Raw genomic sequence first — 57,671 nt, forward strand, 5'->3', positions numbered from 1 at the left:
TGTCTAGCAAACTGGTGGCGATTCAATCAACGCCAATTTCCTCGGTAACCTTCGCTTGGAAGCCAAGTTCGACGACTATACCGTCATCACCGACCAGCCTATCCGCTACAAAGACGCCAGCCTTCCCGTTGACCCGCTTTATTTGCCGGCAACGGAGCACACGGCCAGCCAGCTTGGGCCAGGCGCGATCATCAATACCGCTAGGCCAGCGGCAATTTCTATCAGCGCATCACCCAACGAGCCGATAAAGAACGAGCCGTGGAATGTTTTGATGCGAGAATACAAGCTCGCCGCCGGGCCTTGGCCACCCAATACCTCACCGGTGTATTAATTCAAATATACCAATGCCGATGGCGCCATGGCCCTCGTGAGAATGGGGCTGCAGGGAAAATCGTGCGGATTGATCTTCTTCCTCCGGCAGCAAATATAATTTCACCGACGCGTGAGGATAGCGCTGCTCGACGGTCTCCAGAAGCACCGTCGCGGGCAACGGCTGCTCGCCCGCTTTGACCGTCAACAACGATTCGTTCAAAACACTATCCAGTGGCTTGCTCAACAACATGAGCAAACCACTGAATGCCAGCAGGAAGAGGAAAGGAATGATCCGCACGCCAATTATAAAGTGCCAGCGCCATACCGCCGCATAGAAACGGCGGGGCGCCGCTTACGGCGAAGGTGATGTGCGGGCCATCTCAAGCACTTATTAATTTAAAAATCGAAACGGACGCCAGCATAAACTGAGCGAGGCTCACCGGCCTGAATGCCTACCGAGTTAATGGTCTCGTCATTACTGACGCTGACATTGGTGACATAAACTTCATCGGTTAGGTTGCGACCTTCCAGATAGACTTCCCAGCTATCTCGGGTGATGCCGGTGCGCAAGCCCAGCAGCTCATAACCGTCCACATCCTTGTTATTAGCGAAGTCACCGTAGCGATCGTCGACAATGTCGAAAGTAGGGCCGGCAAAGAAACCATTGCCATGGCGATACATGACTTCGCCTTTGATAAAGAAAGTTGGCGCCACCGGCAGTTGGTTATCGCCGTACTCCGGGTCGTTGTCGAAGGTAAAATCGTTGTAGGTCATGCTCAGCAGCGGCTCAATACGCTGGCCGTCATTACCCAACGCAAAGCTGGCGCCGACCAAGGCTTCCACACCCGCGTGAATGGTATCTTCCACGTTCAGGGCCAGGCTGGTGCCTGATGCCGACGGGTTATTCATGGACAGGATTTCATCTTCAATCTGGGCATAATAAACGGATACTTCCCAGTTCCATTCGCTGGCATGCCCCAGAGGCGCTACACCACGGGTACCGATTTCTCCTACCACACCCTGCATTGCGTCCAGGGTTTCGTCGCTGGCATCAGCATCGTCTTCCAGCTCATATAAGGTGGGCGCTTCGTAAAGCTTACTGACATTGGCGAACAACTCACTGCGCGCTGCCACCTGATAAATCAAACCTACACGCGGATTGATGGATTCATAGTCATCTTTGGGATTGCGCTCCACACCTGAAGCAACGGTCACATTATCCACTTCGCGGGTGCCGGTAACCGCCTGAGCGCCGTAAACCAGCGTCCAGCGATCGGCAAAATGCCAACGATCCATGGCGAACACTTCCAGGTTATCCGCCTTATTATCCACTCGCACATCAAGAGCACCACGAGTACCGCCAGAATGAGAGTAGTTACCGCCTTTCACCCGGGTTTCGCCATAGTTAAGGCCGAACAGTAAGTCGTGATTACCCAGCTGCTTGTCATAGCGAATGTTGGTGCCAAAGGTGGTCTGGTCATTATCGATAAGCAGACTGAAGCCTGGAGAGGCGCCCCCGACAATAGGGTGGTAGAGGTGTTGATCCTCGAAGGAAAAACCTACCACCAGGCGGCTGGTGTCATCCAGCTGCCACTGGGTACGGTTGGCGACACGCCAGCTTTCCACGTTTTTGAGGAAGTTGCCGGGGATGTTATTCGGGTTGGCCTGATAGGGATCATCATCAAACTGGGCCTGTGTCAGCGAGCCAGGAAGCTCCTGATCATTATCCACATAGGTGAAGTAAAACCGGTTCTCCACCGCTTCATTGATCTGCCAACCGGTGTTGGCATAAACGCTACTACGCTGTTGTTCCTGATGACCGCGAAAACCGTCATAGCTGCGCTGCTCCACGGTGACCAGGCCATCCACATCCCCCTCAACGCCGCCTGCAGTAATTCGGCTTTGCACCGTGCCGTGGCTACCGCCACTCAGGTAAATCTGATTGTCGGTGTTACGCGCAGTGGGGCTGATGAAGTTAATCGCACCACCCAGGGTGCTGGCCCCGTAGGTTAGCGCATTGGCGCCACGGACAATCACCGCATAACGGGCCGCCAGCGGGTCGATAAAGCTGTTGTGGTTGTTGCCATCGGCTGCGGTCACCGGCAATCCGTCGACCATCAATTTAACGCCATTACCATCGTAGGCAACCGCATCTAGATTCGAGCCGCGGCTGGAAATAAAGGTGTCGTCGCCGGTGGAGCCGGTGCCTGTCCACATCCCTGGCACATAGCGCAACATATCGCCGATACTGACCACATTGCGCTCGGTCAGGTCTTCCGCTTCCAGTAGCGTCACCCCACCCGGCGTGAGGGCCTGCTCGCGCTGAAGCTCGATCTTTGTGGCTTCGGCGCTCTGTTCCCCCTGCTCGGAAACTGTAATCGGTGCCAGTTCATTGGCCTCGGGCTCCACAGCAAGCGCACTGACCGGTGCTAAAAAGGTCAGATAGCCAAGCAATGATGTTCGAATAGACAAACGCATGATGGTATTCCCCAGGACAACCGGTTGCTGCCATAGCAGTTATGGCGGCAAGAGGGCGAGGCATTCTACGGCAGGGGCCGTGATGCCAACATGTGGCATATCACCGCACAGGCTTAAAAATGGTCCGCCTCAGCGACATCTCTTTAACAGGCTGTTAATGAGCAAATGGGCTTGTCCGGGCCACCCTTCAGGGCTGCCGAGCCCTGTCTCCAAGACGGCAGGCCCTAAAAGCGGGATAATGACCGCCACAGCCATTCCTCGACTCGGTAGCCCCGCCATGGAAATCAACGTCAACTTCCTCGATAACCTTCGTTTGGAAGCCAAGTTCGACGACTTTACTGTCATCACAGACCAGCCCATCCGCTACAAGGGCGATGGCTCAGCACCCAGCCCATTTGATTATTTCCTGGCATCGTCGGCCATGTGCGCGGCCTATTTTGTGAAGGTGTACTGCAAGGCGCGGGATATCCCCACCGATAATATCCGCTTGTCGCAGAACAACATCGTTGACCCGGAGGACCGCTACAACCAGATCTTCAAGATTCAGGTTGAGCTACCGGAGGATATTTCCGACAAGGACCGCCAGGGGATACTTCGCTCGATTGATCGCTGCACGGTGAAGAAGGTGGTCCAGACCGGGCCTGACTTCCAGATCGAGCAGGTGGACAGCCTCACCGAAGACGCCCAGGCCCTGCTGATGGTGGAACCGGACGAGGCCCACCGTACCTTTATTGAAGGCAAAGACCTGCCGCTGGAGCAGACCATCGCCAACATGACCGCGATCCTCGCGGAATTGGGGATGAAGATCGAAATCGCCTCCTGGCGTAACATCGTTCCCCATGTTTGGTCGCTGCACGTGCGTGACGCTGCTTCCCCCTTGTGTTTTACCAACGGCAAGGGCGCTACCAAGGAAGCCGCCCTATGTTCGGCGCTGGGCGAATTCATCGAACGGCTTAACTGCAATTTCTTCTACAATGACCAGTTCTTTGGCGAAGAAATTGCCAACAGCGATTTTGTTCATTACCCCAACGAACAGTGGTTCAAGCCCGGCCCCAACGACGCGCTGCCCGAGGGCATTCTGGATGACTACTGTTTGGGCATCTATAACCCGGAAGGGGAGCTGGGTGGCTCCAACCTGATTGATACCAACTCCGGCCGAGCCGACCGGGGCATCTGCTCATTACCGTTCGTTCGCCAGTCCGACGGCGAGACCGTGTATTTCCCCTCCAATCTCATTGAAAACCTGTTCCTGAGTAACGGCATGAGTGCCGGTAATACTTTGGCCGAAGCCAAGGTGCAATGCCTGTCGGAAATTTTTGAACGGGCGGTGAAGAAGCACATCATTGAAGAAGAGATTGCCCTGCCGGATGTGCCCCAAGAAGTATTGGCCAAGTATCCCGGCATTGTTGAAGGTATCACCGCCCTGGAGGAACAAGGGTTTCCGGTGTTGGTGAAAGACGCCTCTCTAGGCGGGCAGTTCCCGGTTATGTGCGTAACGCTGATGAACCCGCGCACCGGCGGGGTTTTTGCCTCCTTTGGTGCCCACCCAAGCTTCGAAGTCGCACTGGAACGCAGCCTTACCGAGCTGCTGCAAGGTCGCAGCTTCGAAGGCCTCAACGATTTGCCACCGCCCACGTTTAATAGCCAGGAAGTCTGCGAGCCCAACAATTTCGTGGAACACTTCATTGATTCCAGCGGAGTCGTGAGCTGGCGTTTCTTTAGTGCCCAGGCCGATGAATCTTTTTGCGAATGGGATTTCTCTGGCACTACAGAAGAAGAAAGCGCGCGCCTGTTTGGCATTCTCGAAAGCCTGGAGAAAGAAGCCTACGTGGCTGTCTACGAAGAGCTAGGCGCACCGGTGTGCCGCATTTTGGTGCCTGATTTTTCCGAGGTGTACCCGGTGGAAGATCTGGTATGGGACAACACCAACATGGCGCTGGATTACCGCGAGGACATTCTCAATTTGCACCGCCTCAGCGATGAGCAGCTGAGCCAGCTGGTGGAACGGCTGGAAGAAAGCCAGATTGATAACTACACCGACATTATCACCCTGATCGGTATCGAGTTCGATGAGAACACCGTATGGGGCCAGCTCACTATTCTGGAATTGAAGCTGCTGATCTATCTGGCATTACAGCGCCATGAAGATGCGCTGGAGCTGGTGGACATGTTTATCCAGTTCAACGACAACACCGTGGAACGCGGCCTGTTCTACCGAGCTGTTAATGCTGTACTGGAAATTACCCTGGACGAAGAGTTGTCACTGGATGACTACCGCACAAACCTGGGGCGCATGTACGGTGAAGATACCCTGGAAACCGTCATTGGCGCTGTTGAAGGCAGCCTCCGTTTCCCCGGCCTGACCCCCACCAATATGCAACTGGAAGGGCTGGAAAAACACCAACGCCTAATCGAAAGCTATAAAAAGTTGCACGCAGCACGGGCAAAATAAGACTTGAAACAAACCAGATCAACGCGGAGAAAATATCATGAGCACAATAGCAAAACGGTTTTGGTCGGTGTTGTTACTGCTGGTGTCTGGTTTTGCGCTGGCCGATACAGCGGCAATGGCAACCTATCTCTCTGCCAAACCGTTACGAATGGAGATACGTTATTGTGAGTGCGCGGTCACTGCATCCGATGGTCGCTCAACACGTCCCTTGCCTTCATTCATGGCTTCAGCTGACGCCCTGAATGTTGCTGTGGATATTGAGGATAAAGGGTTCATTGCCTCTGAACCGTTCACTCTGGGCTACGCCATACAGCCCGATCTTGAGCAGCCTGAACAATTCCGCTTCCAATTCGTTGGTGACTACAGCACTAGCCAACGAGGGCATAGCACCGCACAGGCCACATTGCTTCTGGTAAAGAATCAGTGGGTAACTCTTTTCGGTTCAAGGGCAGGGAATACCGAAACAGGGGTTGCCGTGCGGCTAACCGACACGACTGGGCCATAGCCTTGCCTAACGCATCAGTGCGTCAGGCGTTAGCCACCTTAATAACCACTTTCCCCCGGCAGCGGCCGGAACGGCTGCGGTTATAGGCCGCTTCGCTCTCTGCCAACGTAAAAACGCTATCAATAACCGGCGTCAAAGAACCCGCTTCCACCATGGCCTTTAGTGTTTCCAGATCACGCCGATATGATTCGACCACCACTGTGCCGGCTTTTTTGCCCAACAGCCGGTAGAGCGGGGTGGCCAACATGGACTTGCCATCGCCACCAGTGGAAATGAAGTAGCCTTTCTTGCCCAACAGCGCGGCACACGTTAGCGGCGTTTCATAAGATGTCACATCGAATACCAGATCGAACTCACCCGCCGAAGGGCGGTAATCCCCCTGGGTGTAATCAATCACCGCATCCGCCCCTAACTCACGAACAAAATCGGTGTTCCGACCACTGCACACACCGGTAACATGCAGGCCCAGGTTTTTCGCTATTTGAACGGCGAAACTACCCACTCCACCAGACGCGCCGATAATCAATACCTTTTTCCCCGCTTCCGCTTTCCCTTTACGCAACCCTTGCAGCGCGGTGAGGGCGGCCAGAGGCATGGCGGCGGCTTGAGTAAATGACAGGTTCTCCGGCTTTTTTGCAATACGGCGCTGATCAATCAGGGTCAGCTCTGCCAGCGATGCGGTACGCAGGCGCATATCCATTCCATAAACCGCATCACCGATCTCGAAGTCACTAACATTACGGCCCGTGTCCACCACGATGCCCGCCAGGTCATCACCAAACAGGGGCTTTAGTTGTTTAACCATCACCGGGCTCGCTGCCACCGCCAAATTGTAGTTCAGCTTCCAATCTTTGGGGTTAACCGACGCTGCATGGACAGCCACCAGCACGTCATCCGCTTTTAATCGTCCCGGAGCCGCTGTTTTGATCAGAGAGAGGGTGGGCTTGAGGCCCCAGCCGGTGGTAGCGATGGCTTTCATGGTTTAGCTCCGTAGGCATTAATGCGGACCCAAGCTTAACAAAGGGCAGGGGCAGGGGAGCAATCCTATAACGCCAAAGGGATAAGGAGTTTGTGTCAATGAGCGCCCTTGCTATCCGCCTCCCTCACTGAAAATCAGCGACTTACTACAGAGCCCAGTGCTCTTATTCGACATAAAGACCCGAACTTTATTATGCGGCACGCCCAATAAATTCTTTACACCGTAACAGGGAAGGATACAGCCCTATATTTTCGTATAGCTTCACTAGGAATAATCGCTCTACTAGCCGGCTTAGCCGCTAACCGGATAGCAAACTCCAATCAACAGCCCAACCAGTGGCCCGCCACGAAAAAGCCCCACTTAATTTTCATGCGTTCCGGCTTTGAAGACTGGCTCTGCGGTACCACGCGCGTGAAGAGTTCGGCAGCGTGAGTTAAACACAGCCCTCAACCCTAAAGATGCAATCTCGAGATATCAGATCTATTCGCTACTAATGGGGCTTTTGCAGAGGCGAGAGGCTTTCTCTAAAGCTCGGCGTACTATTCAAACAATGTTTCTGCCAAGGTTGCTTCATCAAAATGACGACGACCCTTGAACGCGATCGCATGCTCGCCTGGCTGGCGCATGGCGCCGGCAGACGGTATTCCCATGGGCCATAAATAGAACCGCTCTGCCCGTTTTGAGATTGGCACAAGCCCACGGGCATTGAACAGGCTGGCGACAGTACCATCTTTATGTTTCAACGCTCGGAGCGCGTTGGCATCAGCCAGCTGATAGGAGCTGGTGGGTAAGAGATCTGATGTCGGGGTCACGCGAACGAGATAATGGGTGTCTGGCTCCAGCAACAGAGTGATGCGTTGATCATAAGCATCCACCACGTAGCCGGGATAGAACACCGGCTTATCACCCTCTATGTCTGCCGCTTTCAACGTCGGGTCGACAGGATAGATTTTGTGATAACAGCCACAAGGGTGGATGCTGTCGTAAAACAAAACCTTGCCATTGGGCTTGAGGGTCACCCGCCAAATTATCCCATCAAGAGAGCCCGCATAGGTATCCAGCCAGCCCTTTTTCGGGCGCTTGCTGAACCAAAACTGGTAGTTGATTTGTAGAAGGTTTTTGCTACGAAAATGGGTCCAGCTCGGCCAAGTATAACTGACAGGTGTCTCAGTGCGGATTACCGGCGTACGCGTTTCATCTAGCTGAATCCGCCCCGGCACATTCCAAGGCTGGGTGTCGGACACCGCAACAACCGGCGCGTAGTGCGATAACATTGCCTGCCATTGCTCTGTGTCCGGCAAAGGTATGCGCAGCGGATTCGCCGACAATACGTCCGGCGTCACCGGCACAGTGCCCCCCGTAGGCGGCGAAAATTGTTGCTGAGGTTGACGCGCCGGATCGCGAAAACGCGCACTCATTTCCCGGTGATAATCATCAATCGATCCTGTGGCCAGCCAGGCCATAAGAGGGTACATCCCGGCTACCCGCAACCACGTAGCGTAACTGTCTGGAATCTCGGCTTGGGGTAACACAGAAAAATCTGTTCGCGCGGCAAGCACCGGTAGGCAGGAGGCCAACAATGTTTGCGCTGTTTGCGGGGAAAAACCATCACTATCCGTGGTTAGCCGCTGAACCAGAACGGACTGATCTCGCCAGGCCTTGGCTGTAGCCAAACGAATCCACTGTTGTTGTTGAGGCTCGCTGACGGCCTTGCGCTGCTGAAAGGCTAACCAGCGATCCACGCCCAAGTGGGGGAAGCCTGTCAGCGTTCGTGCCTGCGCATCATCAATGCCGGCTCGGGCCAGGGCCTGCTGCAAAGCAAAATACCCGGTTTCGCAATCGGTGTCAGCCAGCCCGGTGAGCGGCAGGCTCAACAACAGTAGAGTCAGTGCGTTGCGCATTACCAACATAGTCTCCAGCGCGGCCAGCGCCGCTTCCCTCTGCCCAGGTGCGAGCCGCGGTCAGCCAACCATGTGGTATTCCGCCTCCCGTGTTGACTCGTTGCTCATACACCACCGATTACAAGGCTGCGCCTGCAACGCCCCGCGGCACAGCAAGCTAATCAGCCCTCACCTGCCGCCGTTGTTCCGGCGGAGATCGCATTATACTGTGCCGGCAGCTCAGTATAATAGGCACGAAACCGGCACGCATGAGCAAGCCCTTGGCCTGATACCACCGTCGTTATGCGACTGCACCGGGATTAATAGCACATTAGCCTGTTGCGCCTGCCACAGACCGCGCGGCTTGAACGGTTCCGGGTGCCAACAGCAGAGAACCTATGGCGATGGCGATGGCGATGAGAGAGGGAACAACAAACACCGGGACACTGCGAATCAGCCGCACAGTCTGTGTGAGCAATACCTAGTGTGGATCCACTTTGCCACGCAGGGATTTGGTTTTCCCGTGCTTGGTCTTGCTGTCCAGGCGGCGGCGTTTGCTCCCCAGGGTAGGGCGGGTGGCCTTGCGGGGTTTTTGTTCCACCGTCACGCTTTTTATCAACTGGGCCAGCCTGGCTAGGGCATTTTCCTTGTTCATTTCTTGGGTGCGGAACTGCTGGGCCTTGATCACCACTACGCCATCACTAGTAATGCGCTGGTCACTCAACGCCAACAGTCTTTCCTTGTAGCGGTCAGGCAGGGAGGAAGCGCGAATATCGAAACGCAGGTGGATCGCCGAGGCGACCTTGTTCACGTTTTGGCCACCACTGCCCTGGGCGCGAATCGCTTGTAGATCGATCTCGTTGTCCGGAATCTGTAAATCACGACTGACTTGAAGCATAACCATAACTGCGGCAAAGGGATTGCCAGCCTAACAACAAGAAACAGCAATGACTATTATCTCGCCTGGTGCCGCACGCCAATACCCGCTCTTACGGCATCAGCAGCACGGAAATCCAGCACAAAGAAAACAATCAGCCTTTGCCCCACATACGCGGCAACACGTTAAGCTGACCGGGTTGTTTGCGGTGCAGCAAAGCCATGCCCACATGGCCAATTATCATGGCCAACAACACCCAACCTAATACCCCATGAAGCAGGTTTGCTGGCTCTATCATCCAGGTAATCTTGTCACCCTGGAAGCCCGCCATCAGCTCAATCCCAAAAGGATTAAAGGCTCTACCGGAGCCATATTGGCGCAACAACGCCAAGGCCGGAATTATGAACAATAATCCGTACAGGCTCAGATGCCCCCATTTCGCAGCCAGACTGAGGGAAGGCGGGCGGCGGGCCAGATTGATCAGCGCCCAACCCAAGCGAATCACCAGCAACACCATCAAAACCAGCCCCAGAGGTTTGTGTGTTGGCCAGAAAAACGTTTCAAACGCTGTGTCTTCAAAAGCATAGTGAGACAAAGCCGACAAAAACTGCCAAACCAACAATAGAGCCATGCTCCAGTGCAACAATCGGGTGAGGCTGCCGTAACGCGTGGGGGAATCGTTCAGCGACATGAAGTTCTCCTAGTAGGTCGCACAGGGCGGCCTAAGGTCTTTGGTTATAATTAAATGCTATTTATAAACTATGACAGACAAATGTGCAGGCAATATGGAATGCTCTCGCGGTTCTGAACGTTAAGCCGCAGGCCGAGCTGAGCACCGACCTGCGCACACCGAATCAGACGACCGGGACAGCAAAGTGGATCATTACATGAACCTGCATTTCACCCACAAGGAAGCCGAGAATCGCCCCCACAGTAATCAGTATCCATTCATCCTGCTGAAAAGCGGGGCGTAACAACCCTTCGAATTCTTCTTCGGTCAGTTCCTGCATTTTTTCTACCATGAGGTTTTTCAGGTCCATGGCTTCTTCTGCATAGGCTTCCATATGGCTGAGTGTTTCAGGCAAATGCTGCATGACTTTTTCGGATACCGAGCGTTTCATTTCCTGATATTTGGTACTGCCCACCGCAAACACCACCAGCGGTTTAGCCACCCCGGACTGCTCATCTAGCGTCCGTTGTACCTGCTTTTGCACTAGCCCGAATAATCGGTCTGACATGGGTCCTTTGAGAATCGCTTCAATCACGGCAGCCGGAGTAACAATTTCGCTAGCCACCAACTCACCGTAACGAGCCGCAACCTGTTTACGGCGCTTCAAAAACAGACCCTGCCATTCAAACAATCCCAGATACCGCACTGGTTTTTTGGGGTTAAAGATCATTTTCAGGGCCAGCCAATCTGTGAACCAACCGGTAAACAACCCGAACAGGGGGATCACCCAGATGTTATGGGTAAAGGCCCACACCACCGCTTGAATAAGGCCGATGGCAAAACCGAAATAAATGCCGGAATTACGAATAAACTTGAATTCCACATGACCGGCCTCCAAAAACACGCGGTTGAGCAGCTCTTTGTCACGCACCAGAGCATTGATGACTAAATCTTTGAGATCGAAAACCCGGGTGATGTTATTTTTAATATCCTCCATGATCTGTTCGACCATGTGCGGCGCTTCATTCTGGATTCTCTTAATAATTAAACGCTTAACCGATTCCGGCGCGGCCTCCCACAGGCCTGGCTGATATTCTGCAGCCACTTCTCGGGTGATATCTTCCACCGAGCGAATCAAGGGCTCACGAATTTCCTCTGCCACCCGATGAGGATCCAGTTTATTGAATACATCCTCCGGTTTCAGTAATCGCTCCATCATCAGGTCACAGGCAATGCTGGCCATGGTAGCCGCCTTGCCGGGCACAATGCCCTGCCAACCAAAAAATGGCCGCCAGCCGACAAATTGCAGCGGTTTGAACATCATCTTGATGGCCACCACCTTGGTGCCATAACCAATCGCGGCGGCCACAAAAGGCATGGACAGATAGAGCGCCCAATTGGCCTGCACATCAGCCAATATCAGGTTGAGATCGGTAATCACGGGCTACTCCTCAATGTCCGCCGGGGTGGTCATTAACGTCCATAACTGGCGACCCAAAGGACTAATTCGCAGGGTTTCCCTGCGGATAGACAGCTTCGGCAAGTGAATTTGCAACTCTGCCTGCGCCTTACGAAAATCACTGTCGCCTTCACACAATTCGTAATCCGTTCGCAGCGATTCGGTGAAATCACTAGCGATAACTAGCCCTTGAGCAAACAAATGGTTCAGGTACAGAGCAATGAAGTCGTTACATTGAATACCCGCAGCCCGGCCGGCGTTGGAATAACGGTAGAGGACTTCGCCACGGGAAAAGCGACTGCCGCTATAAAGCGTGAGAAGCGCAAAGGCACTGCCATCCGAAAGCGCCGCCAGCAATCGAGCTTCATCACCGGTTAAGCTCGCCAAATGCCGTTCAACCAGCATGGTCTGTGCCTGGGGAACGCTCTGCTCTATGGACACACCCAGTAATTGATGCAAGTTTTGCGGGCTACCCTCCAATTCACCTGGATGATGAAGTGCTTCCAGGCGCTGTTTTAGCCCGTGCAACAACTCATGCTCTACCTCATGGTAGCGGGCATCCGCCCGCTGTACCGGAGGCAACTGTAGTAATAGTTGCTGAATTCGCGCCCGCAGTGAGGCCGGCGAGAGGGGAGAATCAGGCACGTTGGTTCCCTGTTGTTATTGTCGTTATGGGCACACTCTGGCGTCAGCTCTATGCCTAGCCGCAAAGAGTACAGTGCACCCTTTTATTGTTAAGTTTCCGGTCTTTTTACCTGGCTGCCAAGTTACCGTGCGTATGTTTTACGCAACGAAAGCACTATCAGGGGCATTCTCGCAGTGCTAAAACGCGTTTGCGCAAGTCGCTGGCTTGCACCTCCTGGGGCGAGACGCCTGTGCCCACGGCCAATTTGATACGTGACCAGAAACGACGGGGCAGATGCGTCAAGGCCTTGCCGCCCTTATGGCTGAAAACGCTACCCCACAGTCCGGATAAGGCCATCGGAATCACCGGCACAGGGCTGTCGCTAACAATTTTTTCAATCCCGGCACGGAATTCATCAATCTCGCCATCTTCGGTTAGCCGGCCTTCTGGAAAAATACACACCACCTCCCCGGCTGCTAATTCTTCTCGAATACGCACAAATGCCTGTTCATAAATCTTCGGGTTACGGGATTTGGAATCAATCGGAATCGTCTTACCGGTGCGGAAAATATAATTTAGCACCGGCATATCGTAAATCGGTTTAAACATGACAAAACGAACCGGACGGCGGATGGCACCTGCCAACAACAATGCATCCACGTAGCTCACATGATTACAGACCAGCATGCAGGGGCCTTCATCCGGAATATTGTCCATTCCCGTATGCTTTACACGGTACATGGTGTGGGTAAGCATCCACACCAACAAGCGGATCAGAAATTCCGGCACCACGGTATAAATATAAGCAGCCACCAGAATATTGCTCAGCGCAAGGACAAGGAAAAACTGTGGAACCGTTATTTCCAACAAACCAACCAAGACAATACCCGCCACCGCGGACAAGACCATCAACAAGGCATTAAGGATATTGTTGGCGGCAATGATTCGCGACAGGTGCTTAGGGTTGGCCCGGTGCTGTATAAAGGCAAACAATGGCACAATATAGAAGCCACCGAACACCCCAATACCGAGCAGATCCAGTAGCACCCGATAACCACCAGGCTGCTGTAGAAAGCTGGCAACGCCGATATTGTTATTCATTACCGAGCCAACGCCTGCCAACCCGGCATAAGAAAAGAACAAATCGATACCGAACACGCTCAAGCCAATAGACCCCAACGGCACCAGCCCCAGCTCTACCCGTTTGCCCGAGAGCTTTTCACACAGGAATGAGCCTAACCCGATCCCCACAGAAAAGGTGCCCAGTAGCAGGGCGTACAAACCATCGGTACCGAACAGATAATCGTCCACGTAGACTTTCAGCTGCGTGGTATATGCCGCCCCCATAAACCAGAACCAGGAAATCGCCAGCACACACATCCACACGGATTTCACTTCCCGTGCATAGCCAACGATGTGCCAGGTTTCTTTCCACAAATTCCAGTTAATCTTGATGGATGAATCCGCTGCCGGCGCGGCAGGAATCCCTCTAGCAGCCAGGTAACCCAACAGCGCCAGCCCCACCACGGTCATGGCAACCACGCCATCGCCCACGCCGTCCATCTTCAGAAAAACGCCAGAAATGGAGCCCAGCAGGATCGCCAGAAAGGTGCCCATTTCCACCAACGCGTTGCCAGAAACCAACTCCTTGTCTGTCAGATGTTGGGGAATAATCGAATACTTAATCGGCCCGAAAAAAGTGGATTGCAGGCCCATACAAAACAGCACCGCCAACAGAAAACAGACACCATCAAAAAAGAACCCTACTGCGGCGGCGCACATAATGAACACCTCTACCATCTTGATCTTGCGCACCAGGGTTGCCTTGTCGTACTTGTCTGCCACTTGGCCAGCTAGGGCAGAAAATAAAAAGAACGGGACGATGAACAGCGCTAACGCTACATTGTTCAGTGTGTTGACGCTGACCGTGCTAACCACGCCAGAAGCAATAAGAAGAATCAGCGCTTGGCGAAACACATTATCGTTAAAGGCACCCAAAAATTGAGTAAAGAAAAACGGCCCGAAACGCCGTGAAACCAATAATGAAAACAACCCTTTTTTCACTGTTTATTCCTTTTTTCCGTTGTCGCCATCATCAGTTTCAATAGGCGAGCTAAAATTTTCACTCCCAACTGCTCTCCAGTCCCGCCCAGCTTTTCAGATAATTTTCCAGCAACGAATCCAACATCGCCTGTTCATCCACATCACCGGTTACCTCTAGTTTGTTCTCTGCCGCCAATACGGCAATACCATGAACACTGCTCCACAGAGTTCGGGCTGCCAGATGGACCGCCTCGGTGGGCTGCCGGCCCGCCATCCGAGCCATTTGCTGTTCCACTCTCTCGAACAACAGCCCTGTGCGTTGCTGATACCAAGACGGCACGGGCGCTTCATGCTGCATACGGTGCATAAAGACCATCTGCCACAGGGCAGTTTGCGTGCGTGCCAAGTTCAAGTAGGCGCTAGCCATCTGGTGCAATGCTTGGAAAGGGGCCAGATCAGCCGGTGCCATCATATCCGCCAACAAGATATCGAGAGTGGCCGCATTCGCATGCAAAATCAGGTCATCAAGATTGCTAAAAACGTGATATAGCATCCCCGGGGTATAACGTATTTTTTCAGCGACCTTGCGCACACTGAGTTTGGCCAGCCCTTGCTCTGCGACCAATTCACGCACCGCTTCGATTGCCAGTGCCTGAAGTTCTTCACGACTATGTTGATTTCGGCGTGCCATAGTTAATGCTCAATCATTTTTTTGTTTTAGACATACAGCCGGCATCAGACAAACAATAGCCATACGATAGTGAACGGCCTTTGTTGGCTAATGCACCATTATTCTCGTTACAAGCACGCCAGACTATCTCCATCACGCGCCATTCTTTGCCGGGCACCCGCGTCATTATTCTCTTTCATACGGTGTTCAATCAATACAACGATTAAACATCGTTTAATAAAGGGCGGTTACCGAGTATCACATAGCGTGTTCAGCAGGATGGAGCCCCCGGGCGGCGGCCAATGGGACGGGCGGGATTACCGGCCACGATGGTCCAAGGCGGCACATCACGGGTAACCACCGCCCCCATGCCTACCACCGCATGATCCCCCAGAGTAACGCCATCAACGATGCCCACCCGGGCACCAATCCAGACATCACAGCCAATGCGAATCCCACGGGAGCTCACCGGCTGCTCGCGCACCAACCGGTCCGCCTCCATGCCATGATTAAACGCAAAAAGGGTGCAATAGGCGGCAATGCGGGTGTCATCACCGATCTCAATACCCGCTGCACCACCTTCCAGGCTCACATGATGATTAATACTGACCCGTTGCCCCAACCGAACAGGGCCATGAATAACGCAATCAGCGGCAATTTGGCAGCCATCTCCCACGAAAATATCGCGACCCGGCTCGGCTAACAGAACCGCCTGTGGCGCTACAAAGCAATCCGTCCCGCAATGCACCGTTTCCAGCGCCATCAACCGCTGCTGGATCCCTTGCTGCCAGGGCTCCACCCAAGCTCGATGCCTGAGTTTCAAGCGACCATACAGCCAAGGCATGTAGGCAAGACGTTGTTTGTGTTGTTCACGGTAATCGTCTTCACTCATTGAGCCCCCTGGCCGGCAGCCTACGACGCTGTAGAAGTCCCTATACAAAAAATAGCAGTTTAGCAGTCCCCGCCCTTGCAGTAGCATAACGCCCGAAGACAAGGAGAACACCGTGAAGAAACTACTGCCCTTTGCAATAACCCTAGTACTCGCCGGCTGTCAGAATATGGAATCAGCCATGCCCTGGATCAACATGGGCAACGAGATGGCCAAAAATGCCGGTTACAACACCGACGAAAAACTGGCTGCCGGAATCAAAGAAGCCCTCATCAAAGGCACCGATGTGGCCGCCAACCAGCTGTCTCAGGAAGGGGCCATGAATATGAAATTGCCCAAAAGCGCAGATCCGGTTACCAATACGTTGCGTAACTTTGGCCTTGGCAGCTACGTGGATCAGCTGGAAACGGCCATGAACCGCGGCGCAGAAAAGGCGGTGGCGTCCGGCGCCCCCGTATTCAAAGACGCCATCAACGCTATGAGCGTAGAGGATGCCCTAGGAATCATTCAAGGCGGGGACACCGCCGCTACCACCTACTTCCGTGGCGAGACCGAGAGTAGCCTGCGAGAGCGCTTCCAGCCCATCGTGGAAGATAACCTGCGCCAGACCGGTTTTTATGACCAATACCAAACAATGCTGGGCACCTATAATAAGTTACCACTTACCAACAAGCCCAATCTCGATCTGGAAAGCTACGTTATCGACAACAGCATGAATGAGCTATACACACGCATCGGCGAGCAGGAAACCTTGATTCGGCAGAACCCCATGCAGCAGGGTAGCGCTCTGATCGGAGCAGTATTTGGCAACGCTAACTAGCCAGCCAAAACTCTTGCAGGAGCATCGCTGGCGGCGTGACTGAAGATGAGGCGCTGGAACGTAACGAGCTTCCAGCGGTGAAGATGACAATGCCGGCACAACCTAAAGCGCTGTGCCGGCGAGCCCAAACACTGGCAGCAGGTAACATTAATGCCAATCCGAGCCATACTGCGCTGCGGTTTGTCACTGCTCTTACGCTACCTGCGCTAACGTTAGCTGGGCGAACCGGGCAAGGATAGCGCTGGCATCCCGGCATTCGCGCACATTCTGAAGGTGCGTATCTACCTGTTGCTGCATCAAGCCCTCGCCACTCAACCTCTGCAAGTAGGAACGCATCACATCTGCACTGAATTCAGGATGGAACTGCACTCCCCATACCCGTTCGCCATAACGGAACGCCTGGCAGGCATCGTGCACATTACTGGCCAGCACGGTGCTGCCCGGGGGAGGAGTAAGCACTGACTGCCTGTGCACCACTTGCGCCCACGGGTGACCAGCCATGGCGCCTAACAGCGCATCCTGCTGGCCAGCCGCAGTAAACCGCAGCGGCACGGTGCCCACCTGCATCCCCAGGGGATTATCCGCCACCTCCCCGCCCAGCACCTGGGCCAGCAATTGGTGACCAAAGCACAGCCCCAGCACTGGCAACTGCTGGGCGTTCTCTAGGGTAGAAAAAAGCCAGTGGGCCAGCTTTTTCATCCACGGTTTCGCCTCGGTGACCATGGCGTGAGAGCCGGTAATCACCACACCTGCCAGCGATTCCGGGGCAGGCAGCGGCCCCTCCTTAATGGCATCCACCCGTATCACGGGTGATAACTGGCCCAATCCCTGGGCTATCCAGTCATCGAAATCGCCATAATGCTGGCGAATTTGCGGGTAGGTATGGCCGGTTTGAATAATCGCGATTGGCTTGAGGCTGCTCATAATACTCTCCTTGTATGAAGGAGCCTCAGCAAGGGATGTACCAACTTTTCAGTAATAGACTGAAACGCGGGAATAAAGAGAGAATTAGGGGGCCTCTGAAACCCCCTTACGCGGTCGAGAGTAAGCGTGCGGCTTACCGCCCACCTTTTTTATTACAGGGGCATATCGTGGTGAGTATAAGCCCGGCTAAATGAGGGAAGAGGATGACCGGTCATCACCGCTGCCGACAGAACGTCAAGCGAGGAGAGCACCGAGCTGAATGTTAAGGAAAGGGCCCCGCCAAAGCAGAGGCCCAAAGGCTCAGACCTTCAAATACTTGGCCGCCTTGCCGTCAGCCTTCTTGGCCAGCGGTTTGAGTTCCGCAATTTTCTTGCAGACCTCATCGCATTCTTCCTTGCTCAAGGCATGCCCTTCCACCGCCTTATGCAACTGGGACATGTAATTATCCAGTACGGAGATCACCGACAAGTGAACCACCGGTGCAATCGACGATTTTTTCTTTTGCGGGCCCTGTTGGCGATGAGCCTGCTCCCAACGCTTCTCGAACTCCTTGTGACTCAAAGACATATTGAACTCCTTTTCAGAATGTCAGCTTACTGACGTTAATGCTGCTCAGGCCCAGCCCGCCACCAGAGATGCCCTCCAATGCCACCGGCAAGCTAATTTCGTTGAGAGAAACATTACCCAACTTCGCCGACAACTGGGCATCCTTGAGGGTCATGCTACCCACATTGAGATGGACCGTTGGCGTGACGGCAATGGTGACTTTTAGAATCCCTAGGTCCACCGTCAGCGATTTGTCGGAGGCAGTGGCATCGGCATCAAAGGCACCACTTTGCGCGCTGGGCAAGCTAATAGAAGGAATATTCACATTACTGAGGCTAGCGCCAGGCAGCTTAAGCTGTCCGGTTGGTGCAGCGTGATTGACCCGCAGTGACTCACCTTCAGCGGCGGGTACGCTTAACGAGCTAAGCGATAATTCACCAATCCCCATGCCGGATACCGACAAACCGGCACTGGGCAGCCCCAACTTGTCTAACCGCATTCCGGCAATTTCCAAGCTCCCCAAATCCAAGTCACGGATCGGCTGCATATCGGCAACCAAACCTGGGATGTCGATGGCCGGAATCTGCAGGTCTATATCAGCCAGGTCGGGAATAGTAATAGTGCCCAAATCCACCGGGACATCCAGGCTGCCAAGACTTTCACTGCCATCCCAGTTACCAATCCAGCCTAGATCGATTTCCCAATCCAGCCGTAAACCCAACTCCACAATGCTGCGCACCTGATTGAGAACCGCACTGGCGTTATTGAGGCTGGCCGAGCCGTTAGTCACACTTAGGGTGCCAATGCTGGCGCTACCCAGGGAAACCTTGTCGACCTTGAGATTACTGAGCATGCCATTATCAACCTTGACCTGGTCGATAGCGATCTTGCGGGATACTTGGGCTCCGAGCAGGCCCAGACGAGTCAATAGATCCCGAGAACCCGGGAACGATTCCATCAAGCTGTCAGCGGACAGCCTTTCCTTAAGTGGCATAAGGTGCCTCCTTGGCGTTGTCATTTTCAGCGCTGCCTACGGTGTAGCCGTGAGGCGCCCTGCTCAACATAAAGGGGCCGTGCCGGGTAAACTATACTGCAAACGTACCAATTTACCGTTATCTGAAGTGAGCCCTTAATCCTCCGTATAGGAGGCGCATGCTCCTTCTGCTTAGGGCGCGTATACTTGCCTGCTAGCCATTACAGGGAGACCCAACCCCATGCCGTCTTTTGACATTGTTTCCGAGATTGATGAAGTGGCCCTTCGCCATGCAGTGGAGAACGCCAACCGTGAACTTTCCACCCGGTTTGATTTCCGTGGCGTAGAAGCCAGCATCGCGCAGAACGGCTTGGCCGTTACCCTGAAAACCGAATCCGATTTCCAGGTACGTCAGCTGGAAGAATTGTTTACCAAAGCCTGCCTAAAGCAGAACATCAGCGCCGCCGGTGCCGACAAACCCGAAGAGCTTGAGCACAGCGGCAAGACCTTCTCGCTTACACTGACTTTCCGTCAGGGCATCGACCAGCCCGTGGCCAAACAAATCGTCAAGCTCATTAAGGAAAGCAAGATCAAGGTGCAGGCATCTATTCAAGGCGACCAAGTACGAGTAAACGGCAAAAAACGCGATGACTTGCAGGCCGTAATGGCCCTGCTGCGAGAATCGAAAATCGAAACGCCGCTGCAATTTAATAACTTTAGAGATTAAGCCGCGCCCCCCAACCCCTTAAGCACCAGCAACCGATTACAGGAATAGTGTTATGTCCGCGCCTACTTCAGCCGTACAGAGACTTAATATGTTTTGGTTTCTGGTGCTCTCAGCACCGCTTTTGATCGGCATAGCCATTGCCGGCCTAGTCTGGTTCGGTAACTACACGGCCTCCATAGAATGGCTGCCGCAAGACACCCTACGCACGGGGGCCATGGGCGCCATGGCACTCATGCTAGTGATTGCCAGGCCGCTGCGTAATGCACTGCTAGCCCCCTCCACCATTGCCCAGCGTTCGGTTCAAACCACCACCCCCGCTGACCCTGCCGGGGACACGGCGGTATTCAAGGTTCAAGCCAGCATGTTTATGCTGTTGGGCATTCTCGATGCGGTATCCATGATTGTTATCGCTCTTAGCCTAATGCAAGCGGATGCCCTGCTAGCCCTGCTCAACGGTGTTTATACTCTGGTTCTGGCGATTATCGCCCGCCCAGATTTTGCTGCTCTACTAGACGCCACCCGTAACCAACTGACACAAAAGGGATAACCCGCAAAATCAATTCCTATTGAACACCCCAAGACATGGCTTGTTAATGAACACCGTTTAACAAAGCCCTCCGCCACAGGTAAAACAGTGCCCATGATTCATAACAAGGAGAACCATCATGGGTTTCAGGAACGGATACACGCGTTTTGCGGCCGGCCTGGCGTTGCTGTTTGGCTGCCTGCTAACCAACCCAACCCTAGCCGCAGGGCTGATGACCCCAGCGAACAGCTCCCTGCCGCCACTGCAGATTCGCGAGCAACATGTCACCGTGGATGTGGAAGACGGCTATGCCATCACCGAAGTCGAGCAGGTTTTTCACAATCCGAATAACCAGGACCTGGAAGCTTACTACCGCTTTCCTGTTCCCGAAAAAGGCACCGTGGCCGAATTCACCGCGTGGATCGATGGCAAGCCAGTGATCGGTGAAGTACTGGAAAAACAACAGGCCCGCCAGGTCTACGAGCAAGAAAAAGCCGCTGGTCGCGAGGCCGGGCTCACCGAGAAGGACAGCTTCAAGGCCTTCGATGTGAAAGTGCAACCAGTGCGCGCCGGCCAGGACACTCGCGTGCGGTTGGTTTACATGCAACCGGCCTTCGTGGACAACGGCATCGGCCGCTATGTATATCCGCTGGAAGAAGGCAGTGTAGACGAGAAGAAACTGGCGTTCTGGACCGCCAACGAAAAGGTAGAAGAACGCTTCAGCTTTACCCTTAACTTGCGCAGCAGCTATCCGGTGGATGCCCTGCGTCTGCCCAAGCACCCTCAGGCGAAGATCCAGCAGCTTGGTTCGCAGCAATGGCAAGTGACACTGGATAACCGTAACGCAAGCACCACCATTAAAGGGGAAGGCAGGAGTGAAAAGGGCGATAACAACTTCGCTCCGCCAGCAACCAATGGCCACCCCCCCAGCGCCTTCACCTTGGACCAAGACATCGTTGTCTACTGGCGTCACCAGCAAGACCTGCCCGGCAGCGTCGATCTAGTGGCTTATAAGGCACCGGGCAAAGACCGCGGCACCTTCATGCTGAGCATTACCCCAGGGGACGACCTGCCCCCGATCACCACCGGTAGCGACTGGGTGTTCGTACTGGATATTTCAGGCTCCATGAATGCCAAACTGGCGACTCTAGGCGACGGCGTCCGCCAGGCCCTGGGAAAACTGCGTGGCAACGACCGCTTCCGTATCGTTCTATTCGATGACCGAGCCGAAGAACTCACTAGCGGTTTTGTAGATGCCACACCCAATAATATTCGTCAGTACACCCAAAAAATCATGCAGCTCCAGTCCCGTGGTGGCACCAACCTGTTCGGTGGCTTAAGCCTGGCACTGACCCCGCTGGACGCAGACCGGCCCACCGGCATCGTGCTCGTCACCGATGGCGTAGCTAACGTAGGTAAAACTCGACAGAAAGACTTTATCGACCTTCTGGAAAATCACGACGTTCGGTTATTCACCTTTGTCATGGGTAACAGTGCTAACCGGCCCATGCTCACCGCCATGACCGATGCCAGCAACGGTTTTGCCATCAGCGTCTCCAACAGCGACGACATTGCCGGACAGATTCTCAACGCCACCAGCAAGGTTACCCACCAGGCCATGAATGACGTGGAGATCGATATCGATGGCATTCGCACCGCAGACCTACAACCCCAACGCATTGGTAGCATTTACCACGGCCGCCAAATCGTACTGCTCGGCCACTATTGGGGTGACGGCCCCGCCAAAATCACTCTTCGCGCCGAGGTGGCCGGGCAAGAAAAAACCTACAAAACCCGCTTCGATTTTCCCGCCCAGGGCGGCAATAACCCGGAACTCGAGCGCCTGTGGGCTTACGCCACTGTTCAGGACATGCAGCAGGAAATAGAGTATTTCGGTGAGGAAAAAGATCTCCAACAGGGGATTACCGATCTGGGAATAGAATATGGGCTGGTCACCCACTACACCTCCATGGTGGTGCTACGTGAGGAAGTATTTAAGGAGTACGGCATTGATCGCCGCAACGCCAAACGTCGGGAGATTGAAAAGCGGGCAAAAGCGCAACGCCAAGCCAGTGCACCTAGCGGTAATCGCGTAGACAACAGCCAACCCATGTATAACAGTAATCGCCCGTCTTATAGCAGTGGCAGTGGAGGAAGCGGTGGTGCCTTCGGTATGGGCGCATTGCTCCCCTTTTTGATCCTGCTAATCGGTGGAGGGTTACGTCGCCGACACTAGCCCGTTAATGGCTGATGGGCATTCCGCTCGGCTATGGCTGAGCGGTTTTTTGCATTATGGGCCTCTGAACACGCCTTACGTGCGCAGCATAACCTGACACGTGAACGGTTAAGTTTTCGACTGTATCTTGAGATCCCGCCCGTCGAGGGCTGCCACCCGGCTCGCACTCGTTACGGCCATAGCTAATTCATATCGCACTAAAAACCCACTTGCTCCCCCCCAAAATAAAGCACACCGCCAAGAAAATGGAGACGCTTACAACTGATACTGTAGCGATGGGATTGAAAATGCGGTGCCTGACATAGCCAACTCCCCACCCAGTAAAAGAGCCTCTCTAAACGAAGAAACATAAGACCAGAAGTAAATAAACGGCACGTTTGCGTGCTACATCAGGCCGACACTATATTAAGGCTGATTTCACTCTCCGTTCCGGTAATCACCATTCCTCGCCCCTTAACTCTTCCCTTTTTTCTCATTATCTAAACACTTCATCAACAATCGGAGCGTGCTCAATACCTGTGCATTACAGAACACTGCAATTACAGATACAAAACGATATTTTTAGCCAACACTCGCAACGCAACGAATTTTATACACTCCCCCCAGGGCGTTGACATAAACAACGCCCTGACAGCTTGTTTCGTATATTCATGTTAGAGGGGGATTCACATGTTACATTTGACCCGATTATTGCTGCTATTTACCTTTATGGCAGTATTAACCGCCTGTGGCGACGGCGGCGGCAGCAGTTCTTCCGGTAGCACAAGTACCAACCAAGAAACCGGTAACACCGACACCGGCAGCGGCGACACTGGCGGCGGCGATACCGACGGCAGCGATACCGACAGCGGAGACACCGACGGCGGCGATACTGGCGGCGGCGATGAAGACGACACCGTGCCTCCGGTAACAGAGGAAGAAGAAGCCCAGCTCCTCACTTTGATAGATACCAACAACCATTTCACCGTATCAGTTTGCCCGCAGGCTCTGCTTGGCACTCAATTGGGCGGCGCTATTGATGTGCTGACCTGTGAAAATGAGGCACTGGAAAATATCTCTCTTGGCAATGACAACCTACTCGGCCTGCTATGTGCCGACACCGTTGCTGCCACCGAATCTAACTTACTCAGCAGCGCCACCAACCCAGATTTCCTACAGAATTGTCTTTTGGAGTCGGGTGCTTACCTGAAAGACACTCTGACAGGATTGTTGGATAACAGTGGCCCTATCGGCCAACAACTGTGCCCCAGCTCCACTAACCCAATCGAGTGCATCATTGAAACTGTCAACACCGTGCCGGACAGCACGCTTATCGGTGTTCTCGGTTATTTGGGCTGCGAGGATTCACTGAACCCGCAAGTGTGCTTAAGCCAAGTGGCTGAAAATCTGTCCAAGGGCGAGCCACTAATCAGCACAGTGAATAGCTTGTCCACCGCCCTGTGTCCAATATCTACCCGCGCCGATAATTTTCAGCCCCAAGCATGTTTGACCGAAGTGCTCGGCGGCGTTGGCAGCATTCTTAACCTGTCCGGTGGTCTTGGCGAATTGTGCCCTGAAGATGCGGATCCACTAACCTGTCTGCTGGCCGCCGGTGAAAAGCTAGGCCCTGTGGGCGACCTGCTGGGCGGCGGAACCATCAACCCAGGAATCTTAACGGACCTGCTGGCTGGCCTTGCTGAGCCAGGCAACCTCGCGTTGCTGGAAACCCTCCCCACTCTGCTGGAGCAAATTCCGGTTCTGGGCGATCTGCTTGCTGGGCTACTGAACAACGGCGGCGATCTTTTTGCGCCACTGAAAGACCTGCAAACCCTTCCCGAATTGCTCACCCAGCTCCCTATCCTTGGGGATCTACTCAACGGGATTGCTGGCGGCGATAGCGGTGGCCTACCGACAGACGCCTTAGATTTGGAAAGCCTGCTGAACGGCCTGTCTGGCGACCAACTAACTGTTGTCACCGACCTGCTGGCTGAAATCCCCGTATTGGGTAATGTGATCGACCAACTGCTAGGTGCTGTGGCGTGTGAATCTGGCAGCCCATTAGATTGCCTGACTCAATCTGCTGGCCAGTTAGGACAGTTCGGCGATCTATTAACCGAAGTCCCTCTGCTGGGCGATCTATTGGAGCCACTACTGGCCACCCTGACCGGAGTGGCAAGCGGAGGCGAGCTCTTGGCTGGCGTCGACCTACTCAATGAAGTACCCGTCGTAGGTGATTTGCTTAACCAGATCCTCACTGTGCTGCAAGGTGGTGCCGGAGATAGCCTTCTTACTCCCGATCTGGCCATGCTCATTGAGCAACCCGCCCTACAAGGCCTGCTCGACAGCCTGCTTGGCGGCCTGGTGGGTGGCTTGGCAGGTGGCGATCCCAGCCAACTGCTTAACGGCATTCTGGACCAGGATGGCAATTTGCTCGACGCAGTGATCGGCTTAGTACAGTCACTACCGATAGTAGGCGACCTAGTAGGCTCACTGCTGGTAAGCCTGCTCGGTGAGAATGCTGCCGGCTCGCTGCTAGCCCCGCTTAGCGATGTGCTGGCTGACATTCCTGTACTCGGCCCGGTTCTGGGTGGATTACTAGGCGGTCTGCTCGGCTAACGCGATTAAGGGCGGAGGGGAGACCTCCGCCCTGTTTATCGTTTCCCTGCATGGCATTCGTGCATGCACATGCACCACTAGTAACAATTTGCGAAAGAGCGCTACCCGGTATTATCTTTCCTTTTCGTCACTCGTTCCCCCCGATTTAACCCTGCCTTTTACCTCCTATACCCTCTAACTATTCCAACCAGCTTACACAGTGCTTTCTTGTTCTTGCCGGTTTGCTACAGTGAGTGTCCATTCTCAAGCCAAGGACGCGAACCATGAGCATTGCAGTTGGCGACAACCTCCCTTCTATCACGCTGAAAACCAACGGTCCCGATGGCCCCCAGGACCTCAACACCGGTGACTTTTTCAAAGGGCGTAAAGTTGTCCTGTTTGCCGTTCCCGGAGCATTCACCCCTGGCTGTTCCAACACCCACATGCCCGGCTTCGTCATTAACGCCGATGCGTTGCTGGAGAAAGTCGATGCCATTGCCTGTATGGCAGTGAACGATGCCTTTGTGATGGGTGCTTGGCAGAAAGATCAGAATGCCGAGCGTATTACCATGCTAGCGGATGGTAACGCTGAACTGGCCAAGGCGCTGGGGCTAGAGCTAGACGCGACCGGTGGCTGTATGGGCATTCGCAGCAAACGTTTCGCGCTGATTGCCAACGATGGCGTAGTGGAATATCTGGGCGTAGATGCCAAAGGCGTGGACAAGAGCAGTGCGGACACCGTACTGAAACAACTATAGGAATAACCGGACGGCGCACGGCGTATGTTGCCGCCGCGCGCCGTGCCGGCTGTAGTGACCAACAAATAACGAAAAGAACTTTACGTTTTCTCTACCACCAGGAAGACCATGCCACCATTGAAAGAGTAAGGCGGTGCGCGTTGCAGTAATCCATCAGACAACCACCGACGCCTTTCTTTGCCTCAGGCAAGCCTTGGCAACCCATCGCCGCCTCTTACTCTAACTTGAGACCCTGAAACCGCCTTTGCATCGGTGCACCATCCCAGCCATTCCCCGCTGATTCATGCACTCCACCATAAAATCCAATGGTTTTTGCCTGAATCACAACCGCCGCTTGGTCTCAACGCAAATGTCATTGATTGCCTTACGCGCCGCCGGAACAACACCCCCCATGGAAATAAAGCCGTGTATCAGTTCGGGATAATCCAGTGAGGTCACCGTGTTTCCTGCCTCACGTAATTTTTGGGCGTACTCCAAGCCTTCGTCCCGCAAGGGATCCGTAGCCGTGATAACGATCGCCTCAGGCAGGCCAGTTAAATCAGGGTTGCGCAGGGGCGAAACGCGGTAGTCCTCGATCACCGCTGGGTCTTGAACAAAGTGTCCTCGGAACCAAGTCAGCAGCGGTATATCCAAGCCGAACCCTTGCCCCAACGTTTGCACGGAAAGGTGGGCCAGGGCGGCGTCAGTGGTGGGGTAGATCAGCACCTGTAAAGCTGGCAACGCCAGGCCGGCCAGCTTGGCCTGTTGTGACACCACTGCGCTCATGCAGCCGCCAGCGCTATCGCCCATCACCGCCAAGCGGTTCGGATCAAGCCCCAGCTGCGCGGTGTTATTCAGCAACCAGCGCCAAGCCTCCAACGCATCATCCATGCCGGCAGGGGCTGGGTGTTCCGGCGCCAACCGGTAATCCACACTCAGCACCACCGCATTGGTACGCTTCGCTATATAGCGACACAACCGGTCATACTCTTCAACACCGCCAATAGTGAATCCTCCACCGTGAAAAAACATAATAGCCGGTGACACCAGCGGAGCATCGGCCGGGCGATAACGCCGCACTAGAATTTGGCTACCGTCCTCCATGCTAACCTGATGATCAACAACCACAGGAAGGCTAACCGGTGCCATATCTAGCAATGCCAGCGTGCTCCGATAAATCTGCCGAGCCTGCTCCACCGTCCCTGAATCCAGGGTGGGCTTGGCCCCACTGAGCGCAAGCAGAAAGCGCAGACGCGAATCCAAATGCGGACGACTATGGGTTTCCAAACCCGCAGCCAAACGCTCCAAAACCGGGCCCGGCAAAGACATCAGGGCACGTACCGTGGCCCGCTCAATAACGGCAGGATTCATCAGTTCTCCTTAAGTTTTGCAATAAGCAGCACACACCATGCGGCTCGCTATAATAGACAAGGGAAACACTAGCCTGACCAGGAACTCAACCTCGAATATGGAGACGACACAACAACCCAAAACGCATCCAGTAACGCATTACCCATCATCGGTTTGCTATTGTTAATAGCAAACGCTTTGCTGATTCGCGTTGACGCCCTTTTATACCATTGCCCGTCTGCAGAGTCCGGTCATCTGCGGCCTTTTCCAAGCTTGAGGATTGTGATGTCCGTGTATACACCACTCAGCCCGACCCAACTGGCAAAAGTGCTGGAACAATTTGGTTTTCAGTTGCGTGATTATCACGCCGCCAGTCACGGCATCGAGAATAGCACTTTCCTTATCGATGGCCTTGGCAAACATGATCAGCCCTGCCCGCTAGTGTTAACGGTGTTCGAATCCCTCGACCATCCCGCGCTAACCCCGTACCTGACTCTACTAAAACAGTTGGCCAAACAGCACTTACCCGTGCCTGCACCACTAGCGACTGCCAGCGGCAACGACCAAATTACCGTTGCGGGCAAACCGGCAGTGTTAATGCCGCGCCTGCCAGGCAGGCACGATTTCTCTGTGGATGCCGATCGCTGCAGGCAGGTTGGTGCTTTGCTGGCACGGCTACACGCTAGCCTCACGGAGCAGCTGCAGCCGCTCCCCAGCGAACGGGCGCGGCTGCGCGATTTCACTCATCATCTAGACAAATTACCCACCGCTGACCGAGACAACGCGGCACGCTTGCTTCACCGCTGGCTGGCCCACCCCGCTGGCACCACCTTGATTCACGGCGACCTGTTCCGTGACAACCTGCTATGGGACAACGGTCAAATAAGCGCTTTGCTGGATTTCTATAACGCCTGCCAGGACCATCCGGAGTACGACCTAGCCGTTGCTCTCAACGATTGGTGTGTAGATGCGAGAGGCCACGTGGTGGCAGAACGGGAGCACGCCTTACTGTCAGCTTATCGGGCCCAGGGCCGCAGCGTAGACACCCGCCGCTTGAATGAAGCACTGCCGGTAGCGGCTCTGCGGTTCTGGTTATCACGGCTAGCCGGCCCAGTGTCTGACCATAGTGAAGGGCAAGGCAGCAAAGACCCGGAAGAGTTTGCACGGATTTACCGACAGCGGCTGGAAGCGTTCGCCGTATAGGGGAAGGGGTGTGCTGCAAGTTAAAACACACATCACCAACACCCCGTTCATCTTCGAAACAGACTAACGTCTAGTCCGCCCACTCTCTTTGTGGTGGCTACCGCGTGCGCCCAGGAGCTGACCGAAGCTCAAATATAAACATTATCGAGCCTTCTATTTAGGGGGTCTCGTCCTGAGCCGGGGAAGGCGCCGTTAGGCTTTGCCAGCCTTGCTTGGCAGCTTCCCAGCTCCGCTGAAATTTCACCTTGGCCGCCTCCCAATTATCTTCGCTGGCATTCTGCAAGGTCTGGTAATGGCTCTCCAGATCCGCCTGCTGCTCTTTCAACGAGGCAAGCGCGTCTTGCTTGTGCAAACGTGCCTCTTGGGACAGCTCCTTCCATTGGCTGTTGATGTCACCCTGTAGCAGGGTAACTTGTTGATTTAGATCGTCAATGGCATGGCGGGCCACTCGCATAGCTTGATTCTTCTGCTCCACAGAATAGCTCTGGATATCCGCCAACGTTTCTTCTATTTGAGTCTCTATTTTTTCTGGTTCCGGCGTTTTTACGTTGGGAACGCCTTCTGTCTCTGCCCACGCCGTAGCGGTGGTAACCAACATAAGAGTGGCGGCGGCCAATAATCGGTGTGTCATCGGGAGAACTCCTTGCTTTGCTTTTTGTTCCTGTACACGAATGCGACAAGCCATACCGCAAAACGCTCCCCCAATGATGTAAAAAGACATAAAACAAGACTCTGAAACCGGACCAGAGCCCCGTGGCATAACGAATGAGGGTTAAGCGTTAAGAATATATGCCAGCATTTCCACCACCTGCTCTGGAGTGCGCGCCACCGCGTCGGCGGCAGCATCCACCTCTTTCAAGGGGTGATCATGCTCTTCATCGTGCAAAATGATCATCGGTGTCCCCAAGGCCGCAGTGTAACCAGCATCAAATGCCGCATTCCACTGTTTATACTTGGGGCCAAACCGCACCACCACAAGGTCAGCCTCATCGATCAGCTTGCGGGTCCGGATACCATTGATGCCCGCACCTAAACGATCTTCCCAGAAACGCTTCTCTTCTGCGCCTAAAATACTCACGCCCACTTTGTCGCTAGCCTCGTGGTCAGTCACTGGGCCGCTAAACTCAATATCCAGCTCCTTATCGATGCAGCCCTTGACGATGCGTTCGCGCCAATCCGTGTGAATTTCTCCAGAAAGATAAACGGTCCAGAAGCTCATGCTCATTCTCCCGATTGATAGCTGAAAAACGGCAGGATAGGCTCGCTTGATTGCAAAAGCCACCTTGAACCGGAGCGGCCACTGCCGTTAAATGCCACCAGGTTCTCACCGATTTCAGGAAGGTTTGCCATGCGTATAACACTGATTCTTCTGATCGCCTCTGCGCTGCTAGCAGGGTGCGAAGACTCAAACGCACCGGCTAAGCCCACATCCAAATCCACCGACAGTGCCGCCGCTATTAAAAACCCCGCCGCCAACCCAAAAGGGGCTACGCCACAAACCCTAGTACGCAATGTTCACGCGCTAGAAAAAACCGATGAGCAGTGTGACGCTGACGGCTGCCCAAAAGTCGACCTACAATGGCTCACCTTTGAGAATCAAGCTGAACTGAACGACGCTATCACCCAGCACCTTGCTGCCATGCTGATTCACAATGAAGATAACCCCAGCCACGATGTCCGCATTGAAGATCTGGCGGATGCATTTCTGCAAGACGCGTCCGACATGGCCATGGCCTCGAGGCAGGGCTGGGAGCTTACCGCTACGGTGAAAAAACAGGGTCGCCGCGGAGACGTTATCACTCTGTCTATGGAAACCTATGAATACACCGGGGGCGCCCACGGGCTGCCTAGCGTGCAGTACTTTCACTGGGATCTCGCTAAACAACAAAGTGTCAAACTAAACGACATGCTGGTGCCGGGCCAACAAGCTGCTTTCTGGGAAAAAGCCCGCGAGCAACATACCGCGTGGCTGAATAAAGAAAATTTGGACCAAGCTTTCCGTGACAGCTGGCCGTTCGACAAAACCGATAACGTCTTCTTCACTGATAAGGGGCTCGTGCTGCAATACAATGTGTACCACATCGCCCCTTACGCCATGGGGCAGCCGACCCTGACGATTCCTTATTCAGACCTGGACGGTATCTTGCGCGCGCCCTATTTATAAGAAAGCGCCGCTTGAATTGGCACATGCCGTGCCCACGGTTTTACATTAACGCCGAGACCAACACGTCAGGTCGGATTACGCCTAAGGCGACTAATCCGACCTACGAGAACCAACAGCGTTACTGCTTGATGCCTTCCACTGAAATAATTATCTCCACTGTTTCAGACGCCGGTCCTAGATTCTTGGTAATACCAAAATCTGCCAGTGTCAGAGTAGTGCTAGCTTCTAGGCCCATACGGTAGCCGCCCCAAGGATCATCGCCATGGCCGATCAGTTTGGCATCCAGGGTTACCGGCTTGGTCACACCATGCAGGGTGAAGTCCCCTGTGATTTTAGCGGTTTGCTCGCCGATTTTTTCAATGCTTGTGCTTTTAAACGTCGCGGTGGGAAATTTCTTCACGTCTAGAAAATCATCACCGCGCAGGTGCTTGTCTCGCTCGGCATGGTTGGAGTCCACACTGGCCGTCTGGATGATGGCGGTTACCTGGCTGTTCTCCGGATTGTCCGCATCCACAGTGAACTCACCGGTAAAATCATTAAATTGCCCATACAGCCAGCTGTAACCCAGGTGGGAAATTTTGAACATGACAAACTGGTGAGTGCCCTTGGTATCGAACTTGTAGGTGCCGCCGGGCTGCTCGGCAAACGCCATACTGCTAAGCAGCAGTGCCAAGGTGGGAAGGGTGATTTTTTTCAATAACGTCAACATAAGCATCAAGCTCCGTTTGGATGATTAAGAATAATTGTGTGTGCCCGTTGAGGGAGACGGGTTGGTGCGAGGCGCCAAGCCAAGGATGCGGCGCAATGTATCATCGCGATCAAGAAGGTGATGTTTAATGGCGGCGAGCGCGTGCACGCTGGCTAACCCAATCACCGCCCAAGTGGCCCAGTAATGAATCAGCCCGGCGGTGTCCTCTAGGCCAGTTTGGTGGCCACTGACCGAGGGCACGGAAAACCAATTAAACACCGCAACGGAAGAACCATCGGCGCTGCTAATCAGGTAGCCACTCACCATGGCTACAAACAACAAAATATACAAAGCCCAGTGGGTAAGGTGGGCACTGATCTTTTCCCAGGGTTTGTGGGACGCAAGCGGCGCCGGTGGCGGCGAGATAAATCGCCAGCCAAGACGAAGAGTCATGACAATAAACAGCAGAACGCCGACGCTACGATGCAGATCAGGCCCCTTACGATACCAAGGGTCGTAGTAACCCAAATCCACCATATAAAAGCCCAATGCAAACAGGCCAATCACCGCCAATGCCACCAGCCAGTGGAATAGCAGGGCAATAGCGCCAAAGCGTTGCGAGTCATTGCGCAGTTTCATGGTGATTCCCTTCCAATGTTCTTCGCCCTTATGACCGGGCGATCCCTTAGTAGCTTGGAGTCCGTACAGCACGATGGGTTCCAAATAATACAAAACTTACAGTCGCCTTGGTGGTGAGCCTAGCTTGTCCGCATTGCTTGCTGCGACACAGCGCAAAAAACTGAACGATTTGATCAGCTGTTCCGTTGATTGCCTCAGCAGCCCAGCCTTCTGCTACTCTTACGGTTTATGGATTGTGGGAGAACAGCCTTGAGCTGGGATGAGCAACAATTGCAGACACACCTGGATGCCATGGCTACTGCCATCAATGACCAGTTTGCAGGCAAGGCACCGTTGTTAGTGGGAATTGAGTCCGGGGGAGCCTGGGTAGCGCAGGCTCTGAATGCGCGATTGCCGACCGCGTTACCGCTGGGCTCACTGAACCCGGCTTTTTATCGAGACGACTTTGATACCCGCGGCCTTAAACCCAAGGTAACGCCATCCAAGCTGCCCTTCGATGTGGACGGCCAGCACATTTTACTGGTGGATGACGTGCTAATGACCGGCCGCACCATTCGAGCGGCCATGAACGAATTGTTCGATTTTGGCCGCCCGGCGTCCATATCCCTAGTGGTATTGTTCGACATCGGCCGTCGGGAATTACCGATTGGTGCTGATATTTGTGGGGAAACTTTGGCATTACCCCCCCATCAGCGGATAGAATTACGCGGACCCTCTCCATTGATTGCCGAAATTCGCAATCTGGTTGTTGAGGACGATACTGAGACAAGGTCATAAGAATGACGCCGACGCTTGCGCCATCCTCCCGAGTACAACTTACCGACAGCGGTAAGCTCCGCCATTTTCTCACCACTGAGCATCTGCCCCGCTCCCTGCTGGAAGATATTCTCGATACGGCTGCAAGCTTTGTGGATGTGGGCGGCCGGGCAATCAAGAAGGTCCCACTGTTACGCGGCAAAACCGTGGTGAACCTGTTCTTCGAATCCAGTACCCGCACCCGCAGCACCTTTGAGCTGGCGGCCCAGCGGCTGAGCGCGGATGTGCTCAATCTGGACATTGCCAAATCAGCGACCAGCAAGGGCGAAACCCTGCTCGATACCCTGCGTAATTTGGAAGCCATGGCGGCGGACATGTTCGTGGTGCGCCATCAGGATTCCGGAGCGCCTTTCTTCATCGCCAATGAAGTAACCCCCAACGTAGCGGTGATCAATGCCGGTGACGGACGCCATGCGCACCCCACTCAGGCGATGCTCGACATGTATACCATTCGCCACTACAAGGGCGGCTTCGAGGGCCTGAAAGTGGCCATCGTTGGTGACATTCTCCATTCCCGTGTGGCCCGCTCCCAGGTCCATGCATTGAATATTCTTGGCGCCGATGAAGTACGCCTGATCGGCCCAAAGACATTACTTCCGGTAGATGCAGAAGCCCTCGGCGCAACCGTGTTCACCGACATGGCTCAGGGCCTAAAAGACGTGGATGTGGTAATCATGCTGCGTCTGCAAAAAGAGCGTATGGATTCCGCCTTGCTGCCCAGTGAAGCTGAGTTTTTTCGGCTCTACGGGCTTAACAACGACAAGCTGCTATTTGCTAAAGAGGACGCCATCGTGATGCACCCCGGGCCTATTAACCGGGGCGTGGAAATCGCGTCGGAAGTGGCGGATGGCCCTCGATCAGTGATTCTCAACCAAGTGACGTTCGGCATCGCCGTGCGTATGGCGGTCATGTCCATGGCCATCAGTGGTCAGGATAGCGACATGTCCGCAGCGGGAGGTGCCCATGGCCAGCGCTAACCGTAAACGCGCCCACATCCTGATCCGCAAAGGCCGGGTGATTGATCCGGCCAGTGGCCGCGACGACGTGGCCGACCTGCTGATCGAAAACGGTCGCTTGACCCGCATCGGTGCCAGCCTGGATGCACCAGGTGCCGATATTATCCAGGCCGATGGCCTCTGGGTATTGCCGGGGCTAGTGGATGCCTGCGTGCATTTGTCTCTGCCCGGCAGTGGTCGCACCGGCGATATTGCCAGTGAAACCCGTGCCGCCGCGGCGGGGGGCATTACCCATTTGGCCGCCCAGCCTGATTGTGGGCCGGTGGATTCCACTGCCGTGGTTCGATTGATCCGCGAACAGGCCGGGCAGGCCGGGTTTGCCCGTATCATGCCCATCGCGGCCATGACTCAGGGCCTGCTGGGCGAACAACTGGCAGAAATGTCTACCTTGGCCCGAGCCGGCTGTATTGCGGTGGGCAATGCCGGTGGCAAGGTGGCCAATGCGCTGGTACTCAAGCGCAGCTTGGAATACGCGGCGACCTTTGATTTGCCAGTGATGTTCCGGCCGCAGGATTCGGCGCTCAGTGCCGGCGGTTGTGCCCACGAAGGGCCGGTGGCCACCCGCCTCGGCCTGCCCGGCATTCCCGCCGTGGCGGAAAGCGTGGACCTGTCACGCGACCTGTTGTTGGTGGAGGCCACCGGAGTGCGGGCACATTTCCAACAGATCTCCAGCCGCGATTCTTTGCGCCTGCTGAAAGCCGCCAAACGGCGAGGCCTGCCGGTGACCGCAGATGTGAGCATTCAGCACTTGTTGCTGGATGAATCGGCGCTGGAAGGTTTCAACAGCCATTGCCACGTGATCCCGCCGCTGCGCAGTGCCGAGGACCGGCAAGCACTGCTGGAAGCGGTGGCCGATGGCACCATCGATGCTATCTGCTCTCAGCACACGCCCATTGGTTCCTCCAGCAAGGCGGCCCCCTTCCCAACCACCAAGCCGGGTATGGCCGGGCTAGATGTGCTGCTGTCGTTAGTGCTGCAACTGGTGGATGAGGGCAAGCTGGACTTGCTGCGCGCGCTAGATGCCGTCACCGCCGCTCCCGCTCGCTGCCTGGGTATTCAGGCCGGCCAGCTGGAAGCCGGCCGCCCGGCGAGCCTATGTGTGCTCGACCCCACCGCGGCAAAAGATCTCAGCGAAGATTGGTTATCCGCCGGCAACAATTCTCCTTGGCGCCATGCTCAGCTCAAGGGCACCGTGAAGTTGACGGTATGTCAGGGCAAAGTAAGCTGGTTATCGGATTGAGCCGCCCGCTCAAAATTGAACGTTAAAAAGCGCGAGCGAGAGCCTTGCCTCTCGTTTTGCGCCTTGTTCGCATTTCAACGTTGAACATTTCGCGTTTCGTTTAATGTAGCTGAAACACTTGCTGTCTTAGGTCGGCTTCGCCGATCATCCCTGGCGCCACGCGCCAGCGCCCTTCCTTGTCTTGGAAAATGAGTGTCGGTGTGCCTTGCAGGCCGAGCCCGATCATCAACGCTGTGTTGCTTTGAATCTGGCTGCGAATGGCATCAGGTACTCGCTCCAGCGGTCGAATACCGCCGTCATCATAATACTCTTCGTGTTCTGCCAATGCGGCGCTCGGATCTGGAGCCGCCAGCACTGCAGCGCCCTGCGTGAAGCTGCGTTTAGGGTTGATCAGCCCGACGATGATATGACGGACCTGCAGCACATTATCGGCGTCGTTAATCATCGGCTGCATGTTTTCCCATAATCGAGCGCAGTAGGGGCAAGCCATATCGGTGAATAGATAGGCGACCCGCTGCGGCTCCTGCGCACCTTCTGCCACCCAGCTGCTGGCCTCTAGCTGGGTCAGCAGGCTGTCCATCGAAGCCGCTTCGGCTTGGCTAATAAGGGGAGCCAGCAGGGTTAGCAGCAGGACAACTATTTTGCTCATAGGGTGTCTCCGGAAAGGTTATAGTTGAGAAAGTGGTGCAGGCTGGCGTCGGACAGGGGGCCAAAATGGCGCGCCACTTCTTGCCCCTTATTGTCGAACAGCAGGGTCAGTGGTAGCCCTCGGTTGCCTGCATACCGACCCAAATCGGTATGCGGGTCCAGTAGCAGGTATTCAAAGTGCAGCTGCTCTTCGGTGAGATACTGGCGAACCTGAGTCGGGTTCTCACCCTGATTGACGAGAATGAAGCGGACATCTGGGTAACGTTGCTGTGCGCTTTCAAGCACCGGCATCTCCCGTCGGCATGGTGGGCACCAGGTCGCCCACAGATTTACCAGTGTTACCCCGTTAGCCGCCGATTTTAGTGTGGCGGTCTCCCCTTCTAGGTTATACAGCGTGACGTCAGGTAGCGGGCTGGGTGTTGGCGACAATGCCTGCAGAGCAGCAAGCGTCACCGTCATGGTGAGCATGGCGGCTGCACAGGTGGATAGCAGCGCAGCCCGAACGCGGGTGTGTCGGAACAGGCTAACGGCCAGCACCGGCAGGGCCAGTAGTGCACCGGGCCACCACCAGCCTCCGTCACGGATATCGAGCATGGCCAGCCAAGATTCATATTGGTTGTGGTAGCGCAACACAAATGCCAGACGGGCACCAAACACGGCGGTAACCGCAATCAACCAAAGTGTTGCTTCAATGCGTTGGCCGCGTCGTTGCCACCACAGGCTAGCCAGGGTAGCGGCGAAAAACCCGACCAGCACCACGAAGGTGCCTGCCGGCAGGGCCAGAGGCCCAATAATGACTGTGTCCACGGTATCTCCAATCAAGAAGTCACCAGTGTGACCCGGCTCCATTAACCGTGAGTTAACTGGCGGAGCATACACTGGGTTGCAACTTGAGCAGCCTAACCGGGTCAGAACGGCATGCATATTTTATTGATCGAAGATGATGCCCTGTTAGGCGACGGTATTCAGGCCGGTCTACAAGCCATGGGATTTACCGTAGCCTGGGTGACGCTTGCGCGGGATGGCCTGGCCGCCTGGAAAAGCGTGGATTTTGATGCGTTGGTGCTAGATCTAGGACTGCCCGACCAAGAGGGTAGTGAAGCCCTTTGCCAATGGCGTGAGGCTGGGCTGACGGTGCCGGTATTGATCCTCACCGCCCGAGACGCCGTGCAAGACCGCATTGATGGCTTGCAGCGCGGCGCCGATGATTACCTGATTAAGCCGTTTGATTTGGGCGAGCTGGCAGCGCGCTTACAGGCCCTATTGCGTCGTACCCGGGGCCAAGCCCGTCCGTTTATTGAGCATGGCAGGCTACGGGTCGATCCGTTCCGACAGCAAGTCTGGCTGGCGGATAAAGAAGTGGAATTGCAACGGCGGGAAATGGCGTTGTTGCTTGCTTTGTTGCAAAGCCAGGGGCGGTTACTCACGGCGGACCAATTGGCCGACCGTGTTTACGGCTGGATGGACGGCGTGGAGAGCAACGCTTTGACAGTACATATCCATAACCTGCGCCGCAAACTGGATAGTCGCATTGTAGAAACCGTACGCGGTGGCGGTTACCGGTTAGGCGCGCCGCTATGATGGCACGCTCATTACGTTCCCGGGTGCTGTGGCTGGTGGCGCTCAGCTTGCTGAGTGTCTGGTTGCTGTTGGCATTGTGGTTACACAATACCGTCAAGCAGCATCTGGGAACGGCACTGGATCAACGTCTGGCAGCGTCGGCACGCATGGTCGCTTCCATGGCCAATGCCAGTGCACCGGTGTTATCCGGTAACCCTGGGTTGCAGGCCGCGGTGAATAGCGGGTTATTTTGTCAGGTGATGAATGTACGGGGCGAAATTTTGGCACGCTCCGGTGGAGCCCCAACGGCTCACCTTGCCAGTGCTCAGGACGGCTTTACGGAACGATCCCTGGAGGGTGAGCGCTGGCGCGTGTATACCGTCAGCGAAGGGCAAATACGGGTGGCGACAGCGGAACCCATGGCGGTGCGTGAATCCCTGTTGTCGACCCTAGCCTGGGCGTTGCTGGTAGGCCTGTTGCTGGCACTATTGGGCGCCTGGTTGGCGGTGCGCTGGGCTGTGAGCCGTGGCTTGGCACCCTTGGATGCGATGCGCAAGGAATTTGAGTCACGGCCCGTGCAGACAAAATCCGGGGTGGCGTCCAGCGCGGCGGGGATAACTGAACTGATGCCATTGGTAACCGCGCTGGATGGTTGGGCCGACCAGGCCCGGCAGGCATTGTTGCGCGAACGCCGCCTAACCGATGATCTAGCCCATGAGCTGCGTACGCCGCTGGCAGCACTGAAAACCCAGTTACAAGTTGCCCGCTTAAAAATGGCTCCAGATGCACCAGCCATGATGGCATTGACGGCAGCGGAGAACGCCAGTTCAAGGATGGCGGATAACCTGCAACAGTTGCTGGCCTTGGCCCGCCTAGACGGACTACCACAGAGTCGGCCGCGCCTAGTGAGAAAGGTGATCGATGAAAGTTTGGCCCAGCTGGCCGGACACCCGCAGCGGCAAGCCGTGCAGCGTGATGACCAAGCGTGTGCCGGGATAACACTGGCAGCCCCCTCCCTGGCCAGCCTGGCATTACGCAACTTGCTGGAGAATGCGTTGCGTTACACACCAAAGGGCAAGGAAGTGTGGATTCGCGTAGTGGCGAATACCCGTGAGCTGCACATCCATGTGGAGGACCAAGGTCCAGGAATCAGTGACAATCAAGCGGTGGTTTGCGCGCGGGGCCACCGCGGGGACCGAGGGCAAACGGGTCTAGGCCTAGCCATTGTAGCCACCGTGATGGCCCGCAGCGGCGGGCAGCTTACTCTGCACAATCGCGCGGGCGGGGGGCTTTGTGCCACCTTGAGTTGGCCGCTTACGGATACTGCTTGAACATTTCCTCTACCGCTTTTTGAATATACGTATTGCGACGCTCACTGCTCATCTCATCATGCATTTTGTCACGGCTGGTTGCCTGCCACACTACATTGCGGTTCTGAGGATCAATCAACTGCACTACCAGCTTGTATTCGTCGCTAATCTCGCCTTCTGTGGGAGTGGAGGCTCCCAACCCCACATTGTTACGGGTAAAACCAAACCCAAATTGAACGGAGGAACCATCAAAGCGCTGCTCACGCTTGAAAAAGTATTTCACCTGCACATCCGCTTGGTCTGCATCGACCTCGGTCATTCCCTCCGCCGCCAGCGCTTTTTCCAGCGCAGCCAGAGTGCGTTGATCATCCAGCTCGCGGGGACCGTCTTCAGCCTGGGAAACAAAGGCGTAAGTCTGGTATTGGGCAAGATTCGCGTCCGGCTGGCTGTCGATTACCACCGGGCTAACGCAGGCACTGAGCAACAAGGCTGAGGCCAGCACCAGAAATCTCGGAATCATTAAACGTTGCATGGCAGTCTCCTCACGTTTGGCGTGTGCGCCCTATTTTACGCTTTGCGCGTCATTAGCGGGTGAGCGAGCCGAAACCGTCACCCCCGGACAAGGCAAGGCAGCAGCATCTCGAATCCGCTCCCCAAGATAACGGGCGGCTTGGCCTGCGTATTGGCCATCAGCATAAATCAGGTACAAGTCCATCATGCGCTCTACTCCTTCATCCAAGGCCAGAACCTTCAGGGCGCCGGTCTCAAGGCCGTCACCCATTTCAGATTCCGGCACCCAAGCAAAGCCCAGCCCGCGACGAATTGCTGCCATTCGAGTGGAGGCATGAGATACGGTCCAGCGCTGCTCTGCGCCGAGCCAACCGGAATCAATACGTCGGCTGCCGGAATCACGAACCACGATCTGGCGGTGGTGGCGAAGATCTTCATGGGTCAGCTCCTTAGCCTGGGCCAATGGATGATCGGCAGCTGCCACGGCCAGAAAACGTACCCGCATCAGGGGGTCGCCAAAAAAACCTGGTGGCACACGTCCGCCTACTACCACATCGGCCTCCTTGCGCAGCAGCGCTTCATCAGAGCCGGACAGGATAGTCTCACTGTATTCAACCCGTGTCAGAGGGCTGTGCTGAGCGAAAGCATCCAGCGCGGACAACATACAATGCTGGGGAAATAACCCGTCGGCCGTTACCCGTACCAGCGGCTCCCAACCCTGACTGAGCTGAATGGCCGCGCTTTCTAGGCGGTTAGCTTCCTCCACCAGCACTTTGGCTTGGCGATACAGCATTTGTCCGGTTTCAGTGAGCTTGGCGCGTCGCCCTTCCAGAGTGAAGGCGCGCACTCCCAGCTCGGTTTCTATCTTTTGCACCGCATAGCTAATCGCCGACTGGCTCTTATTCAGGGCCTCAGCAGCGCTGGCATAGCCTCCCTCATCCACCACAGCCAGCAACGCCTGCCACTGATCCAGTGTAATTTTGGCTGACATATCGAAATTCCTGAGATAAATGTGCAGGTTTATCCCGTTTTATATCGTATTTACTGAAACCACAATAGATCCATAGAAACAATCCTGTCGCCCACCTGGGCCGGCCACACAATAAATGGAGTTGGGGTTATGAACATTCTGGTGATCAAAAGCAGCGTCTTTGGTGATAACGGTAATTCCTCCGCACTGGTTAATGCGCAGGTGGATGCGCTGAAAGCCAAACATCCGCAAGCTACGGTGCGCGTACGAGACCTGTCTACAGATCCCATTCCTCACCTAGACGGTAATCGCGTTAGCGCCTTTTTCACCTCGGCAACGCAGCGCACCGACGAACAGCAAGCGATCGACGCGTTTTCCTTGGCCCTGATTGATGAGATCAAGGCGGCAGACCATATTGTGCTGGGCCTTCCCATGTACAACTTCGGCATTCCCAGCCAGTTGAAGAGTTGGATTGATCACGTAGCCCGTGCCGGAATCACCTTTCGTTATACCGAAAAGGGGCCACAGGGTTTGCTGGAAAACAAACCTGTAACGGTACTAGCAGCCAGAGGGGGTATCTATGCCGGCACCAGCAACGATACGGTCACTCCATATATCAAATTGTTCTTCGGTTTTATCGGCATCACCGATGTGGAGTTTGTATTCGCCGAAGGGTTGAACATGGGCGACGACGTCAAAGAAAAAGCGTTAGCTGTGGCGCGTTCTGAACTACTAGCAAGCACTTGAGGTAAGACAAAAGCACATTTACGTAGAGAGAGAGCATCATGGGATTGTTAGTCGACGGAAGATGGCAAGATAAGTGGTACGACACCCAAAGTACCGGTGGTCGTTTCGAGCGCTCGCAGAGTCAGTTTCGTAACTGGATCAGCGCCGATGGCAGCGCAGGCCCCAGTGGTGAGGGCGGCTTTCAGGCGCAAAGCGGTCGCTACCATCTTTATGTCTCCTATGCCTGCCCGTGGGCCCACCGCACGCTGCTTATGCGCACGCTGAAAGGTTTGCAGCAACATATTAGTGTGTCTGTGGTTCATCCGCTCATGCTGGAGAGCGGTTGGGAACTACGGGATGACTTTGACGGGGCCACTGGAGATTCATTGTATGGTTTCAAAAAGCTGTATGAGTTGTACCTCAAGGCCGATCACAATTATACCGGTCGGGTGACCGTACCCGTACTCTGGGATACACAACAGGAAACCATCGTCAGCAATGAATCCGCCGATATTATCCGCATGCTTAACAGCAGTTTTGATGAGCTCGGCGTTACCGCGGGCGATTACTACCCTGAAGCATTACAAGCAGATATCGAAACGATCAACGAAGGCATTTATCACGACGTTAACAACGGCGTGTACAAGGCCGGTTTCGCTACCCGTCAGGACGCCTACGACGATGCGGTAGAGGCCTTATTCAAGCGACTCGATGTATTAGAGGAGCGGTTGAGCAAACAGCGTTACCTGGTAGGCAATACCTTAACAGAAGCAGATATTCGGCTGTGGACCACCCTGGTTCGCTTTGACCCGGTGTATGTCACGCACTTCAAGTGCGACCGGCAACGGATCAGCGATTATCCAAATTTACAGGGCTTACTAAAAGACATTTATCAGCTTCCCGGCGTGGCCGAAACGGTGAACTTAGCACATATTCGTCACCACTATTTTCGCAGCCACCCGACCATCAACCCCCATGGGATTATTTCCATCGGCCCGCAGCTGGACTGGAACTCGCCACACGGCCGCGAGCCGTTGGGAAAGCGAGAGATTGTCCACGTCTGACACCGGCGGGACAAAGGTGATGTTTTGGCGAGATGTCGGCTTCTGCCATTAAGTTTAGGAGGTTCTTATGGAACGCAGCATTCTTAATACGTTTCGCGCAATGGATACATCCGATGGTGCTGGCGTTAAGCTGAAGCGCGCACTGGGATATACCCCTCTCATGCGTTTGGACCCGTTTCTGATGCTCGATGCGTTTTCCTCCGACAATCCCGACGATTATATTGCCGGCTTTCCGCCGCATCCGCATCGGGGATTTGAAACGGTGACCTATTTGGTGGAAGGCCATATGCGTCACCGAGATCACCTAGGAAACGAAGGGGATCTCAAACAGGGTGGCGTGCAATGGATGACCGCTGGAAGCGGTATTATCCATGAAGAAATGCCACAACAGGAAAACGGTTTGTTACGCGGTTTTCAACTGTGGATTAACTTGCCCGCAGCGGAAAAAATGAAGCCGGCAACGTATCGAGATATTGCTGATACAGAGATGCCGCGGTTGGATCTGGCCAGTGGTGGGCAGATCAAAGCCATTGCCGGTGAAGTGACGATTGCCGAGCAAACGCTCAGTGCTCCAATGAAAGGCGGCCAAACCGATCCGTTATATCTAGATGTGGTACTGCGCCCGAGAGAAAACCTTACCGTGCCACTGGCGCGGGGCCATAACGCCTTTGTGTATCTGTTCGAAGGTCGCATAGAGGTGAGCGGGGAGACCGTGGAAACCCATCATCTAGCCACCTTGACCGATGGTGATAATGTAAAGCTAGTAGCAGGAAAAAGGGGGGCGCGTCTGTTATTGCTGTCAGGCAAGCCGCTGGGGGAGCCGATAGTGCAATATGGCCCCTTCGTGATGAACACTCAAAGTGAAATTAATCAAACCCTGCGGGATTACTGTGATGGAACGCTGACAGCACAGCCGTCGTTGTTATAGCGATGCGGTTATGACAATAACCGGTCACCTTAGTGAACAACTCTATAATCTAAGCCTTATAAGAGTGCCACAGCGCATAGTTATTCACTTCTAGAGGCCGATGTCCAGTGAGTGATAGGCGCAGCCCTCACCCACTGGTAATAACGCTGTCACACTTTCGGACCACGCCCTTTCAGCGCATTGACGACCAGGCTAATGACCAGCAGTGCCAGAAAGATAAAGAAAATAATTTTGGCAATGGATGCCGCGCCGGAAGCGATACCACCAAAGCCGAGTACGCCAGCAATAATTGCTACGACAAGAAATGTGAGAGCCCATCCAAGCATAATTGATACCTCATCCATGGTTGGTGTGTTGTACGACCTTTCACTTTCACCGTATCAAACTGAGCACTGACTTGGCTCATAACCACTCAGACATTTAATCTTCTTTGACGTTTTAATCGTTATAGCCCGAATGCTCATCAACATATTTATTATAGGAATGGATAAAAAGCCCCCCGAAGATCATTGAGCAGCATGACCCCTATGCGTTTGCATAAGCTAATAATGAACCGTTGTGCCGGCAAGCTATGGGGGCTTGAGCAAGTAAACGCCACTTACCGATAATGATGACCGGCTGGGACCTGAAATAAATTAGGGTTGAAAATCATTTCATCGTCCTTACCGTCATCTTATCCGACCAATCACATATTGGTCTTTAATTTACATAGGAGAAACAAGAAACCTTAGCGCAAGGTAAATGCTGATTTCTGAAAGAATGACGGAGGTGATTTGATGTCAGCGCAGAACCTAACTTGCCCTGCATCGATACAAACCGATCCTTATCCCACCCGGTTACATCAACACCCGGACCAACCTTGGTACAAGCGTCAGGAGCATACGGTGAAAGGCCGCCATCTTCCTGGGCCGCTTTCCCAATCACAACTTGATAACTTTGAGCAGAACGGCTTTCTGTTCGAACGCGGTTTTTTGCACAGCGATGAAGTGAACGCGCTTTCTAACGCCATGAGCGAGCTTCTCAATCGTAATGACTATCGAAATCGCTCTTTCACAATTACCGAACCTGACAGCCAGGAGATTCGTTCTGTCTTTGCGGTACACTTTTTACATCGCGCTTTCCAAAGACTGGCCCGTGACCCACGCCTAACCGATCGGGTGAAGCAAATATTGGGAGGTGAAAATTATATTCACCAATCACGCATTAACTATAAGCCAGGGTTCAAAGGTAAAGGCTTTAATTGGCATTCTGACTTTGAAACTTGGCACGCCGAGGACGGCATGCCAGCCATGCACGCGGTAAGTGCCTCAATCATTCTTACTGATAACCACACGTTCAATGGCCCACTAATGCTGATTCCCAGATCCCATCAGCATTTCATTCCCTGCATAGGAGAAACGCCAGACGAACATCACAAGCAGTCGCTGAAGAAGCAGCAAATTGGTGTGCCGCCAGAAGATGCCCTGAGCGCAATGATCAATAGAAACGGCATTGAGGCGCCCACGGGCCCCGCGGGCAGCCTGCTGTTGTTCGACTGTAATACGCTGCATGGTTCTAATGCCAATATGGCACCGGATCCACGTAGCAATGTCTTCTTCGTATTCAACCGACAGGACAATGCCTGCCAGGCTCCGTATGCGGCAAAGAAACCTCGGCCCAGTTTCCTATGCCACACACCAAATCAACTATGGCAGCCCAGCGATCATTAAAAAACGCTGGCTGTGGGAGCTCTGCGGCCCATAGCCAGTCAGTCGTTTTTATGCTGAAAAAAAGCTTGGATACTGGAAAAGTCCTTATCTGAGTAGCCGTGATTACCATGAGCGGCATATAGGCTTTTCGCCAAGTTACCCATGGGCGTGGCGGACTGGCTGCTGAGACCGGCTTGTAATGCCAAACCCAGATCTTTGTTCATAAGCTTTACCGCGAAACCGCCTTCATAATTTTTCGACGACGGCACATTTTCCATCACCCCGGGCCAGGGGTTGTACTTATCCAGTGACCAGTTATCACCAGAGCTGGCTTTCATAATATCGGATAACACCGCTGGATCGAGCCCATGATCCACGCCCATTTGTAGCGCTTCTGCGGTACCGATCATATGGATGGCCAGCAACATATTATTGCATATTTTTGCTAACTGACCTGCGCCATTATCGCCGGCACGAAATACCTGTGCACCCATGCATTCTAGAACCGGACGAGCACGATCCACCGCCGCTTGCGGCCCACCGCAGATAAAGGTCAACGTCCCGGCCTTGGCTCCACCCACACCGCCAGATACAGGCGCATCAATCATCACCCTGCCTTGCTCTTTGGCTATGCTTGCCACGTCACGGGCAGTATCCGCATCGATGGTGGAACAGTCGATAATCAGTGCGCTTTCATCAATCTGTTGCAGTACGCCATCGTCGCCCAGGTAAAGTCCGCGCACGGCACCGGCAGAGGGCAGCATGCTGACAACAACCTCCGCTCCCTGCACCGCTTGCGCTGCACTACTGGCCGCTTGCGCACCTTCTTTCACGGCACCGTTGAGCAGCTCTGGAACCAGATCAAAGACAGTGACCTGATGACCAGCCTTAATCAGGTTGGCCGCCATGGGCCCACCCATATGGCCAACACCAAAGAATGCGACTTTCATTGTTATCTCTCCCTTGTTTTGTTGCAGTGGTAAGAGCGTCGCTTGAGCCGCAAAGAAACTAACCCCGCTTTCACCAGCTGGCTCGCAGCTGGAGAGTCACTCTTACGGTGATTGATTACTTAAAGAAACGACAAATCTTTTAGCACATTGCGCGCAATAATCACGCGCATGATTTCATTGGTGCCTTCCAGAATCTGATGCACCCGCGCATCACGCAGGTAGCGCTCCAACGGATACTCAGTGATATAGCCGTACCCCCCATGCAGTTGCAGCGCGTGGTTGCAGACGTTGAAACACAGATCCGTAGCCATCCGCTTGGCCATGGCGCACAGCATGCTCTTATCGCTGTGGTTTTGATCCAGTTTCCAGGCAGCCAGGCGTACCATCTGCTGTGCCGCTACCAGTTCCGTTGCCATGTCTGCCAGGGTGAATTGCACCGTCTGAAAATCGCTAATGGCCTGACCAAATTGTTTACGTTCCTGCACATATTGCTGCGCCTGATGTAGCGCTGCCTGAGCGGCACCTAGTGAACAGCTGGCAATATTGATGCGGCCACCATCCAACCCGCCCATGGCAATCTTGAAGCCCTGCCCTTCTTCACCGATCAGGCACTCCGCCGGGATTCGCACATCCTCCAGGATGACCGCTCGGGTGGGCTGACTTTTCCAGCCCATCTTGGCCTCGTTGCGCCCATAGCTAACCCCTGGCGCATCTGCGGGCACAGCAAAACAGGAAACTCCGCCAGCACCAGGGCCACCCGTGCGCGCCATCAATACCAGCACATCGGTATCTCCAGCGCCGGAAATAAAGGCCTTGGCACCATTCAATACATAGTCGCCGTTATCCTTTTTTGCCGTAGTCGAAAGTCCCGCAGCGTCCGAACCTGCATTCGGTTCAGTGAGGCAATAGGAAGCCAGCTTTTCGCCACTCATTAGGCCTTCGGCCCAGCGCGACCGTGTCGCATCGTTACCGAAGCGGGTCAACATCCAGGTAGCCATGTTATGAATGGTGATAAAGGCCGTAGTCGAAGTACACCCTTGTGACAATTGTTCGAAAATCAATGCAGCATCGAGACGGGACAAACCCATGCCACCATGCTCTTCATCACAATAGAGAGCGCAAAAACCTAACTCTCCAGCTTTACGAATGGCGTCCTTTGGAAAATAGCTTTTTGCATCCCATTCGGCGGCATAGGGAGAGAATTCTTTTTCAGAAAATTGTCTCGCCGTTTCGCGGAACGCTTGCTGCTCTTCAGTAAAAGAAAAATCCACAGTTTTTCTCGCCGTTATTTTCTATAACTCATACTCAACACGTTAGTTGAGCGTTCAATAACACGGGCGTTTTTCAGAAAACAATTTCTCATTAGAAACCTTCATTACGTTTTCAAATAAACGCCCGACACTTTCAATCTTTTACTTCAAGTTGATGCTCATATTGGGTCCCGCAGCAACCGGGATATCGGAGTCAAACCAGCGGCTAGTAACCGTCTTGGTTTCCGTATAAAAACGCACGCCTTGCTTGCCATAAGCGTGTTGATCACCATAGAAAGAGCCCTTCCATCCCGTGAAGCTGAAGAAGGGCAGCGGCACAGGAATCGGCACATTGATACCCACTTGCCCGACTTCTACTTGGTGCTGATATTTACGTGCCGCAGCGCCGTTGGCGGTAAAAATGGAAGTACCATTGCCATAGGGACTGCTGTTAACCAGCTCCAAGGCTTCTTCTAGTGAGTCCACACAAACGCAGCACAACACCGGGCCAAAAATTTCCTCCCGGTAAATTGCCATGTCGGTAGTCACATCGGTGAATAACGTTGGGCCAACCCAGTTACCGTCTGGCAGACCTTCCACGGTGCAATCTGATCCATCCAGCAAACAGGTAGCGCCTTCTTTTTTGCCCTGTTCAATCATGCTCAGCACTCGCTGTTTGGCGGCCGGGCTGATCTGCGGGCCATAGGCCGCTTCCGGGTCATTCCATGCCCCCGGACGAATTTGAGCAAACTGGCTGGCCAGCTCATCGATCCAGGCTTTTGAATCGCCCACGAACACCGCCACACTGATCGCCATGCAGCGCTGACCCGCAGCCCCACAAGAAGAACCCACCAGGCTACTAACAACCTGTTCCTTGTTGGCATCCGGCATGATCACCATGTGATTTTTAGCGCCGGCGAAGCACTGCGCGCGCTTCATGTTGTCGGTTGCGGTGCGGTACACGTGCTGCCCCACCGGCACGGAACCCACGAACGATACCGCTTTAATATCAGGATGCTTAAGCAACGTATCGACCTGCTCCTTACCGCCGTGCACCACCTGTAACAAGCCTGGCGCTGCGCCAGCCTCTTGAAATAACTCTGCCAGTCGATTCGGCGTCATTGGATCTTGCTCGGAAGGCTTGAGCACAAAGGTATTACCGGCGGCGATGGCCAGTGGGAACATCCATAGGGGAATCATGGCCGGGAAGTTGAACGGGGTAATCCCCGCGCATACTCCCAAAGGCTGGGTCCAGGAGTGGGTATCGATGCTACGCGCCACGTTCTCCACGGTTTCGCCCATCATCAGCGACGCGATGTTAGCGGCCTGTTCTGCCACCTCGATGCCACGCCAAACGTCGCCCTTGGCATCCTCAAAGGTTTTGCCGGTTTCCTGGCTGAGAATCTCGGCAATCTCATCGTGATGTTCTTTCAGCAGCGCCTGATAGCGCAGCATCAAGCGCGCTCGCTCCGACACCGGCACCTCTTTCCAGGTTTGGAAGGCCGCCTTGCCCGCCGCAATGGCCTGCTCCATTTCCTCGGCGGTGGCCGCCGGGGCTTCGCACAGCGTCTGCTGGGTGGCCGGGTTGGTTACCGCAATCCACTGGTCAGTTTGGCTGGCAACAAATTCGCCATTAATCAGCAAAGGTAATTGGTGGGCCATCGGGGGTCTCCATTCTTTTCGGGGTCCAGGTTATCGGGCTCAGAGCTGGGGGCGCCAGCGTGAAGCATGTCTGCGTTAAAGCATGATTTCAGTTTTAGCACAGCTAGTCTGTCATGCAGATAGCCACATTTGACTAGAGATAGACTATATTGCTGTTTATGGAAATCGTAGAACAACCTACTACCAAAACTTCTCACTGGCCATTACCTGCCAGAGGACAGCGTACGGTCATTCCGCCTTCGGTGCTTTCCAGCGTCCGCGATCATCCGCTTTGTTCCGGCTGTATGCCCCACGGGGTGGGCTTTTATCCCCAGGCCAGCGGGCATCGAATGGAACGCCAGCGACCCGCAGATAATCTACTAATTTATTGTGTGTCCGGTGCTGGAGAACTGGCTTACGGGGGCCAAAGCCAACCTGTTGAGGCCGGTGATCTATTGCTGTTACCCGCGGGCTTGGCTCACCGTTACCACGCCAATCCACAGCAACCCTGGAGTATTTACTGGGTGCACCTGGGTGGGCATGAGGTTCAACGGTATTTCGACGAGATTGCCGGCCAACCTGACGGAGGCATTCGCAGGGTTAGGGTCGGCGTACATTCACGTCTAGCGGAAGATTTTCAAGCGTTGATGGCGGCTGCCACCAACGCGCAACCCGAGCATCTGGTTTATGCGGCCAATCTGTTGCGTAGCCTGCTTGCCTACGCCTCCTTGATGCGCCGCCAGCACCAGGTCCGCCATGCCACTCTAGATGTAACCCGAGTAAACAGTTATCTGCAAACGGCGATCGACCGGCGACTCAGCCTAGACGACTTAATTACCGCCACTAGCGATTTGTCCCGTTACCATTTTATTCGCGAGTACAAACGCCAGACTGGACAAACCCCCATGCAGGCATTCCAGCGCATTAAAGTCAGCCACGCCTGCTATCTTCTTGATATCAGCGACGATAGCGTAGCGACTATTGCTCTGCAGCTGGGCCATGACGATCCTTATTATTTTTCTCGTCTTTTCAAAAAAATGATGGGTATTTCTCCGCAGAAATACCGCAAAGAAAGGGGAAAAAATTAATTCAAAATTTTCGAAACTATGGTCGACTTATCCAACTCATAGTTAATACCTTTGGGTTGCTTTCACACTGAAATACATAGGCACAACCGCTATTACCAAACCAAAAGGGAAGGGTGTCTGCGGAGTCCAGCTGAAAAATAAATTTCATCGGTTTTTCGCAACAGGAACATAGTGGGTAACTTACCTCGCTTACCCAGTTAGGCCAACCGAGAAACTTGTCACCCGGACGCGGAGTAGGGCGGTGAGCTTGAAGTAAGGCGAGCATAGCTTCCGGAACATCATCATTAATCGCAGTCATTTCCTGCCGGTCGGGAAAATCCGTCATGCACTGCCAGCCAGTCAATGCTTGCTCAACAAACGCATCGGGAATGGCTTGCGGTAGGGCATCAAAACCATCGGCTTGCTGGCGGGGAATGACTCGCACCAACGTGACATCAGAGAATGGCAGGTGCGCATGCCCCAGTACCTCGCAATCTTCCTCCCCGTTAGTACAGTAAAACACCTGCAACACACCATCACCGAATGCGCTGCGGGCCTCGACCGGCAAATCCAGCGAATCAAGCTGCACAAACAACTGCATAGGCTGGTGGCAGTGGCCGCAGCATGGCCAAGCTTCGTCCTTTTTCAGCAGCGGCAGGCCGCCAAATTTGGAGCGCGCACCTGGCACCGCCGGCCCCACTCGAGGGCGCCAGGCGGGACGGGACAAAATAGCCAATTTGTGTTTGATTTCTTCGGGTAACATGACACGCCCTCGTATGATCGTATCATGCTCACCTCCACCCAATGTGGACGCAATGAATGAACTTCACTTACCCGCTATCAGGGCGATTTTACCGACTCAGCGGCGTGCAATTATCTGCCTTTGCTCTGTTTTCTACCCTTTATCTGCTCCGTTCAAGAGGGATTCAGGGTCAGCGTAGCGGTCATGCCAGCAGCCAGCACCGTGTTTTCGGGCAGGCTATCTGCATCAATCGACACCCTTACTGGCACTCGTTGGGCCAGCCGCACCCAGTTAAAGGTAGGATTCACATCCGCCAGTAGATCGGCACCGGTGGGGTTATCCCGATCAGCGATTCCGTGGGCGATACTATGCACCTTGCCATTGGCACGGATGCCACTAAGCAGGCGCACCTGCACCGGATCCCCCACATGCACATTCGGCAGTTTAGTTTCCTCGAAATAGCCATACACCCAGAAATCGTGTCTATCAATCAACGCCATACGGGCCTGTCCGGCATGGGCGTAGTCGCCCGGATACAACGCCAGGTTAGTGACGTAACCGTCCACCGGAGCACGCACTTCCGTACGCTCCAGATTCAGTTGCGCCAACGCCAACGCCGCATTGGCCTGCTGAAGCCGAGCCAATAACTGCTGCTGACCGGCCGTGGCCCGCTGATGGCTGGCCTGGGCAGCCTGCAATTGGGCCTCGGCTGCCTCGGCACTGCTGTGAGCGTTGTCACGCACTTCTCTGGAGACCGCCTCGGCAATCCGATCACGGCGGCGGGATTCCGCCTGACGCATGGCAAATTCCGCCCGCGCTTTGGCAGCACTGGCTTGAGCGGCACGAATATCGGCACCGGCTGCCCGTGCTGCGGCCTCAGCGGCCTGCTGATCCGCTTGCGCTTGCAGCAAGGCATTCTGGTAACGGCTACGGTCGATCACGAACAACAAGTCGCCCCGCTGCACGGCCTGGTTATCCGCCACCGGCACCTCCGTAACTAACCCCGATACATCCGGCGCTACCTGCACCACCCGTGCCCGCACCCGGCCATCGCGGGTCCAGGGGGAATACATATAGTGCTGCCACAAGGCCCAAGCCAGCAGGGAGGCCAACGCCACTGTCAGCAGCGTTACCGAAGCCCGGATCAGGGATTGGGTTTTCATTGTTTTCACTCCTTTACTGCATGGCCAGCAAACCTAGGCCACCAAAACAGCAGAAAAATACAGCCACCCGGAACAGGGGCGGATGCCAGACATAGCGGTACAGCCCATAGCGACCGCCTACCCAGTCCACCGCCCACTGCAGCAGCAAGCTAATCACGAACACCAGCAACAGGCTGGGCACTAACGCATCCAACAGCGCAATTTCACGGGGCATCCGTCGCCGCCTCCTGATATGAAGATAAATAAGGGGATAAAGGCGCAGCCAACACCGAGTCGATATCCAGCAAAGCCAAGCGCAATAGATGGAGCTGACGCAGGGCAGGGCGGTCAGACACCGCCGCCATGGCCGTATCCAGCGCCCGCAATGCCCGCTGACGGGCGCTTTCTTGCTTGCCCTCATCACTGCGATACAGCGCCGCAAACGCCTCCAGCACCGCGCCAACCACGCCCTGCTGAGTGTCCGGCAGCGAGGCCTGCAAACGACGTAATTCCACCACCGCCCGGCCGGTTTCATGTACCGACAATGCCCAGGCCAGCCAGTCACGGGCTCGCGGGCCGGCATGCACCATAATCTGCATGAACAGGTCCCGGGTGGCACTTTCAACGCGGTCTCGCAGCCCTGGCAACGGTAACTCACAGGCACGGGCAACCTGAGAGCGCAGCTGGCGCAACAGGCGGTTACGTAACCAACGGTTGCTGGAGGCATTGCCAAACAAACTGAATGCCACCGCCACCGCCAGCACCCCAACAATTTGGCTAATGCCTTCGTTGACCACATACACAGGATCAAAGGTCATCGGGCTATGCAGATTCAACAGGTAAATAAAACTGAGCACGAAGCCGGTCCCGTAGCCCGCCAACGTCGGGCGGGTCGTCAGGTACAACCCGATGAGCAGAAACGGCAATGTTCCCGCCACCATCAACACAAAGCCATCCATGTGAGTGAGCACCATAAACTGGCAGAGGAAGGCCAGCGGCATGCCGGTGGCGAAGCCCAGAGTAATCTGTCGCACTACCGCCGATGGATTTGGCGCACTGGCAAACATGCCAGTGAAAATAGTCGCCAACATCATGGCACTACCGCCATGCACCCAGCCGGACATAATCCAGAAACTGCCCATCACCAACATTGTGACCGTGGCACGGACGCCGCACATCAGCGCGCCGAGGTGGTCATTTCCGTGCTGAAACACCACCTCTTTCTGAGCGGCCGTGGGCACGCCGGGGCGGCGCAATAGCGCATAGGCCTGCACATAGGCCTGCAGCTCTTGTAGGCAACGGCTAAGCAACTCTGCTCCGGTATCAAAATCCAGCCGTTCGCGGGGTGAAGTGAGGCCCTGCCGCTGCTCACTGATTTTGCCGGGCAATTCCCGCTCAGCCTTCTGCAGCGCTTGCGATAACCGCGCTGCGGCAGCCGGATCTGGTTCGCAATCATCCTCTAGGGCAGTCGCGGCAAACTCGCATAACTGCATCAATCGTTGGCGGGTATCGTGATGATGGGGTGCATGCATACGGTTCATCAGGTGGTGCAGGGTCTGATAGCTGGTGGAGACCTCCATAAAGCGCTGATTAAGCTGGCGTAGCCGCGGACTGTGTGCTCGCACCCCGGCATCTTCGAACACCACGGAACTGCGTAGGTTTTCTACCTGAATGGTCTCACCGACAAAACGCATATGGGCGTTTTCCAGAGCATCCCGGCCCAACACGCCGCCTAAACTGCCGCGCACAAAAGCCAGAAAGCCGCTGTATTGTCCAGATAATTGCTGACGCAGCGCCATGCGTAACCGCTGGGGGAACAGCACATCGCCCACCAGCCCAGCCACCAGGATGCCCAGCATCACTTCACTGACCCGCATTACCGCCGAATCAAATAACGCCTGCGGATGTTGCACCACCGGCAACACCACAATGGCCACGGTATAGCCGGACAACACAAACCCGTAGGACATAAAGTTGCGATACAGGGAGGCCCCCGCCGCACACAGGCCAATCCACAGGGCCATACCCACCAACAACAGTTCACGCTGCTGGGGGAACAGCCCCACCAGCGCAATGGCCGCGCCACAACCGACCAAGGTGCCCACCGCGCGATAGAAACTCTTTGCCAGCACCATGCCACTGGCCGGGTGCATCACCAGCGCCACCGTCAACATAGTAGTGGCCGGCTGCTGCAAATCTAGCCGCATCGCCAACCCGCCGCCCATAAAGATGGCCAGCAGTACTTTACCCACATACAGCCAATCCAGCCCGGCTTCGCGCAGCAGGCCAATCAGCAAAGGTTTAGAAAGCGCAGCTTGGTTCTCGGCCTTCATGACAACGCGCTCACAGATTCCGTTCGATCTGCTCGGCCACTCCCAGTAACCGCTTCAACAACGTTTCCAGTACCGCGATTTCTTGTGCATCAAATGCGGCCCCGTACTGGTTTAACAAGGACGCCATGGAGGGCAGAAACTGTTCTACCAACTTTTCTCCTTCCGTGGTCAGGGAAACCAGCACTCGGCGCCGGTCCTGGGGGTCCGCAAAACGAGCGATCCACCCCCGCTCGCAGAGAATATTGCACACTCGGGTCACGTTGGCGGACTTTTCCGCCGCCGCATCGCGCAGCTGGGTGACAGTCATCCCTTGTTGCTCGCAGCCGTACAGCATCATCAACACATTGTAGTCGGTATGATTAAGCCCATACTCGCGCAGCAACACATTGGCAGAGTCATGTACATGCTGGGATATGGCTTTCATCAATCGCACCAGCATGGCTGGTTCGCGAGGGTAGGCAGGGAAGCGCTTATGGGTCAGGCTAATGCGATTTTCAGTAGCGTCGAAGCGGGTCACGCGTTTTCCTAAATGGCCATGAACTCAGTTCATTTATTCTACAAATAAATATTACACAAATGAACTATTTATTTGTAGAAACGTCCTCGCAATAGAGGACTTGCATCTGCCCGGTTGATTTAAAAGGGTTAATCTGTGGTCGTTTCATCCGTCGTCTGGAACGCTTGCAACTGCCACTGGGCAAACGCCTGCTGAGCCCACTCCAACTGTTCGATCAGCCGCTGGCGCTTGCTGGGTTCAAAGCGGCGTTGAGCGAGCGCCTGCAAGCTCTTTTGCAGGCCATTACGATGGCTTCGTTCCATCTGCCCCAGCCAGTGGTCATCGGCACCGGTTACCACCAGCACATCACGGCCAGCATGGTTGCGCTGGCTCACTTGGTACCAGTGCACCAACGCCCGGCCCAGCACCACATAAGCAAACTGTGGGTCTCTCAAGGGGCCGTAGACTGCTTCGCGGAAACCGCCGCTAAGCGGGCCGAATTTTAGTTTGGTGAGTTTGCCGCTGTAGTAATAGCTCCCGGCGGCACCCAATAGCCCACCAATGAGTGCCCCGGCGCCCAGTGAATGGCCCAGCGCCATGGCATCGATTCCAGCGCCGCCCACGGCGCCAGCACCGAAGCCTGCCGCAGCCAGCTGATTCTTGCTGATGCCCCACAACTGCCGGGTGCGCTCACTGAAAAGATCGCCGCCTTCCGGGGTCACCAGCGTGTCCTCCTGACGCTGCAAGCGCCGGTGCTGGTACAGATCTTCCACCGCTCCTCGCAAACGCTGCTCGCGCTCGCGCTGCCAGGCCTGCCAGCGTTGCTGCAGCTTAGGCAGCAAGGGTTCGGCGCTCTCAAATTCCCCCAGCCGGGCGGTTTCCTGATGGCCGAGCATGCCAATTAACGCGTCGGCAATACATTCCAGCGCTTGGCTGTCGCGACCAAACTTGAGCGCTTGCAAATATTCCAGCGCCGCATCCAGCGGCTCGCGCCAGTGTGGGGCTAACTGGCCAAAGCTGCGCAACAAGTCTAGGTGTTTTTCGAAGGGGGCACCCACCGCGTCGAAGCGACGCACAATCTGGAAATATTGCCCCAGTGCAGCCTCCCAAGCGGCGCTGTGATCGTCCGGGCCGATCTGATTGATCAGCGCCAAACTGGGCCGACCAGTCCAGCGCAGTATATTCATTTCCGCTTCATGCTCACGGTTATAGGGCACCGAGCCATCCACCACGTAGATGATACCCGCCCCCTCCACAATGGGCCGCAGCAATTCACATTCATCGTGATAGCGAGGATCATCACGGTGTTGTGTCACAAAAGCCGCCACCGTGTCTGGCCGGTCCGAGGCAGAAAGGCTGTGCCCCTGCAGCCAGGCCAACACCTTGCGGGGCCGCTGAAAGCCCGGGGTATCGATCAATTCATATAGCGTCACGTCATCCACTTTCATCGGATAACGGTGGCTATCGCGGGTGGTTCCCGGCTCCATAGCAATGGCAATGCTGTCGTTCTGAGCTAGGGTCGCCACTACACTGGATTTACCCTTATTGGGGTGGCCCACTACAGCAAAGCGTGGCTCGGCAATGCCAGTGCAGCGCCCATCGAGGTTCTCTGTTTTACCGTTATCGTCCATGGCGTTTTCAGCGTTATTGAGTATTGGCTGCCACTTAAACAGGCTGTTGAAAAGTGAAGAGCTGTCTGCGGCTATGACATCAGACCGGCGTCATTGGGCATCAGCGCGTGGAGCGCACAGCAGTAGCTGGCTGTCGCGCTGGCGACCCACAAAGCGTTGCCACTGCGCCAGCAACTGCGGGTCGGCCAACGCCGCACCCTCTTCATCGGCCAACGGCACCAGCGCCAGCAACGCCGTCACGCCTTGTTCTCGGGCATCAAAAATAAAGTCACTTAGCTCACCGGTAGGTGGCTCCCAACCACGGGCCACCAGAATCACCGGCTGTCCGGATTGACCTGCTTGCGCCAACACCCGAGCATCTTCCTCAAGACTACTGTTGCCGCCGGCCCGTAACTGTAAGGGAGCCGGATCTGCCGACAGAGCGGCACGTAATAGCGAAGAGTTCATGCCCGCGCCGGCCCAATGAATCAGAGTGGCGCTGGCAGGAAGTGGTGACAGAAATATTTTGGCCGGAGCAGGGGCTACTTGCCCCTCATCATCGCCACGGGTGTCCACCCAAGGCGTGTCAAAACGATAATGCAACGGCTGCCAGCCAGGATGGGCACGCAAAGCGGCGTGTGCCTGCCAGCGTAATTGCAGTGTCGCCAGCATCAGCAATACCCAGCGAGGCAGCAGCACATAAACCAGCCACAGCATCAATACGAACGGCCACCAAGTGCCCAGTAAGGCTGGATTGCTCACCCCACTACTCTGTTGTAGTCGGTAAAACTGAGAAGCTTCCACCAGCGCCTGCGATGGAACGGCCTCAGGCCACAGGGCTTGCCACGGCAGCGCCAGAATAGCGATCCACTGATGATAACCCGCGGCGGATGCTTGCAGAGTGGTACTCCAACCAAACGCTAGGTCTTGCACCAGCACCATCAACAGCAGCGTCAGCAGACCACTGAAGGCAAACGCCAACCCACCGGTATGGGCTACTCGAGCGGATAGCGCCGGGCGCAACGGTGCCAACGCACTGTCATCATCGCCCCTGGGGCCGAACAGGGCACGCCAGGGCTGCCAGCCAAACCAGGCCTGCACACTGGTGAACAAAGCCAGTAACCCTTGCAGACCGACCAATGCGACCAGCAGAGTCACATTGATCTGCCGACCCCCATCGTAATAGAGCAGCCCTAACATGAAGGCCACGCCGAGCATCGCCCCCAGGCCAGCAAACAACCAACGGGCCTGACGCCAGCGGCGTAGACGCGGATCGGCATCGCTGGCCACCTGCCGCTGCCCATTGAGGGCGTGCAACGAGTCCAGCCAAGCGGTTATGGTGAGCGGTTGCCGGTGTTCTTGTTGCTGCTGAGCAAAACGCCGGTCGCGACGATGCAGGAAGCCATGGTTCTGGTCCACATCGCGGCGATACTGGTCGTCAAAGTCCAGTAGCAAGGTTAAGGGATTTGCCAAGACGACCTCGGGTCAAACTGAATTAATAACGCGACGGCGCAGCAGGCGCCACTCCACCTTTGCCCGGCGTGGTAGGACTGGACACCGGCCCTGGCATATTCGGATCGCTTTTTTGCGAGGTGTATGCCACTCCATAGGTAGCACAGGCAACGCAGGCATTGGAATATTCACCCAGAATACCGCCTTGATAGTCATAACCAAATACTGGGCGATAGTCCTGTGTACACACTTGCGGTGGATCATCCGGGCAGGTGAGGGTGTCCTCCGGCAAACCCATGGGGTAATTGTTGTCGTACGAGGAACTACAACCTGCCAGAACCAAGGCTAGGCCCGTTACAGCCAGAACGACAGCTTTCATATTGCTCTCCTTGTCGCGCGCGTTACCACACACGTGAATGGGCTTTCTCAGAGCTCCAAGCATAGATAAAGTTCGCCTCGAGCGCAGCCTGCGTTTAAATGATCCCTGCGTTAAACTCGCGCAGTCCTTATTTTTCACTTGTTCGCGAGGCCTTTCATGCACCCCACCCATCGATCCATCGACTGGC

57 protein-coding genes (1 of these 57 running past the window's edge) are annotated in these 57,671 nt (G+C 54.9%); 22 read left to right on the forward strand and 35 right to left on the reverse strand.

What is annotated here, in order from left to right; translation table 11 throughout:
- The first annotated feature begins 55 nt into the window (after positions 1–55).
- A complete protein-coding gene (locus tag Y017_RS15175) occupies positions 56–331 on the forward strand; it encodes a hypothetical protein (RefSeq protein ID WP_155849244.1) in 276 nt (91 codons plus the stop codon).
- Here the strand turns inward: Y017_RS15175 and Y017_RS06050 are convergent.
- Positions 317–610 carry a PepSY domain-containing protein gene (locus Y017_RS06050; protein ID WP_035459636.1) on the reverse strand — a complete coding sequence of 98 codons (294 nt, stop codon included), beginning with the start codon at positions 608–610 and terminating at the stop codon, positions 317–319. The genes Y017_RS15175 and Y017_RS06050 overlap by 15 nt on opposite strands.
- Positions 611–708: 98 nt before the next feature.
- A complete protein-coding gene (locus tag Y017_RS06055; RefSeq protein ID WP_035459638.1) occupies positions 709–2,790 on the reverse strand; it encodes a TonB-dependent receptor domain-containing protein in 2,082 nt (693 codons plus the stop codon).
- Between the two features lie 277 nt (positions 2,791–3,067).
- On the opposite strand from Y017_RS06055, the gene Y017_RS06060 reads away from it, so the two are divergent.
- Positions 3,068–5,242, forward strand: a complete 2,175-nt coding sequence (locus Y017_RS06060; RefSeq protein WP_035460098.1) for an OsmC domain/YcaO domain-containing protein — start codon at positions 3,068–3,070, stop codon at positions 5,240–5,242.
- Positions 5,243–5,279: 37 nt separating this feature from the next.
- The gene (locus Y017_RS06065; RefSeq protein WP_035459640.1) at positions 5,280–5,747 is read left to right on the forward strand and encodes a hypothetical protein; all 468 of its coding nucleotides are present in this window, start codon (positions 5,280–5,282) and stop codon (positions 5,745–5,747) included.
- A 22-nt stretch (positions 5,748–5,769) separates the two neighbouring features.
- On the opposite strand, the gene Y017_RS06070 is transcribed toward Y017_RS06065, so the two are convergent.
- From Y017_RS06070 to Y017_RS06110, 9 genes are all read right to left on the reverse strand, one after another.
- Positions 5,770–6,726, reverse strand: coding sequence for an NAD(P)-dependent alcohol dehydrogenase (locus tag Y017_RS06070; RefSeq protein WP_035459643.1), 957 nt, complete (start codon positions 6,724–6,726; stop codon positions 5,770–5,772).
- Positions 6,727–7,265: 539 nt separating this feature from the next.
- The gene (locus tag Y017_RS06075) at positions 7,266–8,627 is read right to left on the reverse strand and encodes a hypothetical protein (RefSeq protein WP_231483418.1); all 1,362 of its coding nucleotides are present in this window, start codon (positions 8,625–8,627) and stop codon (positions 7,266–7,268) included.
- 460 nt (positions 8,628–9,087) lie between these two features.
- A complete protein-coding gene (arfB, locus tag Y017_RS06080; protein ID WP_035459646.1) occupies positions 9,088–9,504 on the reverse strand; it encodes an alternative ribosome rescue aminoacyl-tRNA hydrolase ArfB in 417 nt (138 codons plus the stop codon).
- 133 nt (positions 9,505–9,637) lie between these two features.
- On the reverse strand, positions 9,638–10,174 hold the full coding sequence (locus Y017_RS06085) for a cytochrome b (protein ID WP_035459649.1): 537 nt from the start codon (positions 10,172–10,174) through the stop codon (positions 9,638–9,640).
- 163 nt (positions 10,175–10,337) lie between these two features.
- Positions 10,338–11,594, reverse strand: coding sequence for a hypothetical protein (locus tag Y017_RS06090; protein ID WP_035459652.1), 1,257 nt, complete (start codon positions 11,592–11,594; stop codon positions 10,338–10,340).
- A 3-nt stretch (positions 11,595–11,597) separates the two neighbouring features.
- The gene (locus Y017_RS06095) at positions 11,598–12,257 is read right to left on the reverse strand and encodes a hypothetical protein (RefSeq protein ID WP_101234992.1); all 660 of its coding nucleotides are present in this window, start codon (positions 12,255–12,257) and stop codon (positions 11,598–11,600) included.
- Positions 12,258–12,414: 157 nt separating this feature from the next.
- Positions 12,415–14,301, reverse strand: coding sequence for an MFS transporter (locus Y017_RS06100; RefSeq protein WP_035459655.1), 1,887 nt, complete (start codon positions 14,299–14,301; stop codon positions 12,415–12,417).
- Positions 14,302–14,359: 58 nt separating this feature from the next.
- Complete coding sequence (locus Y017_RS06105) at positions 14,360–14,971, reverse strand: TetR/AcrR family transcriptional regulator (protein WP_035459659.1); 612 nt, start codon at positions 14,969–14,971, stop codon at positions 14,360–14,362.
- A gap of 250 nt (positions 14,972–15,221) precedes the next feature.
- Positions 15,222–15,842 carry a DapH/DapD/GlmU-related protein gene (locus Y017_RS06110; protein WP_035459661.1) on the reverse strand — a complete coding sequence of 207 codons (621 nt, stop codon included), beginning with the start codon at positions 15,840–15,842 and terminating at the stop codon, positions 15,222–15,224.
- Between the two features lie 112 nt (positions 15,843–15,954).
- On the opposite strand from Y017_RS06110, the gene Y017_RS06115 reads away from it, so the two are divergent.
- Entirely contained in the window at positions 15,955–16,659 is a 705-nt protein-coding gene (locus Y017_RS06115) for a DUF4197 domain-containing protein (protein ID WP_011587350.1), read from the forward strand.
- A gap of 192 nt (positions 16,660–16,851) precedes the next feature.
- Here Y017_RS06115 and Y017_RS06120 read toward each other — a convergent pair whose 3' ends face one another.
- From Y017_RS06120 to Y017_RS06130, 3 genes are all read right to left on the reverse strand, one after another.
- Positions 16,852–17,583 carry a glutamine amidotransferase gene (locus tag Y017_RS06120; RefSeq protein WP_011587349.1) on the reverse strand — a complete coding sequence of 244 codons (732 nt, stop codon included), beginning with the start codon at positions 17,581–17,583 and terminating at the stop codon, positions 16,852–16,854.
- A gap of 300 nt (positions 17,584–17,883) precedes the next feature.
- Positions 17,884–18,150 (reverse strand): hypothetical protein, encoded by a 267-nt coding sequence (locus tag Y017_RS06125; protein WP_011587348.1) that lies wholly within the window; start codon positions 18,148–18,150, stop codon positions 17,884–17,886.
- Between the two features lie 13 nt (positions 18,151–18,163).
- Positions 18,164–19,123 (reverse strand): hypothetical protein, encoded by a 960-nt coding sequence (locus Y017_RS06130; protein WP_035459665.1) that lies wholly within the window; start codon positions 19,121–19,123, stop codon positions 18,164–18,166.
- 220 nt (positions 19,124–19,343) lie between these two features.
- Between Y017_RS06130 and Y017_RS06135 the strand changes: the two genes are divergently transcribed.
- The 5 genes from Y017_RS06135 (at position 19,344) to Y017_RS06155 (ending at position 25,923) form a co-directional block, all read left to right on the forward strand.
- Entirely contained in the window at positions 19,344–19,829 is a 486-nt protein-coding gene (locus Y017_RS06135; RefSeq protein WP_011587346.1) for a YajQ family cyclic di-GMP-binding protein, read from the forward strand.
- 88 nt (positions 19,830–19,917) lie between these two features.
- Complete coding sequence (locus Y017_RS06140; RefSeq protein WP_101234994.1) at positions 19,918–20,376, forward strand: hypothetical protein; 459 nt, start codon at positions 19,918–19,920, stop codon at positions 20,374–20,376.
- Between the two features lie 118 nt (positions 20,377–20,494).
- Complete coding sequence (locus Y017_RS06145) at positions 20,495–22,591, forward strand: VIT and VWA domain-containing protein (RefSeq protein ID WP_035459667.1); 2,097 nt, start codon at positions 20,495–20,497, stop codon at positions 22,589–22,591.
- 669 nt (positions 22,592–23,260) lie between these two features.
- On the forward strand, positions 23,261–25,186 hold the full coding sequence (locus Y017_RS06150) for a hypothetical protein (RefSeq protein WP_035459669.1): 1,926 nt from the start codon (positions 23,261–23,263) through the stop codon (positions 25,184–25,186).
- 263 nt (positions 25,187–25,449) lie between these two features.
- Positions 25,450–25,923, forward strand: a complete 474-nt coding sequence (locus tag Y017_RS06155; protein ID WP_011587342.1) for a peroxiredoxin — start codon at positions 25,450–25,452, stop codon at positions 25,921–25,923.
- A 321-nt stretch (positions 25,924–26,244) separates the two neighbouring features.
- On the opposite strand, the gene Y017_RS06160 is transcribed toward Y017_RS06155, so the two are convergent.
- The gene (locus Y017_RS06160) at positions 26,245–27,273 is read right to left on the reverse strand and encodes an alpha/beta hydrolase (protein WP_035459672.1); all 1,029 of its coding nucleotides are present in this window, start codon (positions 27,271–27,273) and stop codon (positions 26,245–26,247) included.
- Positions 27,274–27,537: 264 nt separating this feature from the next.
- Between Y017_RS06160 and Y017_RS06165 the strand changes: the two genes are divergently transcribed.
- Positions 27,538–28,455, forward strand: coding sequence for a homoserine kinase (locus Y017_RS06165; protein ID WP_035459674.1), 918 nt, complete (start codon positions 27,538–27,540; stop codon positions 28,453–28,455).
- 157 nt (positions 28,456–28,612) lie between these two features.
- Here the strand turns inward: Y017_RS06165 and Y017_RS06170 are convergent, their stop codons facing one another.
- On the reverse strand, positions 28,613–29,086 hold the full coding sequence (locus tag Y017_RS06170) for a hypothetical protein (protein ID WP_011587339.1): 474 nt from the start codon (positions 29,084–29,086) through the stop codon (positions 28,613–28,615).
- Between the two features lie 141 nt (positions 29,087–29,227).
- On the reverse strand, positions 29,228–29,674 hold the full coding sequence (locus tag Y017_RS06175; RefSeq protein ID WP_011587338.1) for a YtoQ family protein: 447 nt from the start codon (positions 29,672–29,674) through the stop codon (positions 29,228–29,230).
- A gap of 129 nt (positions 29,675–29,803) precedes the next feature.
- Here Y017_RS06175 and Y017_RS06180 point away from each other — a divergent pair, with 129 nt between their 5' ends.
- A complete protein-coding gene (locus tag Y017_RS06180; RefSeq protein ID WP_035459676.1) occupies positions 29,804–30,619 on the forward strand; it encodes a DUF3298 and DUF4163 domain-containing protein in 816 nt (271 codons plus the stop codon).
- Between the two features lie 118 nt (positions 30,620–30,737).
- On the opposite strand, the gene Y017_RS06185 is transcribed toward Y017_RS06180, so the two are convergent.
- Both Y017_RS06185 and Y017_RS06190 read right to left on the reverse strand, forming a co-directional pair.
- Positions 30,738–31,328: a YceI family protein gene (locus tag Y017_RS06185; protein ID WP_198555343.1), complete on the reverse strand. Its 591-nt coding sequence runs from the start codon at positions 31,326–31,328 to the stop codon at positions 30,738–30,740.
- A gap of 24 nt (positions 31,329–31,352) precedes the next feature.
- Entirely contained in the window at positions 31,353–31,946 is a 594-nt protein-coding gene (locus Y017_RS06190; protein ID WP_035459678.1) for a cytochrome b, read from the reverse strand.
- Positions 31,947–32,174: 228 nt separating this feature from the next.
- Here Y017_RS06190 and pyrR point away from each other — a divergent pair, with 228 nt between their 5' ends.
- The 3 genes from pyrR to Y017_RS06205 are packed head-to-tail and all read left to right on the forward strand — an operon-like array spanning position 32,175 to position 35,018.
- On the forward strand, positions 32,175–32,723 hold the full coding sequence (gene pyrR, locus Y017_RS06195; RefSeq protein WP_011587334.1) for a bifunctional pyr operon transcriptional regulator/uracil phosphoribosyltransferase PyrR: 549 nt from the start codon (positions 32,175–32,177) through the stop codon (positions 32,721–32,723).
- Positions 32,724–32,725: 2 nt separating this feature from the next.
- Positions 32,726–33,739 carry an aspartate carbamoyltransferase catalytic subunit gene (locus tag Y017_RS06200; RefSeq protein ID WP_011587333.1) on the forward strand — a complete coding sequence of 338 codons (1,014 nt, stop codon included), beginning with the start codon at positions 32,726–32,728 and terminating at the stop codon, positions 33,737–33,739.
- Complete coding sequence (locus tag Y017_RS06205) at positions 33,726–35,018, forward strand: dihydroorotase (RefSeq protein ID WP_046961592.1); 1,293 nt, start codon at positions 33,726–33,728, stop codon at positions 35,016–35,018. Before Y017_RS06200 ends, Y017_RS06205 begins: the two co-directional genes overlap by 14 nt.
- A 100-nt stretch (positions 35,019–35,118) precedes the next feature.
- Here Y017_RS06205 and dsbG read toward each other — a convergent pair whose 3' ends face one another.
- On the reverse strand, positions 35,119–35,667 hold the full coding sequence (gene dsbG, locus Y017_RS06210; protein WP_035459680.1) for a thiol:disulfide interchange protein DsbG: 549 nt from the start codon (positions 35,665–35,667) through the stop codon (positions 35,119–35,121).
- A complete protein-coding gene (locus Y017_RS06215; protein ID WP_035460106.1) occupies positions 35,664–36,473 on the reverse strand; it encodes a TlpA disulfide reductase family protein in 810 nt (269 codons plus the stop codon). The genes dsbG and Y017_RS06215 overlap by 4 nt, the downstream gene beginning before the upstream one ends.
- A gap of 111 nt (positions 36,474–36,584) precedes the next feature.
- On the opposite strand from Y017_RS06215, the gene Y017_RS06220 reads away from it, so the two are divergent.
- Together Y017_RS06220 and Y017_RS06225 are read left to right on the forward strand one after the other, a co-directional pair.
- Positions 36,585–37,247, forward strand: coding sequence for a response regulator (locus Y017_RS06220; RefSeq protein WP_011587329.1), 663 nt, complete (start codon positions 36,585–36,587; stop codon positions 37,245–37,247).
- Positions 37,244–38,557 (forward strand): ATP-binding protein, encoded by a 1,314-nt coding sequence (locus Y017_RS06225; RefSeq protein WP_011587328.1) that lies wholly within the window; start codon positions 37,244–37,246, stop codon positions 38,555–38,557. The genes Y017_RS06220 and Y017_RS06225 overlap by 4 nt, the downstream gene beginning before the upstream one ends.
- Here Y017_RS06225 and Y017_RS06230 read toward each other — a convergent pair.
- Positions 38,541–39,068 carry a DUF4136 domain-containing protein gene (locus Y017_RS06230; RefSeq protein WP_011587327.1) on the reverse strand — a complete coding sequence of 176 codons (528 nt, stop codon included), beginning with the start codon at positions 39,066–39,068 and terminating at the stop codon, positions 38,541–38,543. The two genes, Y017_RS06225 and Y017_RS06230, sit on opposite strands and share 17 nt — an antisense overlap.
- A 30-nt stretch (positions 39,069–39,098) precedes the next feature.
- Positions 39,099–40,037 carry a LysR family transcriptional regulator gene (locus Y017_RS06235; RefSeq protein WP_011587326.1) on the reverse strand — a complete coding sequence of 313 codons (939 nt, stop codon included), beginning with the start codon at positions 40,035–40,037 and terminating at the stop codon, positions 39,099–39,101.
- Between the two features lie 129 nt (positions 40,038–40,166).
- On the opposite strand from Y017_RS06235, the gene Y017_RS06240 reads away from it, so the two are divergent.
- The 3 genes from Y017_RS06240 to Y017_RS06250 all read left to right on the forward strand — a co-directional run bounded on the left by Y017_RS06240 (position 40,167) and on the right by Y017_RS06250 (position 42,734).
- A complete protein-coding gene (locus tag Y017_RS06240) occupies positions 40,167–40,763 on the forward strand; it encodes an FMN-dependent NADH-azoreductase (RefSeq protein WP_011587325.1) in 597 nt (198 codons plus the stop codon).
- A gap of 38 nt (positions 40,764–40,801) precedes the next feature.
- Positions 40,802–41,806, forward strand: coding sequence for a glutathione S-transferase family protein (locus tag Y017_RS06245; RefSeq protein ID WP_011587324.1), 1,005 nt, complete (start codon positions 40,802–40,804; stop codon positions 41,804–41,806).
- A gap of 67 nt (positions 41,807–41,873) precedes the next feature.
- Positions 41,874–42,734, forward strand: coding sequence for a pirin family protein (locus Y017_RS06250; protein WP_035459682.1), 861 nt, complete (start codon positions 41,874–41,876; stop codon positions 42,732–42,734).
- A 149-nt stretch (positions 42,735–42,883) separates the two neighbouring features.
- On the opposite strand, the gene Y017_RS15020 is transcribed toward Y017_RS06250, so the two are convergent.
- A complete protein-coding gene (locus Y017_RS15020; RefSeq protein ID WP_011587322.1) occupies positions 42,884–43,060 on the reverse strand; it encodes a DUF1328 domain-containing protein in 177 nt (58 codons plus the stop codon).
- A gap of 450 nt (positions 43,061–43,510) precedes the next feature.
- On the opposite strand from Y017_RS15020, the gene thpD reads away from it, so the two are divergent.
- The gene (gene thpD / locus Y017_RS06260; RefSeq protein WP_035459684.1) at positions 43,511–44,443 is read left to right on the forward strand and encodes an ectoine hydroxylase; all 933 of its coding nucleotides are present in this window, start codon (positions 43,511–43,513) and stop codon (positions 44,441–44,443) included.
- Positions 44,444–44,481: 38 nt separating this feature from the next.
- On the opposite strand, the gene mmsB is transcribed toward thpD, so the two are convergent.
- The 3 genes from mmsB to Y017_RS06275 all read right to left on the reverse strand — a co-directional run bounded on the left by mmsB (position 44,482) and on the right by Y017_RS06275 (position 48,284).
- Entirely contained in the window at positions 44,482–45,372 is an 891-nt protein-coding gene (gene mmsB, locus Y017_RS06265) for a 3-hydroxyisobutyrate dehydrogenase (protein ID WP_011587320.1), read from the reverse strand.
- A 119-nt stretch (positions 45,373–45,491) separates the two neighbouring features.
- Complete coding sequence (locus Y017_RS06270; protein ID WP_035459686.1) at positions 45,492–46,643, reverse strand: acyl-CoA dehydrogenase family protein; 1,152 nt, start codon at positions 46,641–46,643, stop codon at positions 45,492–45,494.
- 141 nt (positions 46,644–46,784) lie between these two features.
- Positions 46,785–48,284: a CoA-acylating methylmalonate-semialdehyde dehydrogenase gene (locus Y017_RS06275; RefSeq protein WP_035459691.1), complete on the reverse strand. Its 1,500-nt coding sequence runs from the start codon at positions 48,282–48,284 to the stop codon at positions 46,785–46,787.
- A gap of 158 nt (positions 48,285–48,442) precedes the next feature.
- Between Y017_RS06275 and Y017_RS06280 the strand changes: the two genes are divergently transcribed.
- Positions 48,443–49,351 carry an AraC family transcriptional regulator gene (locus Y017_RS06280; RefSeq protein ID WP_035459694.1) on the forward strand — a complete coding sequence of 303 codons (909 nt, stop codon included), beginning with the start codon at positions 48,443–48,445 and terminating at the stop codon, positions 49,349–49,351.
- A 16-nt stretch (positions 49,352–49,367) separates the two neighbouring features.
- On the opposite strand, the gene Y017_RS06285 is transcribed toward Y017_RS06280, so the two are convergent.
- The 8 genes from Y017_RS06285 to Y017_RS06320 form a co-directional block, all read right to left on the reverse strand.
- The gene (locus tag Y017_RS06285; protein ID WP_011587316.1) at positions 49,368–50,093 is read right to left on the reverse strand and encodes a DUF1963 domain-containing protein; all 726 of its coding nucleotides are present in this window, start codon (positions 50,091–50,093) and stop codon (positions 49,368–49,370) included.
- 152 nt (positions 50,094–50,245) lie between these two features.
- Entirely contained in the window at positions 50,246–51,235 is a 990-nt protein-coding gene (locus Y017_RS06290; RefSeq protein WP_035459696.1) for an HlyD family secretion protein, read from the reverse strand.
- A gap of 13 nt (positions 51,236–51,248) precedes the next feature.
- On the reverse strand, positions 51,249–51,449 hold the full coding sequence (locus Y017_RS06295) for a DUF1656 domain-containing protein (RefSeq protein WP_011587314.1): 201 nt from the start codon (positions 51,447–51,449) through the stop codon (positions 51,249–51,251).
- Positions 51,439–53,547 (reverse strand): FUSC family protein, encoded by a 2,109-nt coding sequence (locus Y017_RS06300; protein WP_035459697.1) that lies wholly within the window; start codon positions 53,545–53,547, stop codon positions 51,439–51,441. The genes Y017_RS06295 and Y017_RS06300 overlap by 11 nt, the downstream gene beginning before the upstream one ends.
- 10 nt (positions 53,548–53,557) lie before the next feature.
- On the reverse strand, positions 53,558–54,064 hold the full coding sequence (locus Y017_RS06305) for a MarR family winged helix-turn-helix transcriptional regulator (RefSeq protein ID WP_011587312.1): 507 nt from the start codon (positions 54,062–54,064) through the stop codon (positions 53,558–53,560).
- A 128-nt stretch (positions 54,065–54,192) separates the two neighbouring features.
- Entirely contained in the window at positions 54,193–55,674 is a 1,482-nt protein-coding gene (locus Y017_RS06310) for a GTPase/DUF3482 domain-containing protein (protein WP_051428714.1), read from the reverse strand.
- Positions 55,675–55,764: 90 nt separating this feature from the next.
- On the reverse strand, positions 55,765–57,126 hold the full coding sequence (locus tag Y017_RS06315; RefSeq protein WP_035459698.1) for a DUF2868 domain-containing protein: 1,362 nt from the start codon (positions 57,124–57,126) through the stop codon (positions 55,765–55,767).
- A 22-nt stretch (positions 57,127–57,148) separates the two neighbouring features.
- Positions 57,149–57,484: a hypothetical protein gene (locus Y017_RS06320; protein ID WP_050731490.1), complete on the reverse strand. Its 336-nt coding sequence runs from the start codon at positions 57,482–57,484 to the stop codon at positions 57,149–57,151.
- A gap of 156 nt (positions 57,485–57,640) precedes the next feature.
- Between Y017_RS06320 and Y017_RS06325 the strand changes: the two genes are divergently transcribed.
- Positions 57,641–57,671 carry the start of an ATP-binding protein gene (locus Y017_RS06325; RefSeq protein WP_011587309.1) on the forward strand. 746 nt of this gene lie beyond the right edge of the window, so only the first 31 of its 777 coding nucleotides appear in the window; its start codon is at positions 57,641–57,643; its stop codon lies beyond the right edge, outside the window.

Source organism: Alcanivorax sp. 97CO-5, assembly GCF_000524665.1.
GTDB classification, from domain to species: Bacteria; Pseudomonadota; Gammaproteobacteria; order Pseudomonadales; family Alcanivoracaceae; genus Alcanivorax; species Alcanivorax borkumensis.

Coding starts and splice junctions, on each gene's coding strand:
- Y017_RS06055 (WP_035459638.1), bottom strand. CDS start 2,790: ATGCGTTTGTCTATTCGAACATCATTGCTTGGCTATCTGACCTTTTTA.
- Y017_RS06060 (WP_035460098.1), top strand. CDS start 3,068: ATGGAAATCAACGTCAACTTCCTCGATAACCTTCGTTTGGAAGCCAAG.
- Y017_RS06065 (WP_035459640.1), top strand. CDS start 5,280: ATGAGCACAATAGCAAAACGGTTTTGGTCGGTGTTGTTACTGCTGGTG.
- Y017_RS06070 (WP_035459643.1), bottom strand. CDS start 6,726: ATGAAAGCCATCGCTACCACCGGCTGGGGCCTCAAGCCCACCCTCTCT.
- Y017_RS06075 (WP_231483418.1), bottom strand. CDS start 8,627: ATGCGCAACGCACTGACTCTACTGTTGTTGAGCCTGCCGCTCACCGGG.
- arfB (WP_035459646.1), bottom strand. CDS start 9,504: ATGCTTCAAGTCAGTCGTGATTTACAGATTCCGGACAACGAGATCGAT.
- Y017_RS06085 (WP_035459649.1), bottom strand. CDS start 10,174: ATGTCGCTGAACGATTCCCCCACGCGTTACGGCAGCCTCACCCGATTG.
- Y017_RS06105 (WP_035459659.1), bottom strand. CDS start 14,971: ATGGCACGCCGAAATCAACATAGTCGTGAAGAACTTCAGGCACTGGCA.
- Y017_RS06110 (WP_035459661.1), bottom strand. CDS start 15,842: ATGAGTGAAGACGATTACCGTGAACAACACAAACAACGTCTTGCCTAC.
- Y017_RS06120 (WP_011587349.1), bottom strand. CDS start 17,583: ATGAGCAGCCTCAAGCCAATCGCGATTATTCAAACCGGCCATACCTAC.
- Y017_RS06125 (WP_011587348.1), bottom strand. CDS start 18,150: ATGTCTTTGAGTCACAAGGAGTTCGAGAAGCGTTGGGAGCAGGCTCAT.
- Y017_RS06130 (WP_035459665.1), bottom strand. CDS start 19,123: ATGCCACTTAAGGAAAGGCTGTCCGCTGACAGCTTGATGGAATCGTTC.
- Y017_RS06135 (WP_011587346.1), top strand. CDS start 19,344: ATGCCGTCTTTTGACATTGTTTCCGAGATTGATGAAGTGGCCCTTCGC.
- Y017_RS06140 (WP_101234994.1), top strand. CDS start 19,918: ATGTTTTGGTTTCTGGTGCTCTCAGCACCGCTTTTGATCGGCATAGCC.
- Y017_RS06145 (WP_035459667.1), top strand. CDS start 20,495: ATGGGTTTCAGGAACGGATACACGCGTTTTGCGGCCGGCCTGGCGTTG.
- Y017_RS06150 (WP_035459669.1), top strand. CDS start 23,261: ATGTTACATTTGACCCGATTATTGCTGCTATTTACCTTTATGGCAGTA.
- Y017_RS06155 (WP_011587342.1), top strand. CDS start 25,450: ATGAGCATTGCAGTTGGCGACAACCTCCCTTCTATCACGCTGAAAACC.
- Y017_RS06160 (WP_035459672.1), bottom strand. CDS start 27,273: ATGAATCCTGCCGTTATTGAGCGGGCCACGGTACGTGCCCTGATGTCT.
- Y017_RS06165 (WP_035459674.1), top strand. CDS start 27,538: ATGTCCGTGTATACACCACTCAGCCCGACCCAACTGGCAAAAGTGCTG.
- Y017_RS06170 (WP_011587339.1), bottom strand. CDS start 29,086: ATGACACACCGATTATTGGCCGCCGCCACTCTTATGTTGGTTACCACC.
- Y017_RS06175 (WP_011587338.1), bottom strand. CDS start 29,674: ATGAGCTTCTGGACCGTTTATCTTTCTGGAGAAATTCACACGGATTGG.
- Y017_RS06180 (WP_035459676.1), top strand. CDS start 29,804: ATGCGTATAACACTGATTCTTCTGATCGCCTCTGCGCTGCTAGCAGGG.
- Y017_RS06185 (WP_198555343.1), bottom strand. CDS start 31,328: ATGTTGACGTTATTGAAAAAAATCACCCTTCCCACCTTGGCACTGCTG.
- Y017_RS06190 (WP_035459678.1), bottom strand. CDS start 31,946: ATGAAACTGCGCAATGACTCGCAACGCTTTGGCGCTATTGCCCTGCTA.
- pyrR (WP_011587334.1), top strand. CDS start 32,175: ATGGATTGTGGGAGAACAGCCTTGAGCTGGGATGAGCAACAATTGCAG.
- Y017_RS06200 (WP_011587333.1), top strand. CDS start 32,726: ATGACGCCGACGCTTGCGCCATCCTCCCGAGTACAACTTACCGACAGC.
- Y017_RS06205 (WP_046961592.1), top strand. CDS start 33,726: ATGGCCAGCGCTAACCGTAAACGCGCCCACATCCTGATCCGCAAAGGC.
- dsbG (WP_035459680.1), bottom strand. CDS start 35,667: ATGAGCAAAATAGTTGTCCTGCTGCTAACCCTGCTGGCTCCCCTTATT.
- Y017_RS06220 (WP_011587329.1), top strand. CDS start 36,585: ATGCATATTTTATTGATCGAAGATGATGCCCTGTTAGGCGACGGTATT.
- Y017_RS06225 (WP_011587328.1), top strand. CDS start 37,244: ATGATGGCACGCTCATTACGTTCCCGGGTGCTGTGGCTGGTGGCGCTC.
- Y017_RS06230 (WP_011587327.1), bottom strand. CDS start 39,068: ATGCAACGTTTAATGATTCCGAGATTTCTGGTGCTGGCCTCAGCCTTG.
- Y017_RS06235 (WP_011587326.1), bottom strand. CDS start 40,037: ATGTCAGCCAAAATTACACTGGATCAGTGGCAGGCGTTGCTGGCTGTG.
- Y017_RS06240 (WP_011587325.1), top strand. CDS start 40,167: ATGAACATTCTGGTGATCAAAAGCAGCGTCTTTGGTGATAACGGTAAT.
- Y017_RS06245 (WP_011587324.1), top strand. CDS start 40,802: ATGGGATTGTTAGTCGACGGAAGATGGCAAGATAAGTGGTACGACACC.
- Y017_RS06250 (WP_035459682.1), top strand. CDS start 41,874: ATGGAACGCAGCATTCTTAATACGTTTCGCGCAATGGATACATCCGAT.
- Y017_RS15020 (WP_011587322.1), bottom strand. CDS start 43,060: ATGCTTGGATGGGCTCTCACATTTCTTGTCGTAGCAATTATTGCTGGC.
- thpD (WP_035459684.1), top strand. CDS start 43,511: ATGTCAGCGCAGAACCTAACTTGCCCTGCATCGATACAAACCGATCCT.
- mmsB (WP_011587320.1), bottom strand. CDS start 45,372: ATGAAAGTCGCATTCTTTGGTGTTGGCCATATGGGTGGGCCCATGGCG.
- Y017_RS06275 (WP_035459691.1), bottom strand. CDS start 48,284: ATGGCCCACCAATTACCTTTGCTGATTAATGGCGAATTTGTTGCCAGC.
- Y017_RS06280 (WP_035459694.1), top strand. CDS start 48,443: ATGGAAATCGTAGAACAACCTACTACCAAAACTTCTCACTGGCCATTA.
- Y017_RS06285 (WP_011587316.1), bottom strand. CDS start 50,093: ATGTTACCCGAAGAAATCAAACACAAATTGGCTATTTTGTCCCGTCCC.
- Y017_RS06290 (WP_035459696.1), bottom strand. CDS start 51,235: ATGAAAACCCAATCCCTGATCCGGGCTTCGGTAACGCTGCTGACAGTG.
- Y017_RS06295 (WP_011587314.1), bottom strand. CDS start 51,449: ATGCCCCGTGAAATTGCGCTGTTGGATGCGTTAGTGCCCAGCCTGTTG.
- Y017_RS06300 (WP_035459697.1), bottom strand. CDS start 53,547: ATGAAGGCCGAGAACCAAGCTGCGCTTTCTAAACCTTTGCTGATTGGC.
- Y017_RS06310 (WP_051428714.1), bottom strand. CDS start 55,674: ATGGACGATAACGGTAAAACAGAGAACCTCGATGGGCGCTGCACTGGC.
- Y017_RS06320 (WP_050731490.1), bottom strand. CDS start 57,484: ATGAAAGCTGTCGTTCTGGCTGTAACGGGCCTAGCCTTGGTTCTGGCA.